The 43,735-nt window shown below is 71.3% G+C and carries 36 protein-coding genes and 3 tRNA genes; 28 read left to right on the top strand and 11 right to left on the bottom strand.

All coding sequences use genetic code 11. The annotated features are described in order from the left end of the window. The first annotated feature begins 151 nt into the window (after positions 1-151). From E0D90_RS02775 to E0D90_RS02760, 4 genes are read left to right on the top strand one after another with little or no spacing between them, the layout of a single operon-like run. Positions 152-508, top strand: coding sequence for a DUF742 domain-containing protein (locus E0D90_RS02775; RefSeq protein WP_227869944.1), 357 nt, complete (start codon positions 152-154; stop codon positions 506-508). Beyond that, positions 489-1,088, top strand: coding sequence for a GTP-binding protein (locus tag E0D90_RS02770; protein WP_227869946.1), 600 nt, complete (start codon positions 489-491; stop codon positions 1,086-1,088). Before E0D90_RS02775 ends, E0D90_RS02770 begins: the two co-directional genes overlap by 20 nt. After that, positions 1,085-2,416 (top strand): cytochrome P450 family protein, encoded by a 1,332-nt coding sequence (locus tag E0D90_RS02765; protein ID WP_227869943.1) that lies wholly within the window; start codon positions 1,085-1,087, stop codon positions 2,414-2,416. The genes E0D90_RS02770 and E0D90_RS02765 overlap by 4 nt, the downstream gene beginning before the upstream one ends. A gap of 5 nt (positions 2,417-2,421) precedes the next feature. Next, on the top strand, positions 2,422-3,690 hold the full coding sequence (locus E0D90_RS02760) for a cytochrome P450 family protein (protein WP_103528225.1): 1,269 nt from the start codon (positions 2,422-2,424) through the stop codon (positions 3,688-3,690). Positions 3,691-4,041: 351 nt separating this feature from the next. Here E0D90_RS02760 and E0D90_RS02755 read toward each other — a convergent pair whose 3' ends face one another. Both E0D90_RS02755 and E0D90_RS02750 read right to left on the bottom strand, forming a co-directional pair. Next, entirely contained in the window at positions 4,042-4,713 is a 672-nt protein-coding gene (locus E0D90_RS02755) for an NAD(P)H-binding protein (RefSeq protein WP_103500586.1), read from the bottom strand. A 133-nt stretch (positions 4,714-4,846) separates the two neighbouring features. Then, complete coding sequence (locus tag E0D90_RS02750) at positions 4,847-6,073, bottom strand: amidohydrolase family protein (protein ID WP_130796458.1); 1,227 nt, start codon at positions 6,071-6,073, stop codon at positions 4,847-4,849. Between the two features lie 413 nt (positions 6,074-6,486). On the opposite strand from E0D90_RS02750, the gene E0D90_RS02745 reads away from it, so the two are divergent. The 6 genes from E0D90_RS02745 (at position 6,487) to E0D90_RS02720 (ending at position 9,183) form a co-directional block, all read left to right on the top strand. Further along, positions 6,487-6,559 (top strand) — tRNA-Thr (locus tag E0D90_RS02745). A gap of 26 nt (positions 6,560-6,585) precedes the next feature. Further along, positions 6,586-6,658: transfer RNA gene (locus E0D90_RS02740), tRNA-Met, on the top strand. An 85-nt stretch (positions 6,659-6,743) separates the two neighbouring features. Then, entirely contained in the window at positions 6,744-6,908 is a 165-nt protein-coding gene (rpmG, locus tag E0D90_RS02735) for a 50S ribosomal protein L33 (RefSeq protein WP_103501369.1), read from the top strand. 208 nt (positions 6,909-7,116) lie between these two features. Beyond that, positions 7,117-7,569: a MaoC family dehydratase N-terminal domain-containing protein gene (locus tag E0D90_RS02730; RefSeq protein WP_103528727.1), complete on the top strand. Its 453-nt coding sequence runs from the start codon at positions 7,117-7,119 to the stop codon at positions 7,567-7,569. A 5-nt stretch (positions 7,570-7,574) separates the two neighbouring features. Further along, positions 7,575-8,009, top strand: coding sequence for a MaoC family dehydratase (locus E0D90_RS02725; protein ID WP_103501371.1), 435 nt, complete (start codon positions 7,575-7,577; stop codon positions 8,007-8,009). A 115-nt stretch (positions 8,010-8,124) separates the two neighbouring features. Beyond that, on the top strand, positions 8,125-9,183 hold the full coding sequence (locus tag E0D90_RS02720) for a UDP-N-acetylmuramate dehydrogenase (protein WP_130796457.1): 1,059 nt from the start codon (positions 8,125-8,127) through the stop codon (positions 9,181-9,183). Between the two features lie 65 nt (positions 9,184-9,248). Here the strand turns inward: E0D90_RS02720 and E0D90_RS02715 are convergent, their stop codons facing one another. Further along, entirely contained in the window at positions 9,249-10,316 is a 1,068-nt protein-coding gene (locus tag E0D90_RS02715) for an adenosine deaminase (RefSeq protein ID WP_103501373.1), read from the bottom strand. Between the two features lie 134 nt (positions 10,317-10,450). Beyond that, positions 10,451-11,698 carry a pyridoxal phosphate-dependent aminotransferase gene (locus E0D90_RS02710; RefSeq protein WP_103501386.1) on the bottom strand — a complete coding sequence of 416 codons (1,248 nt, stop codon included), beginning with the start codon at positions 11,696-11,698 and terminating at the stop codon, positions 10,451-10,453. Between the two features lie 380 nt (positions 11,699-12,078). On the opposite strand from E0D90_RS02710, the gene E0D90_RS02705 reads away from it, so the two are divergent. The 5 genes from E0D90_RS02705 (at position 12,079) to E0D90_RS02685 (ending at position 15,759) form a co-directional block, all read left to right on the top strand. Next, a tRNA-Trp gene (locus E0D90_RS02705) sits at positions 12,079-12,151 on the top strand. Positions 12,152-12,219: 68 nt separating this feature from the next. Then, positions 12,220-12,489 (top strand): preprotein translocase subunit SecE, encoded by a 270-nt coding sequence (gene secE / locus E0D90_RS02700; protein ID WP_103501374.1) that lies wholly within the window; start codon positions 12,220-12,222, stop codon positions 12,487-12,489. An 82-nt stretch (positions 12,490-12,571) separates the two neighbouring features. After that, entirely contained in the window at positions 12,572-13,522 is a 951-nt protein-coding gene (gene nusG / locus E0D90_RS02695; protein WP_103501375.1) for a transcription termination/antitermination protein NusG, read from the top strand. 152 nt (positions 13,523-13,674) lie between these two features. Beyond that, entirely contained in the window at positions 13,675-14,364 is a 690-nt protein-coding gene (locus tag E0D90_RS02690) for a response regulator transcription factor (RefSeq protein WP_103528729.1), read from the top strand. 6 nt (positions 14,365-14,370) lie between these two features. Next, on the top strand, positions 14,371-15,759 hold the full coding sequence (locus E0D90_RS02685; protein ID WP_130796456.1) for a HAMP domain-containing sensor histidine kinase: 1,389 nt from the start codon (positions 14,371-14,373) through the stop codon (positions 15,757-15,759). An 80-nt stretch (positions 15,760-15,839) separates the two neighbouring features. On the opposite strand, the gene E0D90_RS02680 is transcribed toward E0D90_RS02685, so the two are convergent. Beyond that, positions 15,840-16,409, bottom strand: a complete 570-nt coding sequence (locus tag E0D90_RS02680; RefSeq protein WP_130796455.1) for a DinB family protein — start codon at positions 16,407-16,409, stop codon at positions 15,840-15,842. A gap of 118 nt (positions 16,410-16,527) precedes the next feature. On the opposite strand from E0D90_RS02680, the gene E0D90_RS02675 reads away from it, so the two are divergent. Then, positions 16,528-17,481: a helix-turn-helix transcriptional regulator gene (locus tag E0D90_RS02675; protein WP_103501378.1), complete on the top strand. Its 954-nt coding sequence runs from the start codon at positions 16,528-16,530 to the stop codon at positions 17,479-17,481. 54 nt (positions 17,482-17,535) lie between these two features. On the opposite strand, the gene E0D90_RS02670 is transcribed toward E0D90_RS02675, so the two are convergent. Further along, positions 17,536-18,465: a TAXI family TRAP transporter solute-binding subunit gene (locus tag E0D90_RS02670; protein WP_130796454.1), complete on the bottom strand. Its 930-nt coding sequence runs from the start codon at positions 18,463-18,465 to the stop codon at positions 17,536-17,538. Positions 18,466-18,570: 105 nt separating this feature from the next. On the opposite strand from E0D90_RS02670, the gene dctA reads away from it, so the two are divergent. The 4 genes from dctA to E0D90_RS02650 all read left to right on the top strand — a co-directional run bounded on the left by dctA (position 18,571) and on the right by E0D90_RS02650 (position 22,993). After that, positions 18,571-20,076, top strand: a complete 1,506-nt coding sequence (gene dctA, locus E0D90_RS02665) for a C4-dicarboxylate transporter DctA (RefSeq protein ID WP_227869942.1) — start codon at positions 18,571-18,573, stop codon at positions 20,074-20,076. A gap of 138 nt (positions 20,077-20,214) precedes the next feature. Then, a complete protein-coding gene (locus E0D90_RS02660; RefSeq protein ID WP_130796453.1) occupies positions 20,215-21,141 on the top strand; it encodes a LysR family transcriptional regulator in 927 nt (308 codons plus the stop codon). A 137-nt stretch (positions 21,142-21,278) separates the two neighbouring features. After that, entirely contained in the window at positions 21,279-22,364 is a 1,086-nt protein-coding gene (locus E0D90_RS02655) for an S-(hydroxymethyl)mycothiol dehydrogenase (protein WP_103501382.1), read from the top strand. Beyond that, positions 22,361-22,993: an MBL fold metallo-hydrolase gene (locus E0D90_RS02650; protein ID WP_103501383.1), complete on the top strand. Its 633-nt coding sequence runs from the start codon at positions 22,361-22,363 to the stop codon at positions 22,991-22,993. Before E0D90_RS02655 ends, E0D90_RS02650 begins: the two co-directional genes overlap by 4 nt. Before the next feature lie 402 nt (positions 22,994-23,395). On the opposite strand, the gene E0D90_RS02645 is transcribed toward E0D90_RS02650, so the two are convergent. After that, complete coding sequence (locus tag E0D90_RS02645) at positions 23,396-24,796, bottom strand: glycoside hydrolase family 6 protein (protein WP_130796452.1); 1,401 nt, start codon at positions 24,794-24,796, stop codon at positions 23,396-23,398. 616 nt (positions 24,797-25,412) lie between these two features. Between E0D90_RS02645 and E0D90_RS02640 the strand changes: the two genes are divergently transcribed. The 8 genes from E0D90_RS02640 to E0D90_RS02605 all read left to right on the top strand — a co-directional run bounded on the left by E0D90_RS02640 (position 25,413) and on the right by E0D90_RS02605 (position 39,943). Further along, on the top strand, positions 25,413-27,485 hold the full coding sequence (locus E0D90_RS02640) for a glycoside hydrolase family 48 protein (RefSeq protein ID WP_130796451.1): 2,073 nt from the start codon (positions 25,413-25,415) through the stop codon (positions 27,483-27,485). 323 nt (positions 27,486-27,808) lie between these two features. Next, the gene (rplK, locus tag E0D90_RS02635) at positions 27,809-28,246 is read left to right on the top strand and encodes a 50S ribosomal protein L11 (RefSeq protein ID WP_103501116.1); all 438 of its coding nucleotides are present in this window, start codon (positions 27,809-27,811) and stop codon (positions 28,244-28,246) included. Positions 28,247-28,326: 80 nt separating this feature from the next. Then, positions 28,327-29,043 carry a 50S ribosomal protein L1 gene (gene rplA / locus E0D90_RS02630; RefSeq protein WP_130796450.1) on the top strand — a complete coding sequence of 239 codons (717 nt, stop codon included), beginning with the start codon at positions 28,327-28,329 and terminating at the stop codon, positions 29,041-29,043. Positions 29,044-29,297: 254 nt separating this feature from the next. Beyond that, positions 29,298-30,365 carry an SCO4651 family lipoprotein gene (locus tag E0D90_RS02625; RefSeq protein ID WP_130796449.1) on the top strand — a complete coding sequence of 356 codons (1,068 nt, stop codon included), beginning with the start codon at positions 29,298-29,300 and terminating at the stop codon, positions 30,363-30,365. Positions 30,366-30,754: 389 nt separating this feature from the next. Then, entirely contained in the window at positions 30,755-31,306 is a 552-nt protein-coding gene (gene rplJ / locus E0D90_RS02620) for a 50S ribosomal protein L10 (protein WP_103501113.1), read from the top strand. Between the two features lie 108 nt (positions 31,307-31,414). Continuing rightward, on the top strand, positions 31,415-31,798 hold the full coding sequence (gene rplL / locus E0D90_RS02615; RefSeq protein ID WP_103501112.1) for a 50S ribosomal protein L7/L12: 384 nt from the start codon (positions 31,415-31,417) through the stop codon (positions 31,796-31,798). Between the two features lie 621 nt (positions 31,799-32,419). Further along, positions 32,420-35,905: a DNA-directed RNA polymerase subunit beta gene (rpoB, locus tag E0D90_RS02610; protein ID WP_130796448.1), complete on the top strand. Its 3,486-nt coding sequence runs from the start codon at positions 32,420-32,422 to the stop codon at positions 35,903-35,905. Positions 35,906-36,028: 123 nt separating this feature from the next. Continuing rightward, the gene (locus E0D90_RS02605) at positions 36,029-39,943 is read left to right on the top strand and encodes a DNA-directed RNA polymerase subunit beta' (RefSeq protein ID WP_130796447.1); all 3,915 of its coding nucleotides are present in this window, start codon (positions 36,029-36,031) and stop codon (positions 39,941-39,943) included. Between the two features lie 156 nt (positions 39,944-40,099). On the opposite strand, the gene E0D90_RS02600 is transcribed toward E0D90_RS02605, so the two are convergent. The 4 genes from E0D90_RS02600 to E0D90_RS26445 all read right to left on the bottom strand — a co-directional run. Then, on the bottom strand, positions 40,100-40,690 hold the full coding sequence (locus E0D90_RS02600) for a hypothetical protein (protein ID WP_130796446.1): 591 nt from the start codon (positions 40,688-40,690) through the stop codon (positions 40,100-40,102). A gap of 12 nt (positions 40,691-40,702) precedes the next feature. After that, complete coding sequence (locus E0D90_RS02595; protein ID WP_130796445.1) at positions 40,703-41,959, bottom strand: DUF7224 domain-containing protein; 1,257 nt, start codon at positions 41,957-41,959, stop codon at positions 40,703-40,705. A 6-nt stretch (positions 41,960-41,965) separates the two neighbouring features. Beyond that, positions 41,966-42,709, bottom strand: a complete 744-nt coding sequence (locus E0D90_RS02590) for an ATP-binding cassette domain-containing protein (RefSeq protein ID WP_130796444.1) — start codon at positions 42,707-42,709, stop codon at positions 41,966-41,968. A gap of 349 nt (positions 42,710-43,058) precedes the next feature. Beyond that, the coding region (locus E0D90_RS26445; protein ID WP_157996801.1) for a hypothetical protein at positions 43,059-43,735 on the bottom strand (677 nt) is incomplete at its 5' end.

Here is a 43,735-nt window from a genome sequence, read left to right as displayed (position 1 = left end):
TCATCGTGGCCGCGGGCGAGGGCACCTTCCTGGTGGTCTCCGCCGGGCGTGACGTCGACATCGAGGCGATGTCCTTCCGCATGGGCAAGACCATCGACAGGGTCGGCCAGGAACTCGGGCTGGCGCCGCGTCAGGCCCCGGTTGGCGGCGCATGAGCGGCGAACGCCCGCGTGACGGGCTGGTGCGGAGTTACGTCGTCACCGGCGGCCGGTCGACCCCGAGCCGCAACCACTTCGACGCCATCACCCTGATCACCTGCTCGGCCCCGGGACCGGGCCGCGGCGGGCTCTCGCCGGAACAGCGCAAGGTGCTGGACCTCCTTGCGCCGAGCGCCCAGTCGGTCGCCGAACTGGGCGCCCGGCTCCATCTCCCGCTGGCCGTGCTGAGGGTGCTGCTCGCCGATCTCATGAGCGCCGGGCACATCACCACCCAGCGGCCCATCACCAAGTCGGACCGTCTCGACCGCAAGCTACTGGAGGAAGTCCTTGCTGGACTCCAGCGCCTCTGACCATCGCACCGCGCCGGCGCTGCGCGGTGACGAGCGGACGGTGAAGATCCTGATAGCCGGTCACTTCGGCGCAGGCAAGACCACTTTCGTCCACTCGCTGTCCCAGATCGCCCCGCTGAGCACGGAGGAGGTGATGACCACCGCGAGTGTCGGTACGGACCACACCAGCCTGCCGGAGAAGACGTCGACCACCGTCGCCATGGACTTCGGCCGGCTGTCCCTCACCGACGATCTGGTGCTCTACCTCTTCGGTGCCCCCGGGCAGCCGCGCTTCTTCCCCGTCCTCCGTGATCTCGCCTTCGGCGCGCTGGGTGCCCTCGTCCTCGTCGACACCCGGCGGCTGGAGGACACCTATCCGATCCTGGAGCTGATCGAGGACCTCGACCTGCCCTACGCGATCGCGATCAACCGGTTCGACCAGGCACCCGAGCACACCGTCGAGCGGCTGCGCGAGGTCATGGACCTCGAACCGGAGACTCCGCTGGTCATCTGTGACGCGCGTGAGCTCCGCAGCTCGACCGACGCGCTGATCACTCTCACCCGACACGTGCTCACCCTGACGCCGGAGAACGCCGCATGACCACGTCTGACCCTTCCGGCGGGCAGTGCCCGGCCCACCAGTCGCCCGAGTACCGGGCGGCGGTGGGCGGGCACGGCGCGACCTCCCAGCAGCAGCCGCAGCAGCCGATCGAGCAGCCGCCGCCGGAGCTTCCGCTGCCCATCCACGGCCCGGAGTTCAGCGCCAACCCCCGCGCCACCTACGAGCGGCTGCGCGCCCAGGGCCCGATCGCACCGGTGGAGATCGCACCGGGCGTCTACGGCTACCTGACCACCACCTACCGGTCGGCGCTCTACCTCCTGCGCAACACGCCGAACCGGTTCGCCAAGAACCCGCGTCACTGGCAGGCGCTGCGGGACGGCCATGTCCCGCCCGACAGCCCGGCCGCCCTGATGATGGGCCCGCGCGACAACGCGCTGTGGATGGACGGCCCCGCGCACGCGCGGCACCGCCGTGCCATCACCGGCAGCCTGGACAAGGTCGACACCCACGCGCTGGCCGCCACGGTCACCCGCATCGCGGACCAGCTGATCGACTCCTTCGCCGCCGACGGGGAGATCGACCTCGTCTCGCGGTACGCCGACCCGCTGCCGATGCTCACGCTGATCGACCTGTTCGGCTGCCCGGAGGAGCTGGGCCACCGACTGGTGGTGGCGATCGGCATGCTCTTCGACACCGACGCCGACGGCGCCCAGGCCAACGCGGAGATCGCCGCGTCGTGCATGGCGCTGACCGACCTCAAGCGCCGGGACCCCGGACCCGACGTCACCTCCTGGCTGCTGGCCCACGAGGCCGGCCTGGACGACGAGGAGATGGTGCAGACCATACTCCTGGTGATCGGCGCGGCGACCACGCCGAGCAGCAACCTGATCATGAACGGTGTGCTGCGCATGATCACCGACGCCCGGTTCGCGGGCAACGTCCACGACGGCGTCCAGCCCGTCTCCGACGCCCTCGACGAGGTGCTGTGGAACGACCCGCCGGTCTCCAACTACAGCCCGCTGTACGCCCTCGGGTACCAGACGTACGAGGGCATCACCATTCATCCGGGGTATCCCGTACTGGTGTCCTTCGCCGCCGCCAACTCGGATCCAGCGCTCGGCCTCCACGCCGGCTCGCGCGCCGGAAACCGCGGGCACCTCGCGTTCTCCGCGGGCGTCCACGCCTGTCCCTCACCGGACCTGGCGCGGATCATCTCCGAGACGGCGATCGAGCGCGTCCTGGACCGGCTCCAGCCGCTCACCTTCGCCGGTGACCTCATCCGGCGGCCCGGCACCTACCACTCGGGGCTCACCGAGCTCCTCGTCCGGTACCAGCCATCCTCCCCGCTCGCCGCATCCGAAAGGTGATTCAGATGAGCACGCAGGCGTCCCAGGGAAGTACTCCGTACCAACTCGACGGTTCCGGTTCCGACATCCACGGCGAGGCCGCGGCACTGCGCGAACTCGGCCCGGCCGTGCGGGTCCACCTGCCCGGTGAGATACCCGCGTGGTCGGTCACCGACCCCGGCCTCATCCGGCGCCTCCTCGCGCACAAGGAGGTCTCCAAGGACGCCCACCAGCACTGGCCGGCGTACCAGGAGGGCCGGGTCCCCGAGGACTGGCCGCTGCGCATCTGGGTGGACGTCCGCAACGCCCTCGCCGCGTTCGGCAGCGAACACACCCGGCTCCGCCGTCCGCTGGCCTCCGCGTTCACCGCGCGCCGTGTCCGCGCGCTGGAGCCGCAGATCCAGGAGATCACCGACAAGCTCCTCGACGAGCTGGAGGCCGACGCCGAGACCGGAGCCGTCGACCTGCGCGACCAGTTCGCCTGGCGGCTGCCGCTCCTGGTGGTCAACGCCCTGCTCGGGGTGCCGGAGGAACTGCACGACGACTTCCGGGACGCCATCGGCACCCTCTTCGCCACGGACCTCTCGCCCGAGGAGGCCGCGGCCGGAGGCGTCGAGACCTACCGCCTGCTCAACGAGCTCATCGAGATCAAGTCGCAGACCCCGGCCGACGACGTCACCTCCGCGGTGATCGCCGCCCACGCCGAGGGCGACCTCGACGACCAGGAGCTGCGTGACAGCCTCCTCCTGCTCATCGGCGCGGGTCACGAGACCACCGTCAACCTCATCGACCACGCCATCGCCAACCTGCTGCTCCACCCCGAGCAGCGGGAGCGGGCCACCTCCGGCGAGGTGCCCTGGGAGGCCGTGGTCGAGGAGACGCTGCGGCACCAGGCACCGATCGCCAGCATCATCCTGCGTTTCGCCGTCCGGGATCTCACGGACGAGGAGACCGGGGTGACGTTCGCCCGGGGCGACGCCATCGTCATCAACTACGCGGCCGCCGGGCGGGATCCGGGTGTGCACGGCGAGACCGCCGACGAGTTCGACGTCGGCCGTACCGCCGCCCGCGAACACCTGGCGTTCGGCTACGGGGTGCACTACTGCGTCGGCGCGCCGCTGGCGCGGCTCGAGGGCCGGATAGCTCTGGAGACGCTGTTCACCCGTCACCCGGACCTGGCACTGGCCGTCGACGCCGACCAGCTCACCCCGCTGCCGTCGCTGATCTCCAACGGCCACCAGAAGCTGCCGGTCAAGCTCGACGGCGCCGCGGCGGGTCAGGGGCAGGCGGCCTGACGGCCCGACGCCCTCACGGCCCGACGTCCTGACGGCATCCGACGATCCGGTCGGCCGACCGGCTGACGGAAGCCGACAGCACCACCCAGCAGGAACCCTGAACCACGGGCAGCACCACCTCGTGGACGGTGACCCCGTCCACGGGACCGCGTGAGCGAACCGGCCGGCGGCACAACCGTCCGTCGCCGAACCCGGCGCGGCGCGGCACCGTGGTCCGGCACCCGCCGGCTCGCCGCCACGCGGCAGCCGGCGGGTGGACCGGCGGACACGGCCGTCCCCGGGCGCGCGAACGCCCGGGGACGGCCCTTGCCGTTCCCCGGGCGTTCGCCGTTCCGCTGTTCGCCGCCGCGGTCAGCCGCGCGGGGCTTCGGCCGCCGCCGCGACGGCCTCGGCGACCGGAGTGGTCCCGTTGATCAGTTCCAGCGTGAGCCCCGCCGTCCGCGGCTCGTCGAGGAGGCCCGCCAGCACCGCCGCGACGTCGTCCCGGGTGATCTCGGAGCGGCCGGTGGCCGGCGCCAGCGTGACCTGACCCGTTCCGGGTTCGTCGGTGAGGAGCCCCGGGCGCAGGATGGTCGCGTCGAGCCCGGAGCGGGCGCGGATGTCGGCGTCGGCGGCGGCCTTCGCCCGCAGGTAGGAGGCGAACACGGGGTCGGTCCCCTCCGGCGGCTCCGCGTCGGTGCCCATGGCCGAGACGACGATCAGCCGCCGCACCCCGGCCCGTTCGGCGGCGTCGGCGAAGAGCACCGCGCCCCCGCGGTCCATGCTGTCCTTGCGGCCCTCGCCGCTGCCGGGGCCCGCTCCCGCGGCGAAGACCGCCGCGTCGGCGCCCTCCAGATGGCGGGCGACATCGGCCACCGAGGCGGACTCCAGGTCGCACAGGGCCGGTTCGGCGCCCAGCGCCAGCAGGGCCCCTGCCTGGGACGGCTGTCGGATCAGTCCGGACACCTGGTCACCCCGTCCGACCAGCAGCCGTTCGAGTCGGCGGGCGATCTGACCGTGTCCTCCGGCGATTACGGTACGCATGATCCCGACCGTACCCGCGACGCGCGGCGAACGCGGGACGCCGGGCCGGGTACCGCCGTACGGCCGCCCGCCGGAGGGGAGTTCCGCCGTTCCCGCCGCCGGGCACGGGCGAAGCGGCGGGCCGCGCCGGGCGTCAGCCGGTGGCCTGGCGCGGCAGGCCCGGAGCGGCCGGGGCCGCCGTGCCGCAGTACTCCCGCACCGCGCTGGTGCGGGCGACGACCCGGCCCCGGTGGATCACGATCCGGCTGTACGCCAGGGCGAGCGCGCCGCTCAGGGAGTCGCCGCGCACCGCGAGCAGTTCCGCCGGATGGCCGGACTCGATCCGCACCGGCGGCAGCCCCAGCGCCTCCCGGGACCGGGTGCTGACGGCGGCGTAGGCGTCCACCGGGCCCGCCTCGCCGTGTGAGGCGAGCAGGTAGGCGGCCTCCAGCGGATCGCCGCGGCCCACCGCGTTGGCGTGGTCGCGCAGTGCGCCGCTGCCCGCCGCGACCCGCACACCGGCGGAGCGCAGCAGCCGCACCGGCGTGGTTCCGGCGGCGGGGCGCGGTTCCTCCAGCAGCCCGCAGGGCCCCTGCGGCAGGCAGACCACGGTCACGCCCGCCCCGGCCAGCTGTTCCGCCGCCCGGCCCGCGGCCTCCGCCGGAAGCCGGGACAGGCCCGCGCAGGGCCCGACGGCGACCTCGCCGCGCAGTCCGCCCGCCGCGGCGGCCAGCCGGGCGAGGCCGGCCGGGTCGTCGCCGCCGGTGTGCAGGTCGAGGCCGCAGCCGTGTTCGGCGGCGGTCTCGACCAGCACATCGAGATACCCGGCCGGATCGGGGTCGAGGTCCGGGTTGCCGCCGAGCGCCGTGACGCCCATCTTCGCGGCGTCGTGCAGCAGCGCGCGGTCGTCCGCGCCGGCCCGGCCGGTCAGCCGGCGGGGGACCGCCACGACCTGGAGGTCGGTGAGTCCGCGCAGCCCGCGCCGGGCGTCGAGCGCCGCTTCGAGCGAGGAGAGGGCGGTCACGTCCCCGATCCGAATGTGGGTGCGCTGCGCGGTGGCGCCGTGGCCGAGCTGGAGCAGCGCGGCCTCCGTCATCCGCCGCCGCAGGGCGGAGGGGTCGGTCGAGGGCGGGCCGTCGTCGTCGGCGGTGAGCGCGGTGTCGTGGTGCGCGTGCGGCTCTGCCGGCGCCGGGAGCAGCAGATAGCCGGAGAGGTCGACGCGGGTGGTGCCGGCACCGGGGGACGGCGTGAGGCTGCCCGGGGTCCCGACGGCCTCGACCAGGCCGGTGCTGATCCGGACGTCGACGGTGCGGCCGTCGGCGAGCCGGGGTCCGCTGAGGATGAGAACGGCGGCGCCCTCGGCGTCGGCATCGGCGGGCATCGGTCTCCTGCTGGTCGCTGGCCGGCGGTCGGTTCCCCGGCGGCTTGCCGGTCGGTGCGGCGCGTCCGGGGCCGGGGCCGACGGGCGGGCACGGCGGCCGGGTGGTGTCGGAGCGCGGGGCGCGACGAGCCGCCGGGAACGCCGTCGGGCGGTTGGTGCGAGGGTACGGCCCGGGGCCGCCGGGCGGGGGCAGGAGAAGGACACGGCGAAATAGTCGTACCGGGAGGCAGCGGTTGGCCGACGGCGGGTGGTGACGGGTCCCCGCCGCCCGTCCGCCCTGTTCGGGGGCGGTCGCCGGCCGCCCGTCGTCCGCCGCTGACACGGTCCGTGAGGCCGGTCCGGGACGGTGCGGGACGGCCGCCGGTTTATGGATTTCGTCATCGGCCGGGGAGCGTGTAATCTCTTCCTCGCTCGCCCCAATAGCTCAGTCGGCAGAGCGTCTCCATGGTAAGGAGAAGGTCAACGGTTCGATTCCGTTTTGGGGCTCTGCGATGCGGGTTCTCCCGCATCCTGGCGGCGTAGCTCAGTCGGTAGAGCAAACGGCTCATAATCGTTGTGTCACCGGTTCAAGTCCGGTCGCCGCTACTCATCGGTAGCCGATGGTGGGTTTACTGCCCCGATCGGCTACTCTCTCTGTGTTCGACCATCCATCCGTCAAGGAGCACTTCACGTGGCTGCCACCGACGTCCGCCCGAAGATCACGCTGGCCTGCGTGGAGTGCAAGGAGCGGAACTACATCACTCGCAAGAACCGGCGGAACAACCCCGACCGGCTCGAGATGAAGAAGCACTGCCCGCGCTGCAACTCGCACACCGCGCACCGCGAGACCCGCTGACTTCGGTCCGGTCCCGCTTTCCCGGCTGAATCCGGCGTCCCTCGCGTCGCCGCGTGTGCCGCCGGGGATGTACCAGCTCAGGCGGGTATGTCATTCCGCTTCACCGGCAGCCCGATGGCTCTCATCGTGCCGTTCGGTCGTTGTTGACCGCTGAGGCCGCTCCGTTCCCGGAGCGGCCTCGCGTTCGTTCCCGGAGGTGTTCGCGCCCATGGCGCTCGACCAGTCCTATGTCGGACGCAGCTACCCGCCGAGCCGGCCCTACGAGGTCGGACGCGAGAAGATCCGCGAGTTCGCGGAGGCCATCGGCGACGAGAACCCCGCGTACACCGACGTGGAGGCGGCCCGCGCGCTCGGCCACGCCGACGTGATCGCCCCGCCCACTTTCGTCTTCGCCATCAGCTTCGCCGCGACCGGCGACGTGATAGACGACCCCGAGCTGGGCCTGGACTACAGCCGGGTCGTCCACGGCGACCAGCGGTTCGCCTACACCCGCCCGGTCCGGGCCGGTGACCGGCTGTCGGTCACCTCGACCATCGAGGCGATCCGCTCGATGGCGGGCAACGACATCCTCGACATACGCGGTGAGGTGCGTGACGCCGACGGCGAGCACGTGGTGACCGCGTACACCAAGCTGGTGGCCCGGGCCGCCGAGGAGGCATGAGCGCGATGACCGCGAGCGTCAGCTACGCCGACGTCGAGCCCGGCACCGAACTGCCGGCCCGTGAGTTCCCGGTCGACCGGGCCGCCCTGGTCAGGTACGCGGGCGCCTCCGGCGACTTCAACCCGATCCACTGGAACGAGCGGTTCGCCCGCGAGGTGGGGCTGCCGGACGTGATAGCGCACGGCATGTTCACCATGGCCGAGGCGGTGCGTGTCGTCACCGACTGGGTCGGTGACCCGGGCGCGGTGGTGGACTACGGGGTGCGTTTCACCAAGCCGGTCGTGGTGCCGGACGACGGTGTGGGCGCGGTGATCGAGGTGTCGGGCAAGGTCGCCGTCAAGCTGGACGACGAGGCGCGCACGGTCCGCGTGGACCTCATGGTCAAGTCGGCCGGGCAGAAGGTGCTCGGCATGGCCCGCGTCGTGGTCCGCCTCGCCTGACCGGCTCTGACCGGCTCTGACCGCCTCGTCTGACCGGCTCGCCCGGCCGTCGCAGGTGGGCGACCCGGGCCGGGCGCGGCCACCCGCCGCGGGCGGGCGCCGTAGGGTGTGGTCCGTGCAGGAACGACGTGACGCCACCCTCGCCCCGCTCACCACCTTCCGTCTCGGCGGTCCGGCCCGCAGGCTGCTGACCGCCACCACGGAGGACGAGGTGATCACCGCCGTCCGCGACGCGGACGACGCCGGTGAACCGCTGCTGCTCATCGGAGGTGGCAGCAACCTGGTCATCGGCGACGAGGGCTTCGCCGGTACCGCCCTGCTCGTCGCCACCACAGGGTTCGACCTCGACGGCACCCGCCTGGAGCTCGCCGCGGGCGAGAACTGGTCCGACGCCGTCGCCCGCACCGTCGACGCCGGACTCGCCGGCATCGAGTGCCTGGCGGGCATCCCCGGCTCCGCGGGCGCGACCCCGATCCAGAACGTCGGCGCGTACGGCCAGGAGGTCTCCTCCGTCGTGACGGAGGTCCTCGTCTACGACCGGGTGGAGCGCCGCACCGTGGTGATCCCCGCTGCCGACTGCGGGTTCGCCTACCGCCACAGCCGCTTCAAGGCCGAGCCAGACCGGCACGTGGTGCTGCGGGTCCGGTTCGCGCTGGAGGACGCCGGCGGGCTCTCCGCACCGCTGCGCTACGCCGAGACCGCGCGTGCCATGGGCGTCGAGACGGGCGAGCGGGTCCCCCTCGGCGACGCCCGCGAGACCGTGCTCAAACTCCGCAGCGGCAAGGGCATGGTGCTGGACCCGGAGGACCACGACACCTGGTCGGCCGGCTCCTTCTTCACCAACCCGATCCTGGACGACGCCGCCCACGCGGCGTTCGTGGCCCGGGCCGCCGAACGCCTGGGCGCTGACGCCCCGCCGCCGCCCGCCTTCCCGGCGGGGGAGGGCCACACCAAGACCTCCGCCGCCTGGCTCATCGACAAGGCCGGCTTCACCAAGGGGTACGGCAAGGGCCCGGCCCGCATCTCCGGCAAGCACACCCTGGCGCTGACCAACCGCGGCCACGCCCGCACCGCCGATCTGCTGGAGCTGGCCCGTGAGGTCCGCGACGGCGTGCACGACGCCTTCGGCATCACGCTGGTCAACGAGCCGGTGACCGTCGGCTGCTCGCTCTGAGCGGCCGGGCGGCCGGCTGATCACCTGGCCGGCCGCTCAGCTCGTCGGCCGGCCGGCTCCGCCCCTCACGCCGGTGCCGGAGCGCCCCGCGCCGGATCGTCGGCCAGCCAGTCGTCGATCCCCGCCAGCGCCGCCGCCAGCTCGTCGGCGGGCATCCGGCCCGCGCGCAGTGACTGCCGTGCCAGCTCCGCCAGCTCCTCGTCGGTGAAGGCGTGGTGCTGCCGGGCGATCTCGTACTGCGCGGCCAGCCGCGAACCGAAGAGCAGGGGGTCGTCGGCGCCCAGCGCCATCGGCACTCCCGCGTCCCACAGCACCCGCAGCGGCACGTCCTCGTGCTTCTCGTAGACACCCAGCGCCACGTTGGACGCCGGGCAGACCTCGCACGTCACCCCCGACTCCGCCAGCCGCGCCAGCAGTCGCGGGTCCTCGGCGGCCCGGACCCCGTGACCGATCCGGTCCGCCCGCAGGTCGTCCAGGCAGTCCCGGACGCTGGAGGGGCCGGACAGCTCGCCGCCGTGCGGGGTCGCCAGCAGTCCGCCCTCGCGCGCGATAGCGAACGCGCGGTCGAAGTCCCGCGCGAAGCCGCGCCGTTCGTCGTTGGAGAGCCCGAAGCCGATCACGCCGCGGTCGGCGAAGCGGACCGCGAGCCGGGCCAGGGTGCGGGCGTCCAGCGGGTGCTTCATGCGGTTGGCCGCGACCAGCACCCGGATCGACAGCCCGGTCTCCGAACTCGCGCGGTCCACCGCGTCGAGGATGACCTCCAGCGCCGGGATCAGCCCGCCCAGTCTGGGCGCGTACGAGGTCGGATCGACCTGGATCTCCAGCCACCGGGACCCGTCGGCGACATCCTCCTGCGCCGTCTCGCGCACCAGGCGCTGGATGTCCTCCGGTTCCCGGAGACAGGAGCGGGCCATGTCGTAGAGCCGCTGGAAACGGAACCAGCCGCGCTCGTCGGTCGCACGGAGACTGGGCGGCTCGCCGCCCTTGAGGGCGTCCGGAAGGTGGACGCCGTACTTGTCCGCCAGCTCCAGCAGGGTGCTGGACCGCATGGAGCCGGTGAAGTGCAGATGCAGATGGGCCTTCGGCAGCAGCCGGACATCACGAACACTCGCCATCATCAGATCTTGCCGCATACCGGTGCGGTGGCGGTAATCCGGTGCCCACGGGACAGCCCGGAGGCCGCGCGGCCTTCGAACGCCCGCCGGAACGCGGGACGGGCCGCCCTCCCCGCGCGGGGAGAGCGGCCCGTCCTGTGACGTGCGCCGGGTCAGTCCCGCGCCTCCGCCAGCAGCTTCTGCACGCGGGAGACACCCTCGACCAGGTCCTCGTCGCCCAGCGCGTAGGAAAGCCGCAGGTAGCCAGGGGTGCCGAACGCCTCGCCGGGAACGACCGCGACCTCGACCTCGTCCAGGATCACCTCGGCCAACTCCACGCTGGTCGCCGGACGGCGGCCCCGGATCTCCTTGCCGAGCAGCGCCTTCACCGAGGGGTAGGCGTAGAACGCGCCCTCGGGAACCGGGCACTCCACCCCGTCGATCTCGTTCAGCATCCGCACGATCGTCTGACGGCGCCGGTCGAACGCCTTACGCATCTCGGCGACCGCGTCCAGGTCACCGGAGACGGCGGCCAGCGCCGCGACCTGCGCCACGTTGCTGACGTTGGAGGTGGCGTGCGACTGGAGGTTGGTGGCGGCCTTCACCACGTCCTTCGGGCCGATCAGCCAGCCCACCCGCCAGCCCGTCATCGCGTAGGTCTTGGCGACACCGTTCACCACGATGCAGCGGTCGGCCAGCTCCGGGACCTCCACCGGCAGCGAGCTGAACTGGGCGTCACCGTAGACCAGGTGTTCGTAGATCTCGTCGGTCAGCACCCACAGGCCGTGCTCGGCGGCCCAGCGGCCGACCTCGCGCACCTGCTCGCGGGAGTAGACCGCGCCCGTCGGGTTGGACGGCGAGACGAAGAGCAGCACCTTGGTGCGCTCGGTGCGCGCCGCCTCCAGCTGCTCGACGCTGACCCGGTAACCGGTGGTCTCGTCCGCGACCACGTCCACCGGGACGCCGCCGGCCAGCCGGATCGACTCCGGGTAGGTCGTCCAGTACGGGGCGGGGACGATGACCTCGTCGCCCGGGTCCAGGATCGTGGCGAACGCCTCGTAGATCGCCTGCTTGCCGCCGTTGGTCACCAGCACCTGCGAGGGCTCGACCTGCCAGCCGGAGTCGCGCAGCGTCTTCGCGGCGATGGCGGCCTTCAGGTCGGGGAGCCCGCCGGCGGGCGTGTAGCGGTGGTAGCGCGGGTCGCGTGCGGCCTGCACGGCGGCGTCCACGATGTAGTCCGGGGTCGGGAAGTCCGGTTCACCGGCGCCGAATCCGATCACCGGGCGGCCGGTGGCCTTGAGGGCCTTGGCCTTGGCGTCCACGGCGAGGGTGGCGGACTCGGAGATCGCGCCGACGCGTGCCGAGACACGGCGCTGCGCGGGCGATGCGGCTGACGGTGCGGTGGGAGTCTCGGAGCTCATACCGGCATCGTCGCAGACCACGCCCTCGCGGCGCACAGCGGTGACCGCAGTGCGGACGGGGCCGTCCGGACCGGCCCGCCGCGGCGCACGCGCCACCGGGGCTGCCGGCCGCGTGCCACGTGCGGGTGAACCGAGGGCCGGCCCGCGCGCTCGCCGGCTCCCCGGCACGGCCACGTACCGGGTGGCCCGGTGCCGCCCCGCGTCCGTCTCCGCACCGCCCGTCACCACGGCGGACGCCCGGCCGGGCGGGAGTTGGCGGTACCTGTTCGACGCCGGGCGGTATCACCGCGTACACTCGTGCCTCGTTGGTCGCATCCCGCTCCTCCCCGGACGGCGTCGGACGACGTTGTGCGGATGGGGTAGGTTGGGCGCGGCAACAAAGGGTCGTAGCTCAATTGGTAGAGCACTGGTCTCCAAAACCAGCGGTTGGGGGTTCAAGTCCCTCCGGCCCTGCTACACGTTTGAAAGCCGCCCGGCTGGGCCGGGCGGCTATGACCATGACCGGGATCGGGTGAGGACGAGTGGCTGGCATCACGGACTCCGTCGAGGCGCCGGAGCCCCGGGGCGAAGGCACCGGCCGTCGTGGGAAGCGCGGCAAGCGCGGCCCGCTGGGACGGCTCGCACTCTTCTACCGTCAGGTCATCGCCGAGCTCCGCAAGGTCGTCTGGCCGACGCGGAACCAGCTGACCACCTACACCGCGGCGGTGATCGCGTTCGTTCTGGTGATGATCGCCATCCTGTCTGTGCTTGACTGGGGTTTCACCCGAGTCATCGACTACGTCTTCGGCTGACCCATTCTCCGGCGGGTGGGCCGTCGTCTCCGCCACCGCCGGACAGCCCGTACCGACGTGAAGCCAGGAAGAAGCATCCAACGTGTCTGACCCGAACCCGAACGACGCTGTCGCGCCCGCGCAGGACGACGACACCGCGCGCGACATCATCGAGGCGGCGGACACCGTCGACCCGGCAGAGGCCGAAGACGCGGCGGCCGGTACCGCCGCCGAGGAAGCCGCTCTCGCAGAGGAAGACGCTCTCGTCGAGGGCGGCGCCGTCGCCGAGACCGCCGAGGACGAGTCCGCCCGGGAGCTGGCCGAGGACGCCGAGGTGCCGGGCGACGCCGAGGACGCCGACGACGAGGTGGTCGCGGACGCCGCCGCCGACGCCGTCGCCGACATCGAGACCGAGGCCGCCGAGGTCGAGCAGGCCGTGGACCCGGTCGCCGCGCTCCGCGAGGAGCTGCGCCTCCAGCCGGGCGAGTGGTACGTCATCCACACCTACGCGGGCTACGAGAACCGGGTGAAGACCAACCTGGAGCAGCGCGCCGTCTCGCTGAACGTCGAGGACTTCATCTTCCAGGTCGAGGTTCCGACCGAAGAGGTCGTCCAGATCAAGAACGGCGACCGCCGCACCGTCAAGCAGAACAAGCTGCCCAGCTACGTGCTGGTCCGCATGGACCTCACCAACGAGTCCTGGGGCGTCGTCCGGAACACCCCGGGCGTCACCGGCTTCGTCGGCAACGCCTACGACCCGTACCCGCTGACGCTGGACGAGATCGTCAAGATGCTCGCCCCCGAGGCCGAGCAGAAGGCCGCCGCCGAGGCCGCCGGCTCCGGCGCCCCGGCGCCCGGCGGACGCCGCGTCGAGGTCCAGGTGCTGGACTTCGAGGTCGGCGACTCGGTCACCGTCACCGACGGCCCGTTCGCGACGCTGCAGGCCACGATCAACGAGATCAACGCCGACTCCAAGAAGGTCAAGGGCCTGGTGGAGATCTTCGGCCGCGAGACCCCGGTCGAGCTGAGCTTCGACCAGATCACCAAGAACTGATCACACCAGGCACGAGAAAGCGCCCCCGCTCAGCGGTTTTCTGCTGAGCGGGGGCGCTTTCGCATGGGCTTGGGCCATCTGTGGGCCGTGAGCGGGGGCGGTCCGGGGGCCGGTCACGAGCCGTCCGGCGGGTGCGGCGCTAATGTGGCCTCATGCGCGCGCTGATAGTCGAGAACGATGACAGGGTCGCGCGTGCCCTGAGCCGGACCCTGCGGGGCGAGGGCTTCGACGTGGAGCGGGCCAGGAGTGTCGAGGAGGCCACCCGGGCGATCGCCGGGGCCGAGTTCGCCATCGCCCTGGTCGACCTCGGTCTGGACGACGGCGACGGCGTCGATGTCATAAGGGTGCTGCGCGACCATCCCTCGACCGGAGTCATCGCGGTGACCGCCCGCAGCGAGCAGGCGCACCGGGTCCGCGGGCTGCGCGCCGGCGCCGACGACTACCTGGTCAAGCCGTTCGGGGTGGCCGAGCTGCTGGCCCGCATCGAGGCGGTCACCCGGCGGCTGCGGGTGGCGCACACCGTGCCCGTGGCCCGGGGCACCATCAGCCACGGCGAGCTGCTCGTCGACCAGGACCGTCACGAGGTCGCCCGCCACGGCGAGCTGCTGCACCTGACCCGCAAGGAGTTCGACATCCTGGTGCTGCTGGCCCGCAACAGCGGCGCCGTGGTCGAGCGGGACCGCATCCTGGACCAGGTCTGGCAGTCCAACTGGGAGGGCAGCAGCCGCACCCTGGACACCCATATGACCTCGCTGCGGGCCAAGCTCGGCGAGTCCGCGGACATCACCACGGTGCGGGGGGTCGGCTACCGGCTGGAGCCCGCGCCGGGGCCGGCCGGGTAGCCGCCGGTGCGCCGCCGCATCGTGGTCGCGCTGCTGCCCGTGCTCGTCCTGCTCGTGGTCGGCGTGGGCATCTCCTACGCCGTGGTGGTCGGCGAGCGCCAGACACAGCAGGTCTTCATCGACCGCAGCGGTGACGCGGTGCGGTTCGCAACGCTGGCGGAGGCCGCGATCTCCTTCGGCGACTCCTCCCGGCTGCACGCGGAACTCGACGCCTACCAGGAGCTCTACGACTCGCCGGTCTGGGTGCTGGGGCTGGACGGCAGCCTGCTGCACGATCCCGGCGTGCCCCTGCCGTCCGGCGAGATGGTCGCCGACAACGTCCAGCGTGCCTTCGCCGGCAGCAGAGCGGCCGAGGCGGGGACGGTGTGGCCGTGGACGGCCGGGCCGCTGCGGGTGGTGGAGCCGGTGGGCCGGGACTCCCAGGTGACCGCCGTGGTGGTGATCGAGGCGCCCACCGACGGCCTGCGCCAGGCCACGCTGCGCCAGTGGGGCGTCGGCGCCGTCCTGCTGCTGCTGCCCATCGGGGCGCTGATGGCCGGTCTGTGGCCGCTGAGCCGCTGGATTCTGCGGCCGGTGCGTGACCTGGAGCGGATCGCGGCCGATGTGCGCGGTGGTGACATGGGGGCGCGCGCGGCGGTGGCGCACGGCCCGCCCGAGCTGCGCGGACTGGCCCTCACCTTCAACTCCACGGTGGACACCGTGCAGCGCTCGCTGGAACGGCAGCGGATGTTCGTCGCCGACGCCGCCCACCAGCTGCGGAACCCGCTGGCGAGCCTGCGGCTGTCGGTGGAGAACCTGCGCCCGTGGGCGCGCGAGCCGGAGGCCCGGGAGGCCGTCGACGACGCCGTGGACGGCGCGGTGCAGATGGGCCAGATGTTCGAGGCGATGCTGGCGGCCACCGCCGTCGCCAGCCAGGAACGGGTCAGCGACCGGGAGGCGTGGACCCTCCAGCAGGTCTTCGCCGTCGGCCGCCCGCGCTGGGAGCAGGTCACCTCCGAGCACGGGCTGGCCCTGCGGGTGGACGATCCCGAGCCCGGCCTGGCGCTGCGGCAGCCGCCGGGCGGCCTGGTGGCGGTGCTCGACGAACTGGTCGACAACGCCGCCCGGCTGTCGGGCGCGGAGACCGTCACCGTCTCCGTGGCGGTCGACACCGCCCGCCGGCTGGGCACCGTCACGGTCGCCGACGACGGCACCGGCCTGTCGGCGGAGGAGCGCGACGCGGCCCGGGGCCGCTTCTGGCGGGCCCAGCGCCACCAGAACGTGCGCGGCACGGGGCTCGGGCTGGCGATCATCCACGACGTGGTCGAGGACGTGGAGGGGGAGGTGCGGCTGGACGCCAACGAGCCGCACGGCCTGCGGGTATCGGTCCGGCTGCCGGTGGTCTCCGCCGGCTGAACGCGCCGGCCCGCCCGCGTGCCCGCTCCAGAGGGAGAGAGGCGCGGGCGGGCGGCGTGATCGGTGCCGGGAACGGGGTGTCAGCCCATGCTCTTCGCGCCGTCCAGCGCCTCCCGGATGATGTCGGCGTGACCGGCGTGCTGGGCGGTCTCCGCGATGAGATGGGTCAGCACCCGGCGTGCCGACCACCGGGCGCCGGGCTCGAACCACGGCGCCGAGGGCAGCGGCCGGGCCGCGCCCAGGTCGGGCAGCGTGGCGATGACCTCGTCGGTGCGGGCGGCGACCTCCGCGTAGTCGGCCAGCACCCCGGCGAGCGTCTCGCCGGGCAGCAGCCGGAACTCGTCGGCCCGGCGCGCCCAGTCCTCCTCGGTCATCGCGTCGAAGTCGCCGAGCGCGGTGGGTCCGGTCAGCACGAACTCGGTCCAGCCCCGCTCGGTCCCGGCCACGTGCTTGATCAGGCCGCCCAGGCACAGTTCGCTGACCGTGGTCCGCTTCCGCGCCTGCTCGTCGGTGAGGTCGCGGGTGGTGAAGCGCAGGAAGTGGCGCTGCTGGCGCAGCGCCTCCAGCAGGTCCGCCCGCCCGTCGTCCCCGGTACCGGCCTCGCCGGTCGTCTCGTCCCGCGTGGTGGTCTCGTCGGTCTCGGCCGTCATGCTGTCCGCCTCCTGCGTACGGTCTGCCCGGTCCGCACTGTCCGCCGACCGGCCTTCGACCACCACGCTAGGAACCATCGCGGTCACTTCCTGGCCGCGATACGGCCAGAATGGCCGCATGGCCACCACCACCAGGACCCTGCGACTGCTGTCGCTGCTGCAGAGCCACCGCTACTGGCCGGGGAACGAGCTGGCCGACCGGCTGGAAGTGTCCCCCCGCACCCTGCGTCGCGACATCGACCGGCTGCGCGAGCTGGGCTATCCCGTCCGGGCGCGCCCCGGGGTGGACGGGGGCTACCAGCTCGACGCCGGGGCCGTGCTGCCGCCCCTGGTGATCGACGACGAGGAGGCGGTCGCCCTGGTCATCGGGCTCCAGAGCGCGACGCTGGGCGCGGTCGAGGGCGTGAGCGAGCCGTCGGTGCGGGCACTCGCCAAGGTGGCCCGGGTGCTGCCCGCCCGGCTGCGGCGCCGGGTGGACGCGCTGCGCACGATGACCGTCGCCGCCGGCTGGGACGACCGTCCCGCGTCGGGCGTGGACCCGGCCGTGCTCGTCGCGCTCGCGCCGGCCTGCCGGGACAGCGAGGAGATCCGCTTCGGGTACACCGCCGCCGACGGCACCCGGACCGACCGGCACACCGAACCGCACCGGCTGGTCTGTCTGGGCCGCCGCTGGTACCTGGTCGCCTATGACCTGACGCGCCACGACTGGCGATGCTTCCGCGCCGACCGGATCACCGCGCCGGAGCCCACCGGCGCCCGCTTCCGGCAGCGGGAACTGCCGGCCGAGGACGCCGCCGCCTACGTCCGGCACTCCGTGGAACACGCGGCCTGGCCGCACCGCGTGGAGGCGCTGGTGGAAGCCCCGGCCGCGACCGTTCGGATGCGGATCGGCCGCTGGGTCACGGTGGAGGAGACCGGAGAGACCGAGCGGTGCCGGGTGCGGATGACCACCGACTCGCTGGAGTGGCCCGCCATGGCGCTGGGCGCGGCCGGCGCCGAGTTCCGGGTGGTGCACCCGCCGGAACTGCGCGAGCTGGTCCACTCCTGGGGCGCCCGGTTCGGGCGCGCCTGACGCGCGGCGACGGCCTCAGGCGCCGGCGCCGTCACCCGCGCCGAACGCCCTCCATCACGCCTTGGCGGCGCGGAACCACGCCGCGGCGCCCGGATGCAGCGGGATGGGCGCGGTGGCCGCCGCGGTGCGCGGGTTGATCTGGTACGCCTCCGGGCGGGTGCGGGCCAGCTTCGACGCGCCCTCGACGGCCGTCCCCGTCAGCACCCGCGCCACGTCGTCGGGGAAGCCCCGGTGCACGGCGATCAGCGTCGGGACGGCCACCGTGCGGGTGGTCGCCACCCCCGGGTAGACGGTGCTGGAGATGGTCACCGGCAGGTACTCGCCCGGGTGTGCCCGCTGGATGGCCTCGGTCTCCTCACCGAGGTCGACGAAGTGCACCGGTGGCGCGTTCTCCAGCAGCCAGTCGATGGCGGGCGTCGGCATCGCCGTGAGGGAGGCGACCGCGTCGACCGTGCCGTCCACCAGCGCCTCCACGGCCCGCTGCTGGCCGAGGTCGCGCACCTCGACCTCCACCCCGGCCGCCGCCAGCAGCCTGGTGCCGGTGAAGCGGGTGCCCGAGCCGGGCAGACCCATCGCCACGGGCCGGCCGGCCAGGTCGGGAAGAGTGCGTATGCCGCTGTCGCGCAAGGTCACCAGCTGGACCACCGAGTCGAAGATCCGCAGCAGCGCCGGGGTCTCCTCCGCGTGGGCCAGCAGGACGTCGACGTTGGCGTAGGCGAGGTCCACCTCGTCGGACAGCAGCAACCGGGCGTTGTCCACGGAGGCTTCGGTGAAGACGACCTCGACCACCGGTGCGGAGAGCGCGTCGTTCCACAGCTCCGCGAGCGCCGCCCCGGACTCCCGGTAGGTGGCGCCCTCGGGACCGGTGGCCAGCCGCAGACCCGTGGTGTCCACGGTCGGCGGGGAGTCGCACGCGGCGGCCGCCGCGAACCCGAGCGCGGCGGCCAGCAGCGCACGCCGAGAGACCTCGCGCGCCGGCGCCAATGTCAGATCAACCCCAATTTCTGCCCGGTTTCGTTGCTGTAACGCGCATGTGCCAGCACTGTGATGCGACCCACAAACGATAACAGTCACAGGGATGGACGACCCATGACCGATCAGCCGACGACGCAGACGGTGAAGCCGGTGAAGCAGAAGAAGAGGATCTACCAGCACCTGTATTTCTGGGTGCTGCTGGGTATTACGATCGGGATCTTCATCGGCCTGTTCGCGCCCGGTGTCGGCGCCGACATGAAGTGGCTCGCGGACCTCTTCATCAAGCTGGTCAAGGTCGTCATCGCCCCGACCATCTTCGCCACCGTCGTGGTGGGTATCGCCGGAATGGGCAACCTCGCGAAAGCGGGCGGACTCGCCCTCAGAACGGTGTTGTACTTCAACATCACCACCGTCTTCGCGCTGGCCATCGGCCTCGTGGTGATCAACGTCTGGCAGCCCGGCGCGGGCCTCGGCTACGACATCGACTCCTTCGACACCTCCGCGGCCGACTCGGCCATCGCCTCCGCCGGTGAGGTCGAGGGCGGCATCGCAGGCTTCGTGCTCGGCTTGGTCCCGACCTCCTTCGCCAGCGCCTTCGTCGACGGCCAGCTGCTCCAGGTGCTGCTGCTCGCGATCCTCGTCGCCTGCGCCCTCACCATGCTGGGCAGCCGCGCCGAGGGCATGGTCCGCGGCCTCGACACCTTCGCCAAGGTCATGTTCGGCGTCATCAAGATGGTCATGTGGTTCGCCCCGCTGGGCGCCATGGGCGGTATCGCCTTCACCATCGGCGAGCACGGCAGCGCCATTCTCGGCTCGCTGGCGTCCTTCATGGTGTCGTTCTGGGTCACCTGCCTGCTGTTCATCTTCCTGGTGCTCGGCCCCATCTGTTACGCCACCGGCTTCAGCCTCCCGAAGTACATCCGCTACATCAAGGACGAACTGCTGATCGTGCTCGGCACCTCCTCCTCGGAGACGGTGCTGCCCCGCATGCTGACCAAGCTGGAAGCCGCGGGCACCCCGAAGCACGTGGTCGGTATGACCATCCCGACCGGCTACTCCTTCAACCTGGACGGCACCGCGATCTACATGTCCATGGGTGCGCTGTTCATCGCCCAGGCATTCGGCGTGGACGTCTCCATCTGGACCCAGATCGGCCTGCTCGTCTTCATGCTGATCTCCTCCAACGGTGCCGCCGGAGTCTCCGGCGCCGGCCTGGTCACCCTGGCCGCCTCGCTGGCCGCGTTCGACTCGGTGATCCCGGTCGCCGGCATCGCGCTCATCGTCGGCATCGACCGCTTCATGAGCGAGGGCCGCGCCCTGACCAACCTGACGGGTAACGGCATCGGAACACTCGCCATCGCCCGCTGGACGGGTGAGCTGGACCGCGACCGCCTGAAGTACGTCCTCGACAACCCCACCACGGTCGACGTCGACGCCCTCATGAAGGAGGAGGCCGAGGCCGGTCTCCGCGAGACCGCCGAAGCCACCGGCTCCGACAACGGCACCGACGGCCCGGACGGCGCCCCGGGCACCGACGGCACCACCGACGGCCCCGACGCCCCCACCGGACCGGCGGACTCCCGCAAGGAGCCCGCGGCCGAGGGCAGCAGCCGCGGCTGAGCTCCCGCCACCGGCGGCCCACCGCCCCCCATGCGCCCGGCCCGGCGTCCACCACGGACGCCGGGCCGGGCGCTTGCCGCACGCCCCGGCGCACACACCCGGGCCCGCCCGGCCGCCCGGCGCGCTAGATTCCCGCGTGTGGAACTGAGACAGCTGGAGCACTTCGTCGCCGTGTGCGAGGAGCAGCACTTCACCCGCGCCGCCCACCGGCTGCGCATCGCCCAGTCCGGGCTCTCCGCCTCGATCAAGGCGCTGGAGCAGGACCTCGGCACCCCGCTGCTCACCCGGACCACCCGGAGGGTCCGGCTCACCGACGCCGGACGGGCACTTCTCGCCGAGGCGCGCCGCACGCTGCAGTCCGCCGAGGCGGCACGCGAGGCCGTCGCCGCCGTCCAGGGGCTGGTCACCGGCACACTCGCGGTCGGCACCGAGCAGTGCATGGGCATCGTCGAGGCGTCCGAACTGCTCGCCGCGCTGCGCCGCCGCCACCCCGGCGTCGCGGTGCGGATGGTCCAGGACGGCTCGGACGCGCTGTTCGCCGGGGTCCGCGACGGCACCCTGGACCTGGCGTTCGTCGTGTACGACGGCAGCGAGGAAGGCGCCACCGTGCGCCCCGTCGCCCGCGAGCCGCTGATGCTGCTGTGCGGACCGGACCACCCCCTGGCGTCCGCGCCGTCCCCGGTGGCCCTCACCGACCTCGCGGGAGAGGACTTCGTCGACCTGCACCGCGGGTGGGGCGCCCGGCAGGCGGCCGAGGCCGCGTTCGCCGCCGTCGGGGTGGAGCGCGGCGTCGCGATGCAGGTCAACGACGTCTACACGCTGCTGGACCTGGTCCACCGGGGCATGGGCGTGGCGGTGGTGCCCCGCCCGGTCACCCGCAAGGTGCCCGCGCGCGGGCTGGCAGCCGTCCCGCTGGACACCGCCGTCACCTGGAACGTCGGGGTGGCGCTGCCCACCGGCGGCCGGCTCTCGCCCGCCGCCCGGGCACTGCTCGACGGCATGGAGCAGCACCGGCCGGACCCGGCCCCGGACGCGGCCACGGGCGCCACCGCCGGACCGGATTGAGCAGCGGGAACGATGAATCCCATCGGTCTCGGACGTTGGACGCGACGACCACGGGGAACCAGAGTGTGCAGCACGCGGCGTGCCCGGCCCCGGCCCGGCCCGTCGGTTGGCCGCATCTGTGAGAAGGGCTGTTCTTCATGGCTCAGAGCGTTCGCGGGGTCATCGCCCGCGGCAAGGGGCTCCCGGTGGAGCTCACCACGATCGTGGTGCCCGACCCGGGCCCGGGTGACGCGGTGGTACGGATCCAGGCCTGCGGGGTCTGCCACACCGACTACCACTACCGCGAAGGGGGGATCTCCGACGACTACCCCTTCCTCCTCGGGCACGAGGCCGCCGGCGTCGTGGAGTCCGTGGGCGAGGGCGTCACCGACGTGGCCCCCGGCGACTTCGTCGTGCTGAACTGGCGCGCGGTCTGCGGTGACTGTCGCGCCTGCCGGCGTGGACGGCCCCAGTACTGCTTCGACACCCACAACGCGTCGCGGAAGATGACGCTGGAGGACGGCACCGAGCTGTCGCCCGCGCTCGGCATCGGCGCCTTCGCCGACAAGACGCTGGTCGCCGCCGGGCAGTGCACCAAGGTCGACCCGGCCGCCTCCCCGGCCGCCGTGGGCCTGCTGGGCTGCGGCGTCATGGCCGGTCTCGGCGCCGCCGTCAACACCGGAAACGTCGGACGCGGCGACACCGTCGCCGTCATCGGCTGCGGCGGCGTGGGCTGCGCGGCCGTCGCCGGCGCCCGGCTCGCCGGCGCGGCGAAGATCATCGCGGTCGACATCGACCCGGCCAAGCTGGAGACCGCCAAGGGCATCGGCGCCACCCACACCGTCAACTCCCGGGAGAGCGACCCGGTGGAGGCGATCCGCGAGCTGACCGGCGGCTTCGGCGCGGACGTCGTCATCGAGGCCGTCGGCCGCCCGGAGACCTACGAGCAGGCGTTCTACGCCCGCGACCTCGCCGGCACCGTCGTCCTGGTCGGTGTCCCCACCCCGGAGATGAAGCTGGAGCTGCCGCTCCTCGATGTCTTCGGCCGCGGCGGCTCGCTGAAGTCCTCCTGGTACGGCGACTGCCTGCCGTCCCGGGACTTCCCCATGCTCACCGACCTCTACCTCCAGGGCCGGCTCGACCTGGACGCGTTCGTGACCGAGACCATCGCGCTGGACGGGGTCGAGGCCGCGTTCCACCGGATGGAGAAGGGCGAGGTGCTGCGCTCCGTGGTCGAGCTGTGAGCGGCGCACGGGTCGACCGGCTGGTCACCTCCGGGACGTTCTCCCTGGACGGCGGGACCTGGGAGGTCGACAACAACGTCTGGATCGTGGGCGACGACAACGAGGCGGTGGTGATCGACGCCGCGCACGACGCCGACGCGATCGTCGCCGCCGTCGGCACCCGCCGGCTCGTCGCGATCGTCTCCACCCACGCGCACGACGACCACATCGACGCCGCGCCCGAACTGGCCGAGCGCACCGGCGCGCCGATCCTGCTGCACCCGGCGGACCGGGAGCTGTGGGACCGCACGCACCCCGGCCGTGCGCCCGACGGCGAGCTGTCCGACGGCGGACGGCTGGCGGTCGCCGGCATCGAGCTGGAGCAGCTGCACACCCCGGGCCACAGCCCGGGCGGCGTCTGCCTCTACGCCCCCGCGCTGCGGACCGTCTTCACCGGCGACACCCTGTTCCAGGGCGGGCCGGGCGCCACCGGGCGGTCGTTCTCCGACTTCCCGACCATCGTCGAGTCGATCCGGACCCGGCTGCTGACGCTGCCGGCCGACACCGTGGTGCGTACCGGCCATGGCGACTCCACCACGGTGGGCACCGAGGCGCCGCACCTCCAGGAGTGGATCGACCGGGGCCACTGAGCCCCGCACAGGTCGGGCGCGGGCGCTCGCCGTCCCGGCACCGGGCGTCCGGTCGCCGGCTCCCGTCGCCCCATCGCGTACAGCGGGCGCGGCGGTGGCCACCCCTCGTTCACACGTCCGCCCCCGGTGCCTGGTCGGGCACCGGGGGCGGACGGTGGGGGAGAGGGTGGTTCACGGTGGGCGGTGCCCGGCCCGTCCCCGGCCGGGCACCGCCGCTCTCCGGCGGATCGCCCCTCACGGGCGCGCGCACCTCGCCACCGCCGGAGCCATGGACCGCCGGGGTGAGCCGTGGACCGCCGGTGTCATGGACCGCCGGTCTCACGTTCCGCCGGGTGGCCGTTCCGGCCGCCGGTGTCAGCCGGCGACCGGGACGTCAGCGCCCGGCGCGGGCCCGGCGTCCGCTCACAGGGGCGGGTAGGCGTTGGCCAGCAGCTCCTGGAACTGGGCGGAGAACCAGTGGCCGGAGACCGGCGCGTTGTCGAGGGCACCGGAGAGGTTGTTGCCGTTCTGGGCGTTGCCGCCGTAGGTCGGGTCGCACATCTCGTCGAAGCCCTTGCCCTCGTCGTTCGGGATCTCCTCGCTGGAGCCGTCGGACTCACCCGGGGGCTTGATCCAGACGTAGGCGTCGATGCCCGGTTCGGGAGCCACGGTGTGGCGCTCGCCCAGCCCGGCTCCGGACTGGTTGCACCAGTTGCCCGGGTGGATGCGCTGGTCGTACCGGCCTCCCTCGACATACGCCTCGGCGCTGGTCTGCGGGCCGGGGCCGGTGGGCCGGTCCGGTCCGCCCCAGCCGTTGCGGGAGGTGTCGATCAGCATCCCGATGTTCGAGGGGAAGCCGAGGCCGACCAGTTCGGTCCGCAGGGCCTGCGAGTAGGTCAGCTCGTCGGTGTACTGGTTCCAGTCCACCCAGGACGACCCCTGCCGGATCGGGACGCCGTTGATCACGTCGCCGATCGAGAAGTGGTCCTCCTTGGTCGCGCTGAAGTTCGCCGTGTTGGCGATGAAGCCGGTGACGTCGGAGGGTGAGGCACCCTCGGCGTTGGCGGCCTGGTGGAAGAGCTGCGCCCCGGGGCGGAAGTTGTCCTCCCAGCCGAGCCAGCCGTGGTGTCCGGCGTCCACGTAGTTGTAGACGTTGTCGATCGCGCCCAGGGTGGCGAGGGCGTAGCCGACGCCGCTGACGTAGTTGCCGTTGGCCAGCATCTCGTCGCAGAGCGGGGTGGCCGACGGCCGGCTGCCCACGTTGGTGATCAGGTTGGGCAGCGAGTCGATCTCGATGACCGCGGAGATTCGCAGCTCGGCGTAGGCCGGGTCGGAGAGGATGTCCGCGATCGGGTCGATGAACTCGGTCTTGTAGCGGTTGATCTCGGTCGGGCCCAGTTCGCCGTTGGAGGCGAGCGCGGCGCAGTCGCGGCCCGGCAGGTTGTAGATGACGACCTGGAAGACGAAGTTGTCGTGGCCCTGGGCCTGGACCAGCGCCTCGTCGAGGTGGTCGGCGAGGCCCATGGTGCGGCCCCCGCCCTGGCCGCTGCCGTCGATGGCGGCGATGCGGTCCAGCCAGACGGCGGTGGGCTCGTCGGCGATGGCGGAGCCACCGGGTTCGGCGGCGGCGTTGGCCGACCACTCGGGGTTCACGTAGACGCCGGCGTTGACATAGGGGTTGTCGACGCGCTGCAGCGTCTGTGGGCCCTCGCTGGCGTTGGCGAGCCCGAGGGTGGAGACGGTGAGGGCCGCCGCACCGACGAAGGCGCCGGCGATGAGTGCCGGCTTCCTGCGTCGGTGGGGTGTGCGGTCGGTGCGGCTCATGGGATTCCTCTCGATGCGTCGTGTCGGTGGGCACGGTCGTCCGCCGTCCGCCCGTGGGTCACGGGCGGGAGGGGTGGACGGGCGTCACTTCCGGGCCGCGGCGGTCGCCACCGTCGCGGACGTACGCGTTGCCGTGGTGCCCGGCCATGGAGTGGTTCCGCCGCCGGGCCGCGGGAGCGGGCCGGGGCGGGCGGTGCCGGGCGGAAGGTGGCGACGACGCGGGAGGGAGCTCCTCCCCGGCCGCACGGTGACCGCCGTGCCGTACCGGTGCTCGGCCGGTGACACGGGAGAGGTCGGGAACGTGGGGGTGGGGATGTGGGGGTGCATCTGGAGCGACTCCTGTCATCACGACCCGCCGCCGGCGGATCTGATCCGTGGAACCGCTCCCACTAGTTGGAGGGGAACGTACAGCCAACTCGACTGCCCGCCAAGGGGGTTGAAGAGAATTCATTGCCGACCTGGGCGAATGCGGGAAAGTCGGCACGGGGGGTTGACGCTCCGCGCATTCACCGCCACCGTGGGAGCGCTCCCACTAGTTGAGTGTGCGAAGGACGCATCGCACACGCCGCACCGCGCTCACTCCTCATTCCCCCACCGAGCCGCTGAGGAGGCACCGATGCTGATCCGTCGCGGATCATCCGTCGAGAAGCCCAGCAGAGCACGCCCCCACCGAACCCGCCGGACCTCCCTGCTCGCCGGAGCCCTGGCGCTCTCGCTGCCGCTGGGGATCACCCTCGCCTCGCAGTCCGGCGCCCAGCCCCTGACCGCCCCCACCGGCGCGGCGGCGCTGCAGTACGAGGACCGGTTCCTGGAGCTGTACGACCAGATCATGGACCCGGCCAACGGCTACTTCTCCGCCGAGGGCATCCCGTACCACTCGGTAGAGACCCTGATCGTCGAGGCGCCGGACCACGGACACGAGACCACCTCGGAGGCCTACAGCTACCTGATCTGGCTCCAGGCCGCCTACGGCAAGGTCACCGGCGACTGGGACCCGTTCAACGACGCCTGGCAGGTGATGGAGGACTACATCATCCCCGGTGCGGCCGACCAGCCGACCAACAGCTTCTACAGCCCGTCGGCGCCGGCCACCTACGCCCCCGAACTGCCCGATCCCTCGCAGTACCCCTCGCCCATGGACGGCGCGGTCTCCGTCGGGGTCGACCCGCTCGCCAACGAGCTGTCCGCCACCTACGGCACCGACGACATCTACGGGATGCACTGGCTGCAGGACGTGGACAACGTCTACGGCTTCGGCAACGCCCCGGGCGCCCCCTGCGCCGGCGGCCCGCAGACGCCCGGCCCCTCGTACATCAACACCTTCCAGCGCGGGCCCGAGGAGTCGGTCTGGGAGACCGTGCCGCACCCCTCCTGTGACGACTTCACCTACGGCGGCGACAACGGCTTCCTCGACATCTTCATCGGGGACGACGGCTACGCCGAGCAGTGGCGGTACACCAACGCGCCGGACGCGGACGCCCGCGCCGTGCAGGCCGCCTTCTGGGCCAACAAGTGGGCCACCGAGCAGGGTGCCCAGGCGGAGATCGCCGGCACCCTGGAGAAGGCCGCGAAGATGGGCGACTACCTCCGCTACGGGCACTACGACAAGTACTTCAAGCAGTCCGGCTGCACCAGCCCGTCCTGCCCGCCCGGCACCGGCAAGGACAGCGCCAACTACCTGCTCTCCTGGTACTACTCCTGGGGCGGCGCCACCAACTCCAACGCGGGCTGGGCCTGGCGGATCGGCAGCAGCCACAACCACTTCGGCTACCAGAACCCCATGGCCGCCTACGCCCTCTCCACCGACCCCGACCTGATTCCCGACTCGCCCACCGCGCAGCAGGACTGGGAGACCAGCCTGGAGCGCCAGGTCGAGTTCTACCGCTGGCTGCAGTCCTCCGAGGGGGCCATCGCCGGCGGCGCCACCAGCAGCTGGAACGGCTCCTACGCCGCACCGCCGGCCGGTACCGCCTCCTTCTACGGCATGTACTACCAGGAGGCGCCGGTCTACGTGGACCCGCCGTCCAACCAGTGGTTCGGGATGCAGGCGTGGTCGATGCAGCGCCTGGCGGAGCTGTACCTGGAGACCGGCGACCCGATGGCCGGCGAGGTGCTCGACAAGTGGGTGCCCTGGGTGATCGGTGAGGTCACGATCGGGCAGGACGGCGACTTCAGCATCCCGGCCACGCTCTCCTGGTCCGGCCAGCCGGACAACTGGAACCCGGCCAACCCGGGCGACAACGCGGGTCTGTCCGTCTCCGTCACCGACTACAGCCAGGACGTCGGCGTCACCGGCTCGCTCGCCAACGCGCTGTCCTTCTACGCCGCGGCGACCGGGGACACCGCCGCGCAGGCCACCGCCTCCGGTCTGCTGGACGCCATGTGGGAGCACCAGGACGACCTCGGCATCGCGGTGCCGGAGTCGCGCGGCGACTACAGCCGCTTCGCCGACGAGGTGTACCTGCCCGCGGGCTTCAGCGGCACCATGCCCAACGGCGACGTGATCGAGCCCGGCTCCACCTTCGAGTCGCTCCGCTCCTTCTACCAGGAGGACCCGGACTGGACGAAGGTCCAGGCGTACCTCGACGGAGGCCCGGAACCGGTCTTCGAGTACCACCGCTTCTGGGCGCAGGCCGACATCGCGCTCGCCCTGGCCACCTACGCCGACCTGTTCGGGGACGGGGCGTGACCCGCCCCGCGCCGGCGTAGCACCGACGGCGGCGGCCGGTCTCCGCCCGCCCGGCCGCCGTCCACCACTCCGCCGGGCACGGCGCCTCCAGCGCCCGCCGTGCCCGGCGGTCAGCCCCGGCGGGCCCCTCGCGAACGACGCGAGGGGCCCGCCGCCCGTGTGCCCCCAGGGCTGCGCGCCCGCGCCGTCCGAGGGCCGAGGCCGCCGAAACCGGATTTTGGCGGCACCGTGCCAGCGGCTATCGTGGTGCGGTATGCCTCCGTACGGCTGAATCGCGAAGCCGCGGGGGAACGTCAACCTCTCACCAGGACCCGGAGAGAACCATGGCTCCCAAGAAGAAGAAGAAGGTATCTGGGCTGATCAAGCTCCAGATCCAGGCCGGCGCGGCCAACCCGGCTCCGCCGGTCGGCCCCGCGCTGGGCCAGCACGGCGTGAACATCATGGAGTTCTGCAAGGCCTACAACGCGGCGACCGAGTCGCAGCGTGGCTGGGTGATCCCGGTGGAGATCACGGTCTACGAGGACCGCTCCTTCACCTTCATCACCAAGACTCCGCCGGCCGCCAAGATGATCCTCAAGGCCGCGGGCATCGAGAAGGGCTCCGGCGAGCCCCACACCAAGAAGGTCGCGAAGATCACCGCGGCCCAGGTGCGGGAGATCGCCACCACCAAGATGCCCGACCTCAACGCCAATGACCTGGACGCCGCGTCCAAGATCATCGCCGGCACCGCCCGCTCCATGGGTGTCACCGTCGAGGGCTGAACCGCCCGCACCGTGGGAGGGCCCGCGCAGGCCCGCACCACGACTCCCCGAGAAACACCGCACCAGCAGGAGGAGCAGAAGTGAAGCGCAGTAAGTCGCACCGCAGCGCCGAGTCCAAGATCGACCAGTCGCGGCTCTACGCCCCGCTCGAGGCCGTACGGATCGCCAAGGACACCAACGCGACCAAGTTCGACGCGACCGTCGAGGTGGCCATGCGCCTGGGCGTGGACCCGCGCAAGGCGGACCAGATGGTCCGCGGCACCGTGAACCTTCCGCACGGCACCGGCAAGACCGCCCGGGTCCTGGTCTTCGCGACCGGTGACCGTGCCGAGGCCGCGCGTGCCGCGGGCGCCGACATCGTCGGCTCCGACGAGCTGATCGACGAGGTCAGCAAGGGCCGGCTGGACTTCGACTCCGTCGTCGCCACCCCGGACCTCATGGGCAAGGTCGGCCGCCTCGGCCGCGTGCTCGGTCCCCGTGGTCTGATGCCGAACCCGAAGACCGGCACCGTCACCCCTGACGTCGCCAAGGCCGTCACCGAGATCAAGGGCGGCAAGATCGAGTTCCGGGTCGACAAGCACTCGAACCTCCACTTCATCATCGGCAAGGTCTCCTTCGACGAGGCGCAGCTCGTCGAGAACTACGCCGCCGCGATGGAGGAGATCCAGCGTCTGAAGCCGTCCGCGGCCAAGGGCCGGTACATCCGCAAGGCCACCATCACCACCACGATGGGCCCCGGTATCCCGGTCGACGGCAACCGCACCCGCAACCTCCTCCTGGAGGACCAGGCCGTCTGATCCGGCCCGGGTTCCGCCCGGCAGGGCGGGCTTTATGACGCACCGGCGCCCGTCGTCGCTTCCCCAGCGGAAGCGGCGGCGGGCGCCGTCGCGTCCGGGCCGCGTGGCAGAACGCGGACCGCTCCGGCCGCCTCTCGCCCAGGTCCCCGTTCTGCTACAGAACGGTACGGACGCGGCCCGGCGCCGACCCGGTCGATTACCTTGAAGGTCCTCTGACAGCAACATGTGAATCCCTTGGGGGGACGATGCGTTCCATGCGCAAGGCCGTGCTCGCGGCAGTGACGGCCGGTGTGCTGGTGTCGACGGCGGCCTGTGGTTCGGACTCATCGTCCGAAGCCGACGCCAAGGGCGAGAACGGGAAGTCCGACTCCTCGGGCACCGATGGCATCTTCAGTGCCCTGCGGACCTCGCAGGAGAAGTCCCACGAGGCCAGCACCGTCAGCTTCACCTCGACCATGTCGATGTCGGTCGCCGACGAGTCCACGGGCGAGGAGTTCGGCTTCTCCTACGCCGTCGAAGGCACGACCGGCTGGGACCCGCTGGTCATGGACCTCACCATGGACATGACTGAGTACATGGAGGCCTTCCAGGAGCTGCTCGGCGGCGAGGCCGAGGAGACCCCGGAGATGGTCTTCGACCTCCGGTTCGTCGACAACGTGATGTACATGGGAGGCCCCCTCCTCGCGGCCGAGCCCGAGATGGATGGCAAGAGCTGGGTCAAGATCGACATCGACGAGATGGCCGCCGCGACCGGCGAGTCCGAGATCGCCAGCCAGCTCCGGCAGGCCGAGAACATGGCGCAGAGCCCGGCCGAGCAGATCGAGCTGCTGCTGGAATCCCCGGACGTCACCCACCAGGGCACCGAGGAGTTCGAGGGGCAGCAGACCGAGGTCTACGCCGGCGAGCTGACCCTCGACGAGCTGCTGGCCGCGGACCCGAGCACCGAGTACATGTCGGAGGAGAGCCTCGACGAGCTGCGCGGCCAGATGGAGGGCCTGGAGGCAGACGCCTTCAACCTCACGGTCTGGGTCGGCGAGGACGAGCTCCCCGTCCGCATCGACATGGACATGGAGATGGCCGAGGGCGAGGTCACCTACTCCACGGTCTACCGCGACTACGGCGCGGCCCTGGCCGTCGAGGCCCCCGACGCGGCCGACGTCCTGGACATCGCGGAGGTCGAGGGCGGCGGTCTGCTCGGTATCGGTGGCGGTACCGACGGCGAGGACGCGCTGGGCGACTACGACCTTGAGGACATGGACAACTGGACCGAGGAGGACTGGGCCGAGTTCGAGGCCGAGATGGAGGCCGCCGAGAACGGCTGACGCCGCTCCGGCCGTCCCCCGGCCGTCACCCACGGCACGTCACCTCGCCGTACCCGGACCCGCCCCCACGCCGGATGTGGGGGCGGGTCCGCGCGTCGGCCGGCCGCCTCCCGTGGGGCCCGCGGATGCGCCGTCCGGGCGATTTGCGTCAGCCCGATCCGTGCGCGTACTGTTCATGCGAAGCCAGAGACCGCTGGTTGCCGCCGGGCCCGATCCCGGTGGCCGAAGGATTCGCGGACGCGGATCGCCTGCGCAGGTTATGAGGAAGCCTCCGGACACACCCTCCAGGTGCCGTCCGTGTGCCACGCCCCGTGCCCTGCGCCGGGGCGTTTCGTGTTCTCCTGCCCCTTCCGTGCGGTCCGTATCACCCGGAAGGAGGGCCGAGGTTCATGGCGAGCCCCGACAAGGTCGCAGCCGTCGCTGAGATCAAGAAGAAGTTCGAGAACTCCAACGGTGCTGTTGTGACCGCGTACACCGGTCTCACCGTGGCGCAGATCAAGGACCTGCGCCGTGCTCTCGGTGAGGACGCTCAGTACCGCGTCTCGAAGAACACGCTGACCAAGATCGCGGCCAACGAGGCCGGGATCACGCAGCTGGACGAGTTCCTCACGGGCTCGACCGCTGTCGCCTTCGTCACCGGTGACCCGGTGGTGGCCGCGAAGGGTCTGCGCAACTTCGCGAAGGACAACAACGCCCTCGTCATCAAGGGCGGTGTGCTCGACGGCAACGCTCTCTCCGCCGACGAGATCAACAAGCTCGCGGACCTCGAGTCCCGTGAGGTGCTGCTCGCCAAGCTGGCCGGTGGCATGAAGGCGTCCATGGCCAAGGCCGCGGCGACCTTCCAGGCCCCGCTTTCGAAGTTCGTCCGCACCGCGGACGCCCTTCGCAGCAAGGTCGAGCAGGGCGGTGCCGACACCCCGGCGCCCGCCGAGGCCGAGTGAGAACGCTTCACCTCTCACGCACGGCCCAGCGGGCGCACATCACGCCCGCCGACAGTCACATCCGGCAGATTTCTCGGCACCAGCCGAATTAGTGGAAGGACCGCCATCATGGCGAAGCTCACCCAGGACGAGCTGCTCGACCAGTTCAGCGACATGACCCTCATCCAGCTCTCCGACTTCGTGAAGGCGTTCGAGGAGAAGTTCGACGTCGAGGCTGCCGCCCCCGTCGCCATCGCCGCCGGCGGCGCCGCCGCCGCCCCGGCCGAGGCCGCTGCCGAGCAGGACGAGTTCGACGTCATCCTCACCGGTGCCGGCGACAAGAAGATCCAGGTCATCAAGGTCGTGCGTGAGCTGACCTCCCTGGGTCTGAAGGAGGCCAAGGACCTCGTGGACGGCACCCCCAAGGCCGTCGTCGAGAAGGTCGACAAGGCTGCCGCCGACAAGGCCAAGGAGGCCCTCGAGGGCGCCGGCGCCTCCGTCGAGGTCAAGTGACACCAGTCACCGAGGCACGGTCCGGGCGCTGACCCGCGACCACGCCACCGGGCGGCCGCCGCCGCCCACCGCACCGTCAACCCTCCGCACGCCCGCCGGCGCGCGGAGGGTGGGTGCGGCGCCCGTGTCACCCGTCGGTGAACGGACAGCGCGAGGGGCGATCACCCAGCCGGGTGATCGCCCCTCGGCGTTCCTCCCACGCGCCAGCCGCCGCCCTTGCCTTGTCGGTGGTCAGGGGTATGGTGATCTTTCGTCGCCGCCCCGTGGAGACGGCGTGATGGGTCCGGTCCCCCTTGACGAACCGCACCCTTCGCGCGATTCTCGGGACGCGACGCCGAGGCGGCGGACATCGATTCCGGATTTCAGGCATGGATCGATGGCGATGCGGGAAACAATGCGGCAGACGAACCGCGAACGGTGACGAGGCCACCGGGAGCGGATCAGGCCGGAGGGCGGCCGCGTCGTCTGGGGCGGTGACGAGCCCCATGCATGGGTATTGGACATCAGTGTGTCTTGTGGCTACACTGTCCCTTTGCGCTGCCTATATTGTTCCCCCTGCCCGTCACCAGTGGTGGGACCGGCATGCGCGCAGAGAGTCCGAGCCCTCGGAAGGACCCCCTCTTGGCCGCCTCGCGCAACGCCTCGACCGTACACTCGAACAACGGCGCCAGCACCGCACCGCTGCGCGTCTCTTTTGCGAAGATCCAGGAACCGCTTGAGGTTCCGAACCTCCTGGCCCTGCAAACCGAGAGCTTTGACTGGCTCCTCGGCAACGCAGCCTGGAGGGCCCGTGTCGAGGCCGCGCTGGACAGCGGGCAGGACGTCCCCACCAAGTCCGGTCTGGAGGAGATCTTCGAGGAGATCTCCCCGATCGAGGACTTCTCCGGGTCGATGTCGCTGACCTTCCGCGACCATCGCTTCGAGCCGCCGAAGAACTCCATCGACGAGTGCAAGGACCGCGACTTCACGTTCGCGGCCCCGCTGTTCGTCACCGCCGAGTTCACCAACAACGAGACCGGCGAGATCAAGTCCCAGACCGTCTTCATGGGCGACTTCCCCCTGATGACCAACAAGGGCACCTTCGTCATCAACGGCACCGAGCGGGTGGTCGTCTCCCAGCTCGTCCGTTCGCCGGGTGTCTACTTCGACACCTCCATCGACAAGACCTCCGACAAGGACCTCTTCTCGGCCAAGATCATCCCGTCCCGGGGTGCCTGGCTGGAGATGGAGATCGACAAGCGCGACATGGTCGGCGTCCGCGTCGACCGCAAGCGCAAGCAGTCGGTCACCGTCCTGCTGAAGGCGCTGGGCTGGACCTCCGAGCAGATCCTGGAGGAGTTCGGCGAGTACGAGTCGATGCGCGCCACCCTGGAGAAGGACCACACCCAGGGCCAGGACGACGCGCTACTCGACATCTACCGCAAGCTCCGTCCGGGCGAGCCCCCCACCCGCGAGGCCGCCCAGACCCTGCTGGAGAACCTCTACTTCAACCCCAAGCGCTACGACCTCGCGAAGGTCGGCCGCTACAAGATCAACAAGAAGCTCGGCGGCAGTGAGCCGCTGAACTCCGGCGTGCTCACCACCGAGGACGTCGTCGCCACCATCAAGTACCTCGTCCGGCTGCACGCCGGCGAGACCGAGGCCGTGGCGATCGACGGCGAGCCGCTGGTCGTCGAGACCGACGACATCGACCACTTCGGCAACCGCCGCCTGCGCAACGTCGGCGAGCTGATCCAGAACCAGGTCCGCACCGGTCTGGCGCGCATGGAGCGTGTGGTCCGCGAGCGGATGACCACCCAGGACGTCGAGGCGATCACGCCGCAGACCCTGATCAACATCCGGCCGGTCGTCGCCTCCATCAAGGAGTTCTTCGGCACCAGCCAGCTGTCCCAGTTCATGGACCAGACCAACCCGCTGTCGGGTCTGACCCACAAGCGCCGCCTGTCGGCGCTGGGCCCGGGTGGTCTCAGCCGTGAGCGGGCCGGCCTCGAAGTGCGAGACGTGCACCCCTCGCACTACGGCCGCATGTGTCCGATCGAGACGCCGGAAGGCCCGAACATCGGTCTGATCGGCTCGCTCGCCGCGTTCGGCCGGGTCAACGCCTTCGGCTTCGTCGAGACCCCGTACCGCAAGGTCACCGAGGGTGTCGTCACCGACTCCGTGGACTACCTGACCGCCGACGAGGAGGACCGCTTCGTCATCGCCCAGGCCAACGCGCGCCTGGACGACGACATGCGCTTCGCCGAGGCCCGCGTGCTGGTCCGCCGCCGTGGCGGCGAGATCGACTACGTCACCGGCAACGACGTGGACTACATGGACGTCTCCCCGCGCCAGATGGTGTCGGTCGCGACCGCCATGATCCCGTTCCTGGAGCACGACGACGCCAACCGCGCGCTCATGGGCTCCAACATGATGCGGCAGGCGGTGCCGCTGCTGAAGGCCGAGTCGCCGCTGGTCGGCACCGGCATGGAGTACCGCAGCGCCACCGACGCCGGTGACGTCATCCGCGCCGAGCAGGACGCGGTGATCACCGACGTCTCCGCGGACTACGTCTCGGCCGAGAACGCCGACGGCACCCACGTCACCTACCGCCTGGCGAAGTTCTCCCGCTCCAACCAGGGCACCTCCTTCAACCAGAAGGTGCTCGTCAGCGAGGGCCAGGAGGTCATCGCCGGCCAGGTCATCGCGGACGGCCCGTCCACCGAGTCCGGTGAGATGGCGCTCGGCAAGAACCTGCTGGTCGCGTTCATGCCGTGGGAGGGCTACAACTACGAGGACGCGATCATCCTCTCCCAGCGTCTGGTGCAGGACGACGTCCTCTCGTCGATCCACATCGACGAGCACGAGGTCGACGCCCGTGACACCAAGCTGGGCCCCGAGGAGATCACCCGGGACATCCCGAACGTCTCCGAGGAGGTCCTCGCCGACCTCGACGACCGCGGCATCATCCGGATCGGTGCCGAGGTCGAGGCCGGCGACATCCTGGTCGGCAAGGTCACCCCGAAGGGTGAGACCGAGCTGACCCCGGAGGAGCGGCTGCTCCGCGCGATCTTCGGTGAGAAGGCGCGCGAGGTCCGTGACACCTCGCTGAAGGTGCCGCACGGCGAGACCGGCAAGGTCATCGGCGTCCGCGTCTTCGACCGCGAGGAGGGCGACGAGCTGCCCCCGGGCGTGAACCAGCTGGTCCGCGTCTACGTGGCGAAGAAGCGCAAGATCACCGACGGTGACAAGCTCGCCGGCCGTCACGGCAACAAGGGCGTCATCTCCAAGGTGCTGCCGGTCGAGGACATGCCGTTCATGGAGGACGGCACCCCGGTCGACGTCATCCTCAACCCGCTGGGCGTCCCCTCCCGGATGAACCCGGGCCAGGTCCTGGAGATCCACCTCGGGTGGCTCGCCTCCCAGGGCTGGAAGGTCGAGGGCATCGACGCGGAGTGGAAGAAGCGGCTCGCGGCGATCAGCGCCGACGACGTCGCCCCCGGCACCAACGTCGCCACCCCGGTGTTCGACGGCGCCCGCGAGGACGAGATCGCCGGTCTCTTCGAGGCCACCCTGCCCAACCGGGACGGCGACCGCATGGTGCAGCCCTCCGGCAAGGCACAGCTCTTCGACGGCCGCTCCGGCGAGCCGTTCCCGGAGCCGGTCTCGGTCGGCTACATGTACATCCTCAAGCTCCACCACCTGGTCGACGACAAGCTGCACGCCCGCTCGACCGGGCCGTACTCCATGATCACCCAGCAGCCGCTCGGCGGTAAGGCCCAGTTCGGTGGCCAGCGCTTCGGCGAGATGGAGGTCTGGGCACTGGAGGCGTACGGCGCCGCCTACGCCCTGCAGGAGCTGCTGACCATCAAGTCCGACGACGTCACCGGCCGGGTGAAGGTCTACGAGGCGATCGTCAAGGGCGAGAACATCCCGGAGCCCGGCATTCCCGAGTCCTTCAAGGTGCTCATCAAGGAAATGCAGTCGCTCTGCCTCAACGTGGAGGTGCTGTCGAGCGACGGCATGTCCATCGAGATGCGTGACACCGACGAGGACGTCTTCCGCGCGGCGGAGGAGCTCGGCATCGACCTGTCCCGGCGCGAGCCGAGCAGCGTCGAAGAGGTCTGACGGGTTCGCGACGGGGCCTTCGACCGAAGGCCCCGTCGCCGCCCCGGACCCCGATCAGACTTTTCACCCTGCCTCACGCCTCGCGCAGGTGAGGGGCACAACCCCTGAGAGGGATTGACGAGAGTGCTCGACGTCAACTTCTTCGACGAACTGCGGATCGGTCTCGCCACTGCTGACGACATCCGTCAGTGGTCGCACGGCGAGGTCAAGAAGCCGGAGACCATCAACTACCGCACGCTCAAGCCGGAAAAGGACGGGCTCTTCTGCGAGAAGATCTTCGGTCCGACCCGGGACTGGGAGTGCTACTGCGGCAAGTACAAGCGCGTCCGCTTCAAGGGCATCATCTGTGAGCGCTGCGGCGTCGAGGTGACCCGCGCCAAGGTGCGCCGTGAGCGGATGGGCCACATCGAGCTGGCCGCCCCCGTGACCCACATCTGGTACTTCAAGGGCGTCCCGTCCCGGCTGGGCTACCTGCTGGACCTCGCGCCGAAGGACCTCGAGAAGGTCATCTACTTCGCCGCCTACATGATCACCTTCGTGGACGAGGAGCGCCGCACCCGCGACCTCCCCTCCCTGGAGGCCCACGTCTCCGTCGAGCGCCAGCAGACCGAGCAGCGCCGCGACGCCGACCTGGAGGCCCGCGCCAAGAAGCTCGAGAACGACCTCGCCGAGCTTGAGGCCGAGGGCGCCAAGGCTGACGCGCGCCGCAAGGTCCGCGAGGGTGCCGAGCGTGAGATGAAGCAGCTGCGCGACCGTGCGCAGCGCGAGATCGACCGCCTCGACGAGGTGTGGAACCGCTTCAAGAGCCTCAAGGTCCAGGACCTCGAGGGCGACGAGCTGCTCTACCGCGAGCTGCGCGACCGGTTCGGCACCTACTTCGACGGTTCGATGGGCGCCGCCGCGCTGCAGAAGCGGCTGGAGACCTTCGACCTCGACGAGGAGGCCGAGAAGCTCCGCGAGATCATCCGCACCGGCAAGGGGCAGAAGAAGACCCGCGCGCTCAAGCGCCTCAAGGTCGTCTCCGCCTTCCTGCAGACCCGCAACAGCCCCAAGGGCATGGTGCTGGACTGCGTCCCGGTCATCCCGCCGGACCTGCGTCCGATGGTGCAGCTGGACGGTGGCCGCTTCGCGACCTCCGACCTCAACGACCTGTACCGCCGGGTGATCAACCGGAACAACCGCCTCAAGCGGCTGCTGGACCTCGGCGCCCCCGAGATCATCGTCAACAACGAGAAGCGGATGCTGCAGGAGGCCGTCGACGCGCTGTTCGACAACGGCCGCCGCGGCCGGCCGGTCACCGGCCCGGGCAACCGCCCGCTGAAGTCGCTCTCCGACATGCTCAAGGGCAAGCAGGGCCGCTTCCGTCAGAACCTCCTCGGCAAGCGTGTCGACTACTCGGCCCGTTCCGTGATCGTCGTCGGCCCGCAGCTGAAGCTGCACCAGTGCGGTCTGCCGAAGGCGATGGCGCTGGAGCTGTTCAAGCCGTTCGTGATGAAGCGCCTGGTGGACCTCAACCACGCGCAGAACATCAAGTCGGCCAAGCGCATGGTCGAGCGCCAGCGCACCGTGGTGTACGACGTCCTCGAAGAGGTCATCGCCGAGCACCCGGTGCTGCTCAACCGTGCGCCCACCCTGCACCGTCTCGGCATCCAGGCCTTCGAGCCGCAGCTGGTCGAGGGCAAGGCCATCCAGATCCACCCGCTCGTCTGCACCGCGTTCAACGCGGACTTCGACGGTGACCAGATGGCCGTGCACCTGCCGCTCTCCGCGGAGGCGCAGGCCGAGGCCCGCATCCTGATGCTGTCCTCGAACAACATCCTCAAGCCGGCCGACGGCCGGCCGGTCACCATGCCGACCCAGGACATGGTGCTGGGGCTGTTCTTCCTCACCACCAACGCCGAGGAGCGGGTCCTCAAGGGCGAGAACCGGTCCTTCGGCTCCACCGCCGAGGCGATCATGGCCTTCGACGCGGGCGAGCTGTCGCTCCAGTCCGAGGTCGAGATCCGGTTCCCGGTCGGTTCCGTGCCGGCCCGCGGCTGGACCCCGCCGGCCCCCACCGAGGCCGACGTCGACTCCGGTGTCGCCGAGTGGCAGGTCGGTGACCCGTTCCGCCTGCGCACCACCCTCGGCCGCGCGCTCTTCAACGAGCTGCTGCCGGAGGACTACCCGTTCATCGAGTACCCGGTCGGCAAGAAGCAGATCTCCGAGATCGTCAACGACCTCGCCGAGCGCTACCCGAAGATCGTGGTCGCCGCCACCCTGGACAACCTGAAGGCCGCCGGCTACCACTGGGCCACCCGGTCCGGTGTCACCGTCGCCGTCTCCGACATCGTGGTCCCCGAGGCCAAGAAGGAGATCATCGCCTCCTACGAGGCGCAGGACGAGAAGGTCCAGAAGCAGTACGAGCGCGGTCTGATCACCAAGGACGAGCGGACGCAGGAGCTCATCGCCATCTGGACCAAGGCGACCAACGAGGTCGCCGAGGTGATGAACACCAACTTCCCCAAGACCAACGCGATCTTCATGATGGTGGACTCGGGTGCCCGAGGAAACATGATGCAGATGCGGCAGATCGCCGGTATGCGTGGTCTGGTGTCCAACGCCAAGAACGAGACCATCCCGCGTCCGATCAAGGCGTCCTTCCGCGAGGGCCTGTCGGTGCTGGAGTACTTCATCTCCACGCACGGTGCCCGTAAGGGTCTGGCGGACACCGCCCTGCGTACCGCCGACTCCGGGTACCTCACCCGTCGTCTGGTGGACGTCTCGCAGGACGTCATCATCCGCGAGGACGACTGCGGCACCGACCGCGGCCTCAAGCTGGCGATCGCCGTCCGCCACGGCGACGGCGTGCTGCGCAAGACCGAGAACGTCGAGTCGAGCGTCTACGCCCGCTGCCTGGCGGAGGACATCACCATCGACGGCAAGGTGGTGGCCCCGGCCAACACCGACCTCGGTGACGTGCTCATCGACGAGCTGGTCAAGCACGGCGTGGAGACGGTCAAGACGCGTTCGGTCCTCACCTGCGAGTCCGCCGTCGGTACCTGCGCCCGCTGCTACGGCCGTTCGCTGGCCACCGGCAAGCTGGTGGACATCGGCGAGGCGGTCGGCATCATCGCCGCCCAGTCGATCGGTGAGCCCGGTACCCAGCTGACGATGCGTACCTTCCACACCGGTGGTGTGGCGGGTGACGACATCACGCAGGGTCTGCCGCGTGTGGTCGAGCTGTTCGAGGCCCGGCAGCCCAAGGGTGTCGCGCCGATCTCCGAGGTCGCCGGCCGGGTCCGGATCGAGGAGACGGAGAAGACCAAGAAGGTCGTCGTCACCCCGGACGACGGCACCGAGGAGCAGGCGTACCCCGTCTCCAAGCGGGCCCGGCTGCTGCTCGGCGAGGGCGACCGGGTCGACGTCGGCCAGCCGCTGACGCTCGGCGCGATCAACCCGCACGACGTGCTCCGGGTCCTGGGCCAGCGTCAGGTCCAGATCTACCTGGTCAACGAGGTGCAGAAGGTCTACAACTCGCAGGGTGTGGCCATCCACGACAAGCACATCGAGATCATCGTCCGGCAGATGCTGCGCCGGGTGACGATCATCGAGTCCGGCGACGCGGAGCTGCTGCCGGGCGAGCTGGTCGAGCGCTCGAAGTTCGAGAGCGAGAACCGCCGCGTGGTGTCCGAGAGCGGCCAGCCCGCTTCCGGCCGCCCGCAGCTGATGGGTATCACCAAGGCGTCGCTGGCCACCGAGTCCTGGCTGTCGGCGGCGTCCTTCCAGGAGACCACCCGGGTGCTGACCGACGCGGCGATCAACGCCAAGTCGGACTCCCTGATCGGCCTCAAGGAGAACGTCATCATCGGTAAGCTCATCCCGGCCGGTACGGGTCTCTCCCGCTACCGCAACATCCGGGTGGAGCCCACCGAGGAGGCGAAGTCCGCGATGTACTCGGCCGTCGGCTACGACGACATCGACTACTCGCCGTTCGGCTCCGGCTCCGGCCAGGCCGTTCCGCTGGACGACTACGACTACGGCCCCTACCAGGGCTGAGGTCACCGGTGGCCCGCTGCGGCGGGCCACCACCGCCACGGGCGGCCGTCTCCCCGCGAGGGGAGACGGCCGCCCGTCGGCGTGTGCGGGGGAGAAGCGGGGCGGCGGGTGCATGTGCGGGGCTGAGTCCGGGACCGAGGTGACCTCGGGCGCGGGTCAGCGCGCCGGGCGCGGAGCAGGCGAACGAGCCAGCACGGCCAGACCCGCTGCGAACAAGCCGACGGCGATGAGGGCGGCGACCGGCCGCCCGGGGGCGTTGATCGGCCAGGCCCACCAGAAGGGACCGTCGCTGCCACTCCCGAAGAGAGCGCAGAAGACGGGGAAGAACCCCACCATCGCGCCCGCGGGCCGGGTACCGACCACCCGGCTCAGCAGCAGTGCCAGCCCGAGGTAGCCGGTCAGGTTTCTCGCTGCCGCCAGGCCGTCGCCGGAGGAGTTCAGCACCAGCCCGAGGACGCCGCCCAGAGCCACCAGGCCGATGACCGCCGCCAACAGGGAGGCGATGTACCGGTCGACCGCACGCACCGCCGTGTGCTCACCGGTCAGAGCCGCACGCTCCTCCGACCAGCACCACAGGATCGCGGGCACCAGGGGAAGCAGCCACGCGGCCGGGACCGACACGCTGACCTGGGCAAGCAGGTTCGGCAGAACGACCGAAGCGTCCGGCCCCACCGCCGCCCAGATGGCGACCAGGCTGACCGCGGTGAGGAACGGGGCGAGGACTCGGACGCGTATCCACCAACGCACGGGCTGTGCTCCTCAGGCGCGCGGTGGCGCGTCGGCGGTGAGAAGGGGCTCGACACCGCAAGTGGTGAGAGCCCGCCGGTTGTGTTGGTACCAGGCGCGCTGCTCGTGGGGTGGACGTCTCACGACCTGCTGCGCGAGTTCCACGTCCTCGGACGGCCAGATCGCCTCCTCGGGCGGTGCGTCACTGCCCGAGGCCGTGAAGACCAGCCAGAGCACCAGGGCCGCGTAAACCTCGCCGCCGTAGTAGTCCTCACTCTCGGCCGCGCAGTCCGGTTCCCGCTCCGGAAGCACCCCCGCGGACACGTCCTGTGCCACGAGTCCGGTGGTGACGTCCTCACCCGCGTACAGGGGTGTGGTTCGCTCGTCCCACCGCATACTGCCGATCCGCGCGGGTGGACTGATCCCGACCTCGGCCAGCGCGTCGTACGCGGTGGACAGGGACTGTCGCAGCCACGCCCTGCGGCTCTCCTCCTCCGGCCAGAGGCACAGTTCCGGTTCCGTTCCCGCACAGTGCAGCTCCTCCACGGCGCGTGGTGCCGATGGAGTCGCGGGCACGTCCCGGACCAGGTGGACGGCGCCCACCAGCGACGCACCGGCGACGGCCAGCGCCAACGCGACCGCCAGCAGGCGCCGTCCGGCGGCCACCGCGATCCCGGCCGCCACGGCGGTCCCGGCGCCCAGCAGCAGCGGGCCGATCAGGGCCTGTGGCGCGACCACCGAGTCCGCCGCGCAGCAGGTGTGCAGCCCGCCGCCGGTCAGATGACGCAGCCAGTCCGGACTCATGGAGGGCGGGTAGGCGATGACGACCCAGCTCAGCAGCACCGGCGCGGCAACTCCGAGCGTGTTGGGCACGGCGCGGGCGAAGACGAAGGCGGCGAGGACGTGGGAGACCACCACCGCGCACCAGACCGCCGCGATCCCGGCTCCGGGAAGATGGCCCGTGCGGGCGAAGACGAACACGGTGGTCACCGCGAGCGCTCCGGCCCCGAGCGCCAGAACGGGAGTGAGCCGGTCGCAGGCGATCCGGAGCGCGGACCGAACCGGGGCGGTGCGGTGCACCTCCGCGACCGTGAGCCGCCGGGCCTCCCAGGCGGCCAGGCCGGCGCAGACGGGTGCGATGAACGCGAGGGTCAGGGTGACGGCGCCCCCGGCCTCCCACGCGTTCGCCGCCCAGGCGTCGCGCACATACCAGAACAACAGGGGGACCAGGGCGACAGCCGCCCACACGGACGGGACGGCGGTGCACCGGCGCTTCCACTGGCGATGCATGGTTACTCAGCCCTCCGCGCCGACGAGCCCGCGATAGGCCGTCTCGGCCCGGCGCAGCTCCTCGCCCTCGCCAGGAGCCAGCGCGAGGAACTCCGTGACCGTGCCCTGAAAGCGAACCGTTCCCTCGGTGAGGACCAGAACCTGGCTGTAGGTCTCGGCAAGGTCCCGGCTGTCGTGGGTCGACACCACGAAGGTCACGTCATCGGCCATGGTCCGCAGCAGTTCGCGCAGGGTTCCGTACTGGACCGGGTCGAGCCCGGCCGAGGGCTCGTCCATGAGGATGACATCGGCGTCGTGAACGAGTGCCTGGGCGATGCCGACGCGGCGCAGCTGTCCGCCGGAGAGATGTGAGCCGCTGCGCTCGGCCAGGTCGGCGAGGCCGACGCGGCGGAGCGACCGCTCGGACGCCTCCCAGGCGTCCGAGCGCGACATGCCCTTCAGCCAGCCGCTGTGAGCGACCTGCTCGCGGACGGTCAGGCCCGGGTAGGGGGCGGTGCTCTGCGGCAGCCAGCTGACCCGGCGTCGCCAAGCACGACGTTGCCCCCGGTCGGCGGCGTCCAGCGTGCCGAGGCGGAGCCGACCCGACCAGGGGCGTGACGCGGTGGCGGCGAGGCTCATCAGCGTCGACTTGCCGGCCCCGTTGGGGCCGAGCAGCACGACGGATCCGTGCGGAAGCTCGACGGAGAGTCCGTCGAAGACCGGCCGTCCCCTCCGGTAGCCGAATGTGCAGGCGTCAAAGGTGATCGGCATCCGTGCCCCCGTGCGTCGTGTCGTAGGAACCGTCAGTGCGCCATCGGGTCAGCTGATCGTCAGCTTCTTGACGGTGAACAGGACGGTGCGCAGACGACGGGACAGCCGCATGGTTCCCCCTCCGGAACGATCCGCGTGCCTGAAGCTCCCCTCCTCAGGCGGGCAGAGACTAGCACGGTCCGTGATCACATCAGCACTGTTCATGTGAGTGGTGGAGCGGTGCTGACCTGAAGCGACAGAACGGCCTGTCGGGCGGTCCGGGCGGGGCGGTGGACCGGCCCTCGCCGGGGCCGGGGTGTGACCTGGACGTCTGCGAGGCGGGGCCGGCACGGTACGGGTGCGGGCCGGTTCAGCCGGGGAGGGGGAAGGAGACCAGCCAGACCGGGAGGCCGTGCTCCGCTCCGCCGTCGACGAGGACGAAGAACTGCTCGTCGTTGGAGGCGAGGGTCTCGTGCACGCTGAAGGCCGGTGGGTTCTCCACGCCCGCCCAGGTGCGGCAGCCCGAGCAGTCGAGGACGCCCAGGGCCTCGGCGGCCGAAGGGTCGCGGAGATCGTGCGTCACCAGGACATCGTGATCGCCCTGGAAGACGGAGGTCACCAGGGAGTCGCCCCGGGCCGCGACCGGGCTCCCGTTGAACGGCGGCAGCCGCCACAGCTCCTCACCGGTGCGCAGATCGTGGGCGGTCGGCTCCAGGCTGCCCGAGACCAGGACCCCGGAGGCCGACAGCGGTGTCCACCACTTCGCCGCGCCGAGGGTGTGGCGGCCCGGCGGCCCCAGCGGGGTCGCGTACCAGCCGGCGTCCGTCAGCCGGACACCGCGCCCTTCGTTCTCCGGGTAGGCGGTGACGCGGATGTTCTGGTCGTCCCGCTGATAGCTCTCCAGGACCAGCGGGTCCGAGGCGAGCAGACGATGCGGCACGTAGCCGTCGACACCGGCGGGTCTGCTCCACAGGTGCCGTCCGGTCTCGGAGTCGTGGACGTCCAGGCGCGGCGCCTCGCCGGTGTCGGGGGCGCAGCTCCCGGGGG

The sequence above is a fragment of the Streptomyces otsuchiensis genome, from assembly GCF_004305975.1.
GTDB lineage: Bacteria > Actinomycetota > Actinomycetes > Streptomycetales > Streptomycetaceae > Streptomyces > Streptomyces otsuchiensis.
This window is presented reverse-complemented; position numbering and strand designations above follow the sequence as displayed.

Coding starts and splice junctions, on each gene's coding strand:
- E0D90_RS02775 (WP_227869944.1), top strand. CDS start 152: ATGAGCGGCGAACGCCCGCGTGACGGGCTGGTGCGGAGTTACGTCGTC.
- E0D90_RS02765 (WP_227869943.1), top strand. CDS start 1,085: ATGACCACGTCTGACCCTTCCGGCGGGCAGTGCCCGGCCCACCAGTCG.
- E0D90_RS02760 (WP_103528225.1), top strand. CDS start 2,422: ATGAGCACGCAGGCGTCCCAGGGAAGTACTCCGTACCAACTCGACGGT.
- E0D90_RS02755 (WP_103500586.1), bottom strand. CDS start 4,713: ATGCGTACCGTAATCGCCGGAGGACACGGTCAGATCGCCCGCCGACTC.
- E0D90_RS02750 (WP_130796458.1), bottom strand. CDS start 6,073: ATGCCCGCCGATGCCGACGCCGAGGGCGCCGCCGTTCTCATCCTCAGC.
- E0D90_RS02730 (WP_103528727.1), top strand. CDS start 7,117: ATGGCGCTCGACCAGTCCTATGTCGGACGCAGCTACCCGCCGAGCCGG.
- E0D90_RS02725 (WP_103501371.1), top strand. CDS start 7,575: ATGACCGCGAGCGTCAGCTACGCCGACGTCGAGCCCGGCACCGAACTG.
- E0D90_RS02715 (WP_103501373.1), bottom strand. CDS start 10,316: ATGCGGCAAGATCTGATGATGGCGAGTGTTCGTGATGTCCGGCTGCTG.
- E0D90_RS02710 (WP_103501386.1), bottom strand. CDS start 11,698: ATGAGCTCCGAGACTCCCACCGCACCGTCAGCCGCATCGCCCGCGCAG.
- E0D90_RS02690 (WP_103528729.1), top strand. CDS start 13,675: ATGCGCGCGCTGATAGTCGAGAACGATGACAGGGTCGCGCGTGCCCTG.
- E0D90_RS02680 (WP_130796455.1), bottom strand. CDS start 16,409: ATGACGGCCGAGACCGACGAGACCACCACGCGGGACGAGACGACCGGC.
- E0D90_RS02675 (WP_103501378.1), top strand. CDS start 16,528: ATGGCCACCACCACCAGGACCCTGCGACTGCTGTCGCTGCTGCAGAGC.
- dctA (WP_227869942.1), top strand. CDS start 18,571: ATGACCGATCAGCCGACGACGCAGACGGTGAAGCCGGTGAAGCAGAAG.
- E0D90_RS02655 (WP_103501382.1), top strand. CDS start 21,279: ATGGCTCAGAGCGTTCGCGGGGTCATCGCCCGCGGCAAGGGGCTCCCG.
- E0D90_RS02645 (WP_130796452.1), bottom strand. CDS start 24,796: ATGAGCCGCACCGACCGCACACCCCACCGACGCAGGAAGCCGGCACTC.
- E0D90_RS02640 (WP_130796451.1), top strand. CDS start 25,413: ATGCTGATCCGTCGCGGATCATCCGTCGAGAAGCCCAGCAGAGCACGC.
- rplK (WP_103501116.1), top strand. CDS start 27,809: ATGGCTCCCAAGAAGAAGAAGAAGGTATCTGGGCTGATCAAGCTCCAG.
- E0D90_RS02625 (WP_130796449.1), top strand. CDS start 29,298: ATGCGCAAGGCCGTGCTCGCGGCAGTGACGGCCGGTGTGCTGGTGTCG.
- rplJ (WP_103501113.1), top strand. CDS start 30,755: ATGGCGAGCCCCGACAAGGTCGCAGCCGTCGCTGAGATCAAGAAGAAG.
- rplL (WP_103501112.1), top strand. CDS start 31,415: ATGGCGAAGCTCACCCAGGACGAGCTGCTCGACCAGTTCAGCGACATG.
- E0D90_RS02595 (WP_130796445.1), bottom strand. CDS start 41,959: ATGCATCGCCAGTGGAAGCGCCGGTGCACCGCCGTCCCGTCCGTGTGG.
- E0D90_RS02590 (WP_130796444.1), bottom strand. CDS start 42,709: ATGCCGATCACCTTTGACGCCTGCACATTCGGCTACCGGAGGGGACGG.